Source organism: Acinetobacter sp. YH12152 (assembly GCF_013418285.1).
In the GTDB taxonomy this organism is placed as follows: Bacteria; Pseudomonadota; Gammaproteobacteria; order Pseudomonadales; family Moraxellaceae; genus Acinetobacter; species Acinetobacter amyesii.
This window is the reverse complement of record NZ_VPCH01000002.1, coordinates 57,672-115,342: the sequence shown is the minus strand read 5'-3', so window position 1 is coordinate 115,342 and position 57,671 is coordinate 57,672. Positions and strand designations below refer to the sequence as shown.

Here is a 57,671-nt window from a genome sequence, read left to right as displayed (position 1 = left end):
GCGCAATCGCTATCAACTGGTTATTTTCATCCCATAAATGAGCATATTCTGTAGCGTATCCATCCGCTGCATAATCGGTAAATACTTTATATTTAAACCAATTATGTAAGTTTGATTGCAAGAGATGTACATAGGTCAATGTCCATGTTAAAGAACTCGCAGGCGCCATAGTTTTGTACATAGGCAGTACGCCGGGCGGCCACATATCCATCGAGACCATTAGGTCAGCAACAGTCATCTTACGGTTATCATGACGTTCTGGGTTAAAACGCATCCAACCACTAAAGTCAGGTTTTTTGCTTGCAGTACACGGATACTGCCCATCTACCCAGGCCAAATCCATTTGCTGAAAGCACTGGGGTGCAAGTGGATGATGTTCGGCAATCTTTAAGCTGCTCACTTCAGGAAAATCGGGTGCTTGACGCTCCTGATTGACGGCAATGCTTGATTCACGTGGAACACCAAAGCTCGCCAATAAAATGCTTTGTACGGCATCATCTTGCCAAAGTCGAACTTCGATGGTGGTGACGGATTTGCCCTGTCTTAAAATTTCAGCACTTAAACGCACGGGCGCCAATTGTACTGGGCCTACAAATGTCACACTACAGCTGAGTAAACGTCGCTGCGGATCGGCAATGGTGGCAACGGCTTTGTGCATCATCATGCCAGCCACTAAGCCGCCATAGATCGTACGTCCTTGCAACCATCCTTCTGGAATCTCAACCCATTCATTGTGTTCAATATGTTGATACAACTGTGCGAGTGACATCATCATCCCTGATCATATTTTTGATTTTTATATCATTGTATAAAAATCAAATGATGTGAATGATCAGTGACTCATGCGTCAATGAGCATTTTGGCAAATTCAGACTTGATGCGTCATCGATTGGGGCTAGTTCACTCTATTCATGCAGAATTTTATAAATGGTACGTGCCATCACATCGCCTAAGCCCGGCACTAGTTTTAAATCATTTTCAGAAGCTTTGAGTACCCCCTGAATGCCACCAAAATGGGTCAACAGATCCCGACGACGTTTTGGCCCTAAGCCCGGAATCACCTCAAGTACCGATGAGCCGCGCTTTTTATCTCGTTTCGCTCGATGTTTAGTAATAGCAAAGCGGTGGGCTTCATCACGAACCTGTTGAATCAAATGCAGGGCTTTATGGTCTTCGGGCAATTGAATTTTTTCACCATCGGTAAAGTGCAAAGTTTCCAAACCTGGTTTACGCCCCTCACCTTTGGACACCCCGACCATAAAGGCATCGAGCTCGAGTTCTTGCATGACTTCCATCGCCATGTGTAATTGACCTTTACCCCCGTCAATTAATAGCAAATCGGGCAGCATATGCTTTTTATAGCGGCGGGTCAGCGCTTGACGCATTGCAGCATAATCATCGCCTTCGGTGATGTCATTGATGGAAAATTGGCGATAGTCGCGCTTTCTTGCACCTCCAGCATCAAAGACCACACAAGACGCGATGGTTGCCTCACCCATGGTATGAGAAATATCAAAACACTCAATACTGTCAATCGGCCGCCCAACGACTTGCTCTAACTGATGAAAGCGCTCATTCAATTCAAAATGATCGGCCAATTTACCTTTAATGGCGTGCTGCACATTCATTTGTGCAAGCTCTTGCCATTCGGCACGGGTTTCTCGCACCTTATGTTTGATTTGAATTTTTTTATCAAAGTGCTGGTACAACGCATCTTCCATGTCTTTGCGATCTGGAATATCGACATTAATGATGAGTTCCGCAGGGATTTCGTCTGCCACCTGAAAGTAAAAATTGGCAATAAAATCTGAGAGCATTTGCCCCAAATCATCGCCCAACATATCAGGAAAATAACTCTTTCCGCCGAGCATTTTGCCATTGCGCACATGCATGATTTGCACACAGGTCACACCGGCTTGATAAGCAATGGCAATAATATCTGCCTCGCCTTTGACTTTATAAATCGCTTGCTGAGTTTGCACATCACGCAGCAGTGCCATACGATCACGATAAAACACCGCCTTTTCAAACTCGAGTGCTTCGGCCGCAGCTTCCATTTTCCCAATCAGCTCTTGATTAAGCTCTTTAGTGTCGCCTTGTAAAAACCGAATCGAGTTATTGACATCCTCTTTGTAATCTTCGGGTGAGATCAAACCCACACAAGGCGCGGAACAGCGTTTAATTTGGTATTGCAAGCATGGTCGTTTGCGCTGTGAAAAATAGCTATTTTCACACTGACGCACATTAAACAGTTTTTGCAGCACCACCAAAGTATCACGCGCGTTATAAGCACTCGGATAAGGCCCGAAAAACTTACCGGCCTGATGCTTCGCTTTGCCTCGCCCTGCGGCAATTCGTGGATAGGGTTTATCGGCTGAAATAAAAATATAGACATAGGATTTGTCGTCACGCAGCATGATGTTATAGGGCGGACGATGCAGCTTAATCAGGTTTTGTTCGAGCAATAAAGCTTCGGTTTCAGAACGCACCACCAAGGTTTCAATGTCGTAGATTCGTGCCACTAAGGCCTGTGTTTTCGGATGTTCAATGGTTTTAACAAAATAGCTCGACACACGATTTTTTAAATTCTTTGCTTTACCCACATACAGCAACTCACCGTCTTTACCCAGCATGCGGTAAACACCGGGTAGAGTCGTCATATTGGCAAGAATTTTTTCAATATGTTCGCGTGCGTTTTCGTTCACTTTTGCCTTGTTCCATCTTCGATATTGCTCTTTGACATGATGTGATGCTTTTACCTGCATTTTCAAGCAATCCCGCAAATTTATTGTTGCTCATAGCAATGATCTGATTGTTAAAAGCTATTAATGCAAAATTCTAAATTTGCTATGCTCAAAACATCCCGCTTTAGGAACATGATGCATGACGAACGCCAATCCCGCCATCCATGTCGTACACCCGACAACTTCGACGCATAGCACTGCTGAAAAAAACCGTTTGATGGGTAAGCCGCGTTTTCATTTTGAACCGCATGACGTTATGCAACGCTTAAAGCAACGGATCATTGGACAAGAAGCAGCATTAGACGAAATTGAAAAAATGCTGCATGTGGTCAAGGCTGATTTTTCCAGTCCTGAACGACCGCTCTGTGTAACTTTAATGCTTGGACCGACAGGTGTTGGTAAAACCGAAACTGTACGTTTAATCAGTGAAGTGATTTATGGCCGACCTGATGCCTTTTGCCGTATTGATATGAACACGCTCGCACAGGAACATTATGCGGCTGCCATTACTGGTGCGCCTCCGGGCTATGTCGGTTCTAAAGAAGGCCATAGTTTATTTGATGAAGTTGCCATTGCAGGTAGTCATACCCGTCCGGGCATCGTGCTTTTTGATGAACTGGAAAAAGCGTCAACCGAAGTGCTTCGCGGCTTAATGAATGTGCTAGATAGCGGAAAATTAACCCTAACCTCAGGTACAAAAACCATCGACTTTCGTAATTGTATGATCTTTATGACCAGCAATGTCGGTGCACAAGCGGCACAGCAATATCTAGATAAGTTAAATTTTTTGCCCGAAAAAATACAAAAGGTTTGTCTCAAGCGCGTGCCGGTCAGCAGCATTATTGAAAAAGTCATGCAACGTAAATTCGACCCTGAATTTATTAACCGTATTGATCGTGTATTGCAATATCAACCCGTTCAAGATGATGCCTTGCCCCGTTTGGTGGAGATTGAACTGGAAAAACTTAATCAACGCCTACAACATCAAAAACGCAGTATCAAACTCACAGATGCAGCCAAAGCACATTTTTATCAGAACCATGATATTCGTTATGGCGCACGACATTTAGCACGAAAAATGCGGGTCGAGCTTGAGCCTATTTTGGCGGTGTATTTTTTGAATCATCCCGAACAAACTAAAATACACCTAGATGCACAACTTGGGCAATTGGTTATTATTAAATAATTCACTGGTCTTTAAAAGGCATGCTCACATACCTTTATTCAGCATTCTTATATTTATTGGATTGGAACACCAATCGCTTTAGCAAAAGCTTGCGGATCTTTCGGTGAAACCATGACAAATTTGGTTTTGCCATCTCGAAGATATTCAATTTTTAACCGTTTAATGGAAAGCGCAGGTGCCGCAGACAAATCCTGACTTGCACTGATGCGTTGGATATCCTGCAAAGGAATCTGCCAACGTAGAAACATGCTACGGATGTTTAATTCTGTAGCGGAAATTTGATAACGTGTATTGAATATTGGCCACCACAGCAGTAATACCGTCAAAATATACACCGCGGTATGAACAGGATATTGTTGCATCGTGCCTTTGGCTTGCATGGTGAGTAATAATTGAATGAGTAAACCGCTCATACAAACAATAAACGCCACCACCCACCAATCTTTTTTTGAACGAAAAACTTGCATCTTATCCCCCATCAACTGCTTTTATTCTATACAAGATTTTGCAGGATGCATCTGCTATTTCAGCTTTATTTTTTGCAGGAAATAAGCATACTTATCACATTATTTTCAAGAATATGGAGATCCATTTCGCTCAAGTTTCGCTAGTCATCTATTGTTATTTTTGGCGTTCTTTACGCTCGAATCACGCTTCTTTCGACATGGGTTGTTCCTGCAAACGTTTATAATTCTTTTTCTCTTGATACATTTTTGCATCGGCTTGTTGTACCAAGCTCATGGCGTCTACATAGCCTTGCTGATGGTCTGTTTGGCACAGCCCAATACTCAAACTCAAGCCACTTTCCATTTCTTCCACGGTTTCAAGTAATCGCGGGATAAAACTCCCTTCCACATGCTTTTCACTGCAACCAGGCAAGACCAAACAAAATTCGTCTCCGCCATAACGGAAGCAATGATCATCTAAACGTGCAACCGACTTTATGGCCGCAGCAACCGTTTGTAGTACCTGATCTCCACGTGGATGACCTTGTTCATCATTGATCTTTTTAAAATCATTGATATCAATAAACACTACTGTTACAGGTTCATGATTACACTGTGCGGTATATAAAATACTGGTCAATAAGGTCGATAAATGCCGGACATTTAACAGTCCTGTTAATGGATCGCGCTGTGAAAGTTCTTCCATTTCTTGTGCACGAAACTCTAGCGCATGCGCATACTGTTCCATTTTTTCACGGGAGATCTTCACCTCATTAATCAAACTCCATACATAGGTTTCCACCACCAATGTAGTATCGAACATAAAGAGCTTTTCCAACGTGTTAATAATCCGCTGATATTGTTCCGTATCATTAAAGGTACGCTGAATTAAGCGAAACAACATGGTCTTTAGGGTATGTACCGCAGAGAGATACAACTTAGGCTCTACACCAATGCGCTTATGAACCAAACCAATCCGTAAACGGTTATTCACATACGCGCTGTCATAGCGCCCGGAAAATAAATCCAATAAATATTGATGCTGCGCGCGTTGCAAACGCTTCAAGGTATCAAGATCACCAATCAAAGTGGCAATTTCTGGAATTGAGGTCTGATTTTCATAAAATTCATCAACCATACTGTCGAGTATCGGCGCCACAATCCCACCAATCGAAGCCAATTCCGCCAGCTCTAAATCAGTCAAGCCAAGCAACTGTTTACGTCGTTCTATATCTTGCATCGAAATATGCATTTGATGCATCAATGTTTGGTTGGTTGCTTTCATGAATCGGATCCCCTTCCCGCCAAATCCTTCCCTTCAGGCGTTTACACAGGGTTTCTATGCAGTAGGTCTGCAATGTTTCCACCGTTTTCACCTTTGGGTTTTGGCTATCATTGATGATGACGCTTTTCTTTCAGCTCAACGGTTTTGCATGGGCTTAAGTTCGGACGTCAACATCATATTCCTCGTCTATTGGCTCACTTTTTCTGGCTTATTCTGGTTCTAGCTTATTCTGGCTAACACTATTTCTGCTTTTTGCAGATTTGCTCTGCATAATTATTTTTATTCTGCTTGCACGATAACTGATATTTTGCTGACTGTCAGCATAAAAAAACGCCCCTAAGGGCGCATTTTTTCAATATTTATTCTACTTTTAAAATAAATATGGGCGTACAAAAATCAGGAAGAACAGCCCCAACATTAGGAACCACTTTAAAAAGTAATACAGTGAACGATTGGTTTTTTTCAAGGCTTTGGCTTTTATACGAATTTGATAGACATAGCCAAATACTTTATTTAAACCACCCGTTTTATCACCGCTTTCATTCGGTGAACTCGCAGCAGTCATGACATTTTTACCAAACCAATGGTTAAAAGCTTCCATCCACTTTGACTTTAATGGCCGTTCAACGTCTGCAAAGAAAATAATCCGGTTCTGATCCGTTTTATTTTCAGCATAGTGAATATAGGTTTCATCAAACACCACACTCTCGCCGTCACGCCATGAGTACCGCTGACCATCGACATCAATAAAACAACGGTCATTATTCGGCGTTAGTAAGCCCAAGTGATAACGCAATGAACCGGCATAGGGATCACGATGACGGACTAAACGACTGTCAGGCGCCAACTCAGTAAACATCGCGGCTTTAATAGTGGGTAGATTTTTTAACAAGGCCGTAGTTTTTGGGCAAAGTTCAGCAGCCGAAGGATGGGCTGAGTCATACCATTTTAAATAAAAGCGTTTCCAACCTGTTTTAAAGAACGAGTTAAATCCAAGGTCATCATAAGTACTCGATGCTTTGATGCCCCCTTTTTCATATAAGGCCTTGGCTTCATCACGAATCATTTCCCAGTTTTCATCTAAGACTTTTAAATCTTTAAAATGCTGCGTGTCAATATAGGGTTGGCTCGGCACTTTTGAAAACATGTACATGAGAAAATTGATCGGTGCGAGCAATGTCGAATGATCAAAAAACTGACGATAAAATGAATGACGGACTTTACCGCGTTGCTGGATATAAAACGCAGAAATGACAAAGACCGCCAGGATAATCCACTTAATCATATGAGGACCTGGTGCTAATAAGCATTGTGCTTAATAAAAAATTAACTTTTGAGAACGCGGCGAGTATAGCATAGTGCTCAGTGACGCTTAAATAAGCAGCATAGAACACTGTGTCTCAGCAAAGATGGATGACAATAGTAAAAGTGAATTGACCATTCTGCCGAAAAATACACTTGCTTTTTTCTTGATTTTTTCTTTCGCATCTCAATCTATAGCTTACATTTATAAAAAAATGTGAACTGAAACATAAGCTTCAACATATTTAATCAGAGCGATAGCGTTTAAAGGCAGATCCGAAGGCTATTTCCAAAAGAAATTTTGATGACCCTAGCGTCACGGCTTGATACAACTTGTTATGTTCTTTTTAGATATAGTTATCGTAAGATTAGCGAGGCATAAAGTGTACGCAGGAACCGCGTACTCGCTTCACAACATCAACTTAGAAGTCCTCCAAAATAAAGGAGATCAGGCATGATCCACGCTGGCAATGCCATTACCGTCCAAATGCTTTCGGACGGAATTGCAGAATTCCGCTTTGACTTACAAGGTGAGTCGGTCAACAAATTTAACCGCGCAACAATTGAAGATTTTAAAGCTGCAATTGACGCTGTTAAAGCAAACGGTGACATCAAAGGTTTAATCGTTACTTCAGGTAAATCTACATTTATCGTGGGTGCAGATATCACTGAATTCGGTGAAAACTTCGCTCAAGGCGAACAAGCGATTGTGGATTGGGCATTGCCTGTTCACGACATCTTCAATGCGTTTGAAGATCTAAACGTTCCTAAAGTTGCTGCAATCAATGGTATGGCATTGGGCGGCGGTTTTGAAATGTGCTTAGTGTGTGACTATCGTGTGATGTCAGAAGCTGCACAAGTTGGCCTTCCAGAAATCAAACTGGGTATCTACCCTGGTTTTGGTGGTACGGTTCGTTTAAGCCGCGTGATTGGTATCGACAATGCGGTTGAATGGATGGCAATGGCTGCACCGAAAAAGCCGGCTGCTGCGCTCAAAGACGGTGCTGTTGATGCAGTTGTTGCTGCAGACAAACTACAAGACGCTGCAATTGACCTTGTAAAACAAGCGATTGCTGGCCGTGTAGACTGGAAAGCAAAACGTCAAGAAAAATTAGATCCTGTTAAATTGAACATGCTTGAACAAATGATGGCATTCAATACAGCGAAAGGTGCAGTTCTTGCAAAAGCAAATCCTGCTCAATACCCAGCGCCAAAACTTCTTTTAGACTCATTACAAGCAGGTGCAAGCCTTCCACGTGATGAAGCATTGAAAATCGAAGCGCAAGGTTTTGCTAAAGCGGCTGTAACTCCACAAGCAGGTGCGTTAATTGGTTTATTCCTTAACGACCAAATTGTGAAGAAAACTTCGAAGAAATATGAAAAAGGTGCGCACCCTGTCAACCAAGCCGCTGTATTAGGCGCGGGTATCATGGGTGGTGGTATTGCTTACCAAGCGGCAAGCAAAGGCACACCAATCATCATGAAAGACATTGGTAACCCACAACTTGCTTTAGGTATGAAAGAAGCAAATGGCTTACTGACCAAACAAGTTGAACGTAAGAAGATGAAACCTGCTCAAATGGGTGAAACTCTTGCTCGCATCCGTCCTACATTAAGCTATGACGAATTCAAAGAAGTGGACATCGTGATTGAGGCAGTAACAGAGAACCCGAAAGTTAAGGGTATCGTACTTGCTGAAACTGAGAAAAATGTTCGTGACAATACGATCATTGCTTCAAATACTTCAACAATTTCAATCACACGTTTGGCTGAAAACCTACAACGTCCTGAAAACTTCGTAGGTATGCACTTCTTTAACCCTGTTCACATGATGCCATTGGTAGAAGTGATCCGCGGTGAGAAAACATCTGCTGAAGCAATCGCGACAACTGTGGTTCTTGCTCAGAAAATGGGTAAAACACCAATCGTAGTTAACGACTGCCCAGGCTTCTTGGTAAACCGCGTACTATTCCCTTACTTCGGTGCATTTGACCTTCTACTGAAAGACGGTGCTGACTTCCAGCAAGTTGATAAAGTGATGGAAAAATTCGGCTGGCCAATGGGTCCTGCTTACCTCATCGACGTTGTGGGTATCGACACAGGCGTACACGGTGCGGAAGTAATGGCGGAAGGTTTCCCTGACCGCATGAAGCCAGACTACAAAGGTGCAACTTTAACCATGTACGAAAACAAACGTCTTGGTCAAAAGAACGACGTTGGTTTCTACAAATACGAACTTGACCGTAAAGGTAAGAAAGCCAAAGTGGTTGATCCAGTGGCTTACGAACTTGTGGCTTCTGTTGCAACTGCGGAAAAACGTGAATTTGATGCTCAAGAAATCATTGACCGTATGATGCTGACTTTCTGTAACGAAACTGTTCGTTGCCTAGAAGACAACATCGTAGCGACTGCTGCTGAAGCAGATATGGCGATGATCATGGGTGTAGGTTTCCCTCCATTCCGTGGTGGTCCATGCCGTTACATCGACCAAACAGGTGTCGCTGAATACGTAGCGCTTTGCGACAAATATGCGTATTTAGGTAAGGCTTATGAAGCGCCACAAATGTTGCGTGACATGGCTGCTAACAACAAAAAATTCTACGGTTAAGGAGCAACGTGAATGGCTACTTTAAATCCACGTGACGTTGTCATCGTTGATGGCGTACGTTCAGCAATGGGTAAAACCAAAAATGGTATGTTCCGTAACGTCCGTGCTGACAGCTTATCTGCTGAATTAGTACGCGCGCTTGTTGCTCGTAACCAGTTTGATACCAATGAAGTTGAAGACGTTATCTGGGGCTGTGTAAACCAAACCCTAGAGCAAGGTATGAACATTGGTCGTAACATTGCATTGTTAGCAGACCTACCACGTACTGTTGCAGGTCAAACAGTGAACCGTCTTTGTGGTTCTTCTATGCAAGCAATCCACACAGCGGCTGCGCAAATTGCAACCAACCAAGGTGATATCTTCATCATTGGTGGTGTAGAACACATGGGTCACGTTGGCATGATGCACGGCATCGACATCAACCCTGAAGCGTCTAAGCACTATGCAAAAGCATCTAACATGATGGGCTTAACGGCTGAAATGTTAGGTCGTATGAACGGTATTTCTCGTGAAGAACAAGATGCGTTTGGTGTTGAATCACACCGCCGTGCTTGGGCTGCAACACAAGAAGGTCGTTTCAAAAATGAAATCGTGGGCGTTGAAGGTCACGATGCAAATGGCTTCAAAATTCTGTGCGATATTGATGAAGTGATTCGTCCTGATGCAAACCTTGAAGCATTCCAAGCTTTACGTCCAGTATTCGATCCGAAAGGCGGTACAGTAACTGCTGCAACATCTTCAGCGTTGTCTGATGGTGCGTCTGCAATGTTGCTGATGTCTGCTGAACGTGCTCAAGCTTTAGGTCTTAAGCCACGTGCTGTCATCCGCTCTATGGCAGTTGCAGGCTGTGATGCTGCGATCATGGGTTATGGTCCTGTACCAGCAACGCAAAAAGCACTTAAACGTGCTGGCTTATCGATTGCTGATATTCAAACTTTTGAATTGAACGAAGCGTTCGCAGCACAAGGTTTGTCTGTTCTTAAAGGCTTAGGCATTTATGATCAACAAGACCGTGTGAACTTGAACGGTGGTGCAATTGCATTGGGTCACCCATTGGGTTGTTCTGGTGCGCGTATCACAACAACATTGTTGAACGTAATGGAACAGCAAGATACGCAAATCGGTCTTGCGACTATGTGTATCGGTTTGGGTCAAGGTATCGCGACCATTATCGAACGTGTTTAATTTTTAATTAAATACTGAGATAAAAGAAACCCCGTTTAGTGCGGGGTTTTTTTTATGTTAACTAAACTCGCATGAATAATACTAGAAGCCCCTTCTCCCTCTGGGGTGAGCAGCATGCACCACAAGAGGATGAGGGGAAATTTTTCATATAAATCCTATCCCTGAGCGGTATTCTGCGCAAGTCTCCTTAAAAGGAGAGGGAAATTTCATAGTGCAATAAATTTTGTTCAAAAATCTTCAACAAAAAACCGTGCTAAACAAACCGTAAAAACGCCTCAGCATATTTTTAAAGTTAATACGTTAATTCTCGATTTTCAGCGATTTTTGAATTATGGTAAGGCCTGAACCAAAACTTAAATATGCATAATAATGATAAATAAACGACTTCACTACCTCTTAAAGATGAGCTGCCTAAGCACTTTTATTTTTCTTACAGCTTGCGTTACAAATAATCAAATCGGTGAACTCTCCCGTGATCTGTTTCAAAAATACGAAACAAAATATGCATGGAGAACAATCCTTGAAGATGATGTGATCGCATTTGGCAAACCCGCTAAAGCAATACCCAATGAACCAATCGATAGCATCGTAGTCGCAGGCAATAAATACAGCTATGTGATCAATAAAGGCGGTGCTGATTTTATTCAACTGATAAGCCAACTCAATCCACAATATATTCGTCTCCATCGAGAACTTGACTTTAATTCTCCGAGCCCGAACAGCACTAAATTTAGCGGAAGCTTTAAATTTTATTATGCGCCTCCCAATGGAACACTAAGTCCTACGGAAAGGGCATTATTCAACCAATATGGCGTAGCACCATGTGATTGTTCAAAGGCAGAACAGCAAGATCATCTCTTTAACTTAGAAATTGCAGGTACGGTTTACCCAAAAGTTGCGAATGCCGCAGATTTAAAGCCCTTAAGCCATCCATATAAGATCCGTATCCAGCATTACGAAGACCAAAGTGGCTATGTCAAAAAGTCAGGGCAGGAAAAATTGGCAGAATTACCACTATTGCCTTTAACACTCACAATCGACATCATTCAATTGCCTTTAAAAGCTTTAGGCTTTATTTATCAGCCTTAAATCAGAGTATGATCATATTTAATTGGTTGAATTTTCTAAGTACACATACAGCCTGACTAGCTCAAAATGGTTCCCATTTTTCCAGTATTAAGTAAGTGTTGAGTTGATCCCCATCCCTTCAACTCAACATCCTACAATTCTAAGCTTAAATTTTCTGCGCCAACAAAGTCGCAAAATGCTGTTTAATCCGCTGCCCTTCTGAATCCACCCGATGCAGCTCCCCGACATTTTCATTGTATTTCACAATGTTCCAGCCCTCATACAAGGCACTTAATTCCCCTGCTTTAAAGCTGAATGGAAAGTCAGACTGCGCAGGAATATCAGGCGTATCCATCGCACAGACAATCAGGTTATAACCATTGATATTGGTGGCTTGCTGCATATGTTGAATCAGAGGCTTCACTGTCTTGGCTTCTAAAAACATCATCACCACGGTACAGCAAATAAAATCATATGTACCTGTAATGCTTGGGTCAGCGTTTAGATCACGCTGCTGTACATGAATATTTTCAATGCCTTCCGCAGCGATCACCTCTTGCAGCTTGTGCAAACTGTGTGGATTGACATCCCATGCATCCACCTCAAAGCGCTGCTCAGACAGCTGACTTAAGTACAGCGAATTACGCCCCTGCCCACAGCCGACATCCAAAGCACGACCACCTTGCAAATATGGTGTTGCTGCCAAAATTTCTGAATGTGTTGGACTGAGCTGATACTTCTTATAAAAATAGTCCTGTGCTAAGCAATAAAAACTCAACTGACATTGCACATCGTCACTCGCAGACACAATCTTGTGCCACGCCTGCGGTTCGATAAACGGCGGTGGCTGATCTGGGCTAAATACATGCGTGGAAAGGATATTTCCAGACGCATCTAACATGGCAAAGTTCACTTCACCTTGCAGTACGGTGAGTTTTGCCCAAGTGCCTGCTTTGGTATTGTGCTGTTGTTTAAAACCTTGTGGAATCGACTGCTGCGTCCACACAGGGAGCTGTTTATAACAAATAAGCTGCTGCATCTGATGTTATCCCTCATGCGACTTTATTTTTATGCCATACCAATGGCAGAAATATATATTCACAATAACGGCTTTAACAGTGATTTTAAATCAGCTTTGAATTGAAAATTTCGAATGCTGTGCAATGCACGCTGTTTTTGTTTGTTTTTCTGCGTTACACCATGTTATCCGTTTGTAACATTGGTGGAATATTCACACAATCGAATCCCTCACTCTGTGCCGTGTAACCTAAGCGCTGTTGATAAGGCATAAAATTTACAATGCCTTATTTTAACTAAGTTTTATAGAGTGATGACTATGAACGCGATCAAAACTACTTTAGCTGTTGCTTTAGTTGCTGCTACAACTTCTGCTATGGCAACTACTGCTGTAGAACAAAAACCTGCGACTGCTGTTGAAGTTGTAAAAGCTCAAGCTGCACAAGCGAAAACTGCAACTGTAGCTGCTGCTCAAGCAACTAAAGATGCTGCTAAAACTCAAGTGGCTGTTGCAGAAAAAGCGACTCAAACTAAAACTTTAACAGTGAAAGAAACCACTAAAGCAAAAACTGCTGACATGAAAAAAGCAGTTGTAGAAAAAGCAGCAGCAACTAAAGAAACTGCAGTTGCAGCAAAAGATGCAACTGTAGAAAAAACTGTAGCGGCTAAAGACGCTGTTGTTGCAAACACTGTTGCAGCAAAAGACGCGACTGTAGCAAAAACTGTAGCAACTAAAGATGCTGTCGTTGCAAAAACTGTTGAAGCAAAAGATGCAGCTGTAGAAAAAGCAACTGATGCAAAAGAAGCTGTTGAAACTAAAACTGAAGAAGTAAAAGCTGAAGCGAAAAAAGACTGCGCTAAAAAATGTGCAGAGAAAAAAACTGAAGCAGCTAAAGCTGAGAAAAAAGGTTTCTTTTCTTGGTTCAAAAAAGCAGCTTAATCGTTGATTAAATGCAAAAAAAGATGCCTTCACGGCATCTTTTTTTTGCCCATTTAGACTGCAATACTGCTTTCTGCCAACGGAATAATCTTTTGATAAACAAACTGATTTTTCCCTTGTGATTTCGCCTGATATAGGCAGGCATCGACATGTTGTAAAGTCGTGGAGTAATTGGACAAACTCAACTGTTGAAACTCGGCCAAGCCCATACTAAAGCTGACATCTAGCCTTAATTGATCTTTTCGAAACGGCACATGTTCGCAGCGTTCCAAAATTGTTTCACACAACATTTTACCCTGCTCCAAATCGGCACCTTCGAGCAAAATTAAAAATTCTTCACCGCCCCAACGACTGATAAAACTCGCGCGTGGACTACAATTTTTTAAGATTTTTGCCAAATGCACCAAAACACTGTCCCCCATTTGGTGTCCATATTGGTCATTAATTTTTTTAAAATTATCGACATCGAGCAAAATGACACAGCCTTTATCAACCGCACCCTCTATAAATATTTGTTCTTTAAAAGCATGGCGATTTTTCAGCCCCGTCAATTCATCGCAAAAACTCACACGTTGCAAAGCCAAATACAGGCGTTTATTTCGTGCATACAGCTCACAAATAAACAGAAAAATGATCAGATAAATACCCAATGCCAAACGATAAGAACTGATCCGCGAAAGCATATGTACTTGTGCATCTGACCAATATTCCCCAGCCAATGGCATGGCACCATACCAACCACAGATCAGCGTCATTAAGCCAATCAGCCAGCAAAAGGTTTTGAGGTCGTATTTGATCGCGTAATAACACATCAATAAAGGCAAGACCATGCAGGCATAGAAGATCTGATCATTTGAGATCACATATTGCACGGCCAATGCCACGATCAGATAGCCATAATCCATCCACGGTACATTCATCCAGCGCTGAACACCAAACAGTAAACATACCACAGCTAAACTTGTTGCAAATTGCTCTAGAAAATAATCAACAAAGGCAAAGTATTGGTTGTCCATCTGAAAGCACGCCACGAACAATAGACTGCCTGCAAAAGCACTCACGATACTCGGAACAGCCAACATCAGGGTTCGCTTAAAGCGTCGTTTTTTTAAATGGCTCAGTGCCAAATAGGCTTTAATAAATACCCAAATTTGAAATGCCGAAATCGCACACAGGAGAAATTTATCCTCTAATGTCTTGGCGGGATCGACCATCAGCGAGGCCACAAAGATCGCACTAAAAGCATAGAGCACGATCAGTAAGTCGTGGCTTAAATGCTTCCGCATTAAAATCATGCCATAGGCCGCGAATGCATTTACCACCCAAACAGGGCTAATAAATAATTCATAGGTATAGCCTATCGACACCAATGAAACCGCACATATGGCAAGCCATAGCAGTATTAATTTTTTCATACGCTAAAAAAATCGTCTCTAAAAATGGCGATAAACCTTTCATTCAAAGCCAATCGGTCTAAGGTTAGAATGCTTGCAAGTTCAATACAGCTCAGCTTCTTATGCGATATGGGCTGCTGGCTAAAAAGTTATGTTTAAATTTTCGGCGTATTTTAAGTGATTTAAGTCACACTATTGATTAATAGTTGTATTAAATTTGCAATTTAAACAATCGAAGACTGTTTTAAAGCCAATGTTTTTTGCGTTATTCATGCTAGTTCGGAACTCAGTTCCCAAAATGATGCTCGATAGCAACAAAAAAAGCCATCCGCTAAAGGATGGCTTTGAATTGCATAACATGTCTCGAAGCTGTGCTGAATAATTTGAATGAAAAGGACTTATTTTAATATTTGTAATTGTTCCATCAACCAAGCCATGTATTTATCTTGATCCATAAAGTCAGGCGCCGTCCCTGTATCCAAACTATAAAATTGTTGATTAAATTCAATCACAATCTGTTCAGTCAGATGCCAATCTTCAATCATGCGAAAATACTGACTGAAGAAAAACCGGTTCTTGCCCCAATTGTTTAGACTCTCCAAACGTGGATATTGGCGGTTTGCGATAAAGTCGATATAGACCTGCTGAATATCATCAAAAATCTGAATAGCTCGCATGAGCATGGACCTCTATATGATGTAAAACCCTGCTAAAAGCCACTTTATCGCGCAAATTTGAAAGAGTGATGACAGTCAGTTAAAGCTTTTGTTTCAACTCTGAACGGTTCTTTTGGCGAATCTCATCCATTTGCGCATTGAGCGCTAACATCTCTGTATAAAGCTGATTAAACTGCTTTAAAGGCGCATCTTCATAGAACATAAATAATTTATTTTTCTTTTCCCATTTATTGGCTTTCAGCACAGCAAAGAGCTCATCAGCCTTCGCCAAGCTTTGCTTTTCTAACTCAAATAAAGCATGCGACTCATCACTATCACGACTGTCTCTTAAACTCTGCGCAATTTGCTGACGAAACACCTGTTTGACCGCCAACTGTTTGGCCTGAGCTAAACCATTTTCCTCTTGCTGTGTGGTTTTTTGCTCATAAGCATCGACTACTGCATGCACCTGTTGCAGCATTTGCTCAGTCTCTTGATATTGGTTTTTTTTATCTTGCAACAAGCGATCGATGTCGAGAAATTTATCCCAATTCAGTGCTTTAAGATCACGAATATATTGATTTCGCGCTTCTGCACGCTGCAGCATTTGGCTCAAAATAAAATCCGACATGATTTTATAATCACCCGTTAGCCGTGCATCTGTCACATTAAGTTGTATCGGTTCTTCCCAGTGCTGAGCTTGCTGAAAAATTTGCTCGGTTTTTTCGCGCAAAACCGTTTCATAGGTCGAGAGTTGCACAGCTTCTTTTTGCTGTACTGAATATTGATAAAACATCCATCCAAAGACCAATACCGTAGCACTGGCCAAGACAACAAAGATACGCGGCATAATGAGCTCCGAATGCCCTTTTATTCAGTTTAACCAAAAGTTTGAAGATTGACGATAAAATAGCCATGCTTTTTAAGGTGGCTATTTGAAATCATCAATATAGAAAGTCTTAAATTGCGCATGTCATCAAAACGAAAATTCATGGATAAAACATGAATTTTCGCCTTCAATGTACTGTAGAGATGTATTCGATTATGGGGTCTTGATCGGATTGGTATTTAACTGACGGTCGATGTTTCCGAGATTGATTTGCTCACGACTGATTTGCACATTGGTCGCATTACGGTCGATCCCAAAGGGTTGCAACATAATATATAAACCATTGCGTGGGTCAGAAGACTGCAAACCTGCGGCAATATTTAAAACATGCTGTTGCATCAAAGGCGATAAATTCGACATATCTGGCACTGCTGTGGCGGGTAAGATATCAATATTTGACACGATTGTTGCATCGACACCTTTGTTTTGAGTATCACGCTCAAGTTGCATCACCCGTTGCTGTAAGGCTTTACGGCGATCCACCTGCTCTTGATACTCAACAATGCCCGTCTCTGCACGCATTTCACGCTCTGCCATAATGGTTAAAGCAGGCATCTGAATAGCTTGTTGTTCGGTTTCATCAGCTTTTGTAGTGGCTTTTTCCGCAGCCAATGTACTCATAGCCGTCATTGCTGCACTAACAAAAACCAAAACGGAAACAGATTTAGGAAGATTCATCATGTTCATTCCGAGAGATTTAAAAATAGAAAATTGAAAAAATTTACACTGCTATTATTGTACAACAATTAATCAATTTACCAGATTTAACCCCGACAAACGGCAGGATAGCACAGCTAGTTTAAACCTCACGTTGCTCATTCTAGACTTGAGATATCGTCCTTTACCTATCTGCATTACCACTGCTTTTTCTTTTTTATACTGTTCCAATTCTTAACAGCACAGGAAATGACAAAGCAAACTCTTGCTGCGGATGTCGGCTAAAGAAATCCTGCAAAGCTGCACACGGCTGAAGTGTCGGATGCCGCTGTTGATAGTGTTTAAGCCCAGACCACGTTTGCAAATAGTCCAAAATTTGCTGTGAACTCCACCTGTAATTTAAAAACAGCTGAGGTGTCGCTAACTCCTGAAATGGAAACGGAATACTGCGATATTCTTCGTCGATGTAACAACGTTCAGCATCCCAATAGCCTTTTAACGTGACAAAATACAGATCCTGTAAAAGCTGGTTCAATTCCGCGTGTTCAAATTGAATCAGACCATAACCCACAATGGCGATATGACCTTGGGGTTTCAATACGCGTCGTACTTCTGCATAAAATGTAGCAAAATCGAACCAATGAATCGCTTGCGCGACTGTGATTAAATCCGCTGAATGGTCGGCAAGCGGACAATGTTCGGCGCTAGCTTGCTCATAACGCACATTGTCTAAATTGGGTGCTTGTGCCAATTGTTCGGCACTCAGATCTGTCGCTAAAACCTGTTGAAAATAGGACGCCAAACCTTTGGTAAATTGACCTGAACCTGCACCACAGTCCCATGCCAATTCACGCACGGCAACATGCTGCAAGATGCTATCGACAACTTCAGCAGAATAACTTGGACGTGATTGTTGATACAGCGCACTCCCTGTAGAGAAAAGGTCTTTCATTGTAAAAATTCATTATTTATTTTTTTATCAGTTTAATCGAATTTTTAGGGTTGGAAACTAGCACTTAAGTCATTGCTTCAGCGATAAAATTTGAGCTTCAAATATTTACTCAATCACGTGCTGTATATAAAAACTGGTCTGTGCAATCGGGCTTAATTGATCATTCATTTGATAATATTTCACATCATAATGACCAGTTTTCCATCCAGTCATGGGATAGAAACTCACCCAGTTTTGTTGCTGTTGCTCACTAACTTTGCGTGGCGTAAAGAGCAGCACTTCACCGCTATCACGATGCGTCCAACGCACCATAACTTGCGTATTGTTTGGAACTTTACCCATGGTATCAAAATGTGCATACAACGGCTGTGTGACATAGATTTCACGAGGTAAAACTTGATCTACATCTGTCTGTGATTGATCAGTCACATACGCTTGCCCTGCCAATCGCTGCTGCGGATCATTTTTGGCTTGTAGAAATTCGTCTAACATCTGCTGCGCAAACTGCTGCTTATTTTGAATCCCTGCAAAACTGTAATTGGGAAATGCCTGCTGTAAATATTGCCCCAATTGTTGATCTGAAGTCTGCTGAATAATGCTCTTTAGCTGAAGATGTTGGCCTTTGAGTTGTTGCTGTATATCTTTAGAATGAGGCTGATCCGAGGTATCTCGATCTAAAGCCAAGAGTGCCACAGGATTATTCGTCGCCAAAGAGACAAGCGAGTGCTCAGGTGGCGGCGACGTCAAGCTTGGTTGGTCATTCCACGATGCCGCAATATAGCCCAGTGCAAAACAAAGCAGTCCAAGCATCAGATATTGAAGTCGCTTCAACTGTCACTCCACGAAACTATGTTCATTTGATTAAAGCCTGCAGCGGAGCACTTCTGTGCCGACAATATATTCACCAGAGCTCATCGTCGTACCCGTGTTAATCACCTGATTTAAGCTAAAGTTAGATCCAACTTTTAATTTAAGCAGACCATTATCACATGCTGCAGTTATTCTGCTGCCCGATTTCATATTGGATACACAGCCCGTTTTGGTCACGGCATAAATTGTTTGCCCTGCGGAAATACTGGTGCTGCACGATGCTGTAATTATTTTATCGAGCGATGATTCACAGGAAGAGCAATTGCCATTATCACAAAGCGCTGCTGCATTTTCACTTTTACATTCATAGGTCACACCATTTTGAATAATGGTTTTAGAATAGGAAGAATCGACATTACTACCGCCCCCGCCACCACATGCGCTCAGCAAGGCAATCATGCCAATCAAAACAGGAAATAATATTTTTTTCATAACCTTAACCCTTATTTTTTAATAATTTTCTTATAGCAATTGGGCCCATCATCTGGCATCGATTGTAGCAGTTAAACTGTGCGAAATATCAACACCTGAAAAACAGCAGACGAAAAAAAACCTCAAACAATCGTTTGAGGTTTTTCGAATATGGTGGCGAGACCCAGGATCGAACTGGGGACACACGGATTTTCAATCCGTTGCTCTACCTACTGAGCTATCACGCCGATGCGGTGTATTAAGCCGCATCTCAGTTAATTAGTCAATCATATTTATAAAAATATTTTTCGTATGCATATTTTTTAGGCAAAAAAAATCCCTGATGGGATCAGGGATTGATAAACTGAAAAATCAGTTTTGAATATGGTGGCGAGACCCAGGATCGAACTGGGGACACACGGATTTTCAATCCGTTGCTCTACCTACTGAGCTATCACGCCGATGGGGCGTATTAAACAATTTCAGTCTCATGGCGTCAAGCATCCGTTGCGCTTTTTTGTGCAAATGTTTATTTTTGAATCAATATTTCACATTATTTGCTTGTTTTTTGAGTGATTTCAAATTTCCACAGCTGAAATTACTGTGAAGACAACGTATATATCCAACAAAAAAGCAGCTCAATGGCTGCTTTCAATTGGGGGCAGGTTATTCTGCCGCAGTAATTTTTCCAATGTGTGCCAAACAGCGGTGGATCGCGCCACAACCCGGCTCAAAAGTCTTCACCCCTTTTTCTTCTTCCATACGGGTGGCTTCACTGACTAAACGTTCTGCAACACCACGCCCACGATTTGCAGGGTGTACCACAATATATTCAAGGGTTTTGCTTTCACCTTGGCCTGTACACCAAATCGCACCAATCAATTTTGTATTAAATTCTGCAGTATAAACTAAGGTATACTGAGCTAAGTTCTGCTCAAGTTGTTCAATCGCATCGGAACCGTCGCTAAACTCAGGGCTGGTGTCATACAGTCGCTCAAGCTGGCTGCGCACTTCATCATTTTCTAAAGAAGTATAGGCATGTACGGTAATAGGCATTGATAAACCCTCCTGAGCAATCTAATATGCGGTGACTTTTCGTCACAGCGAAAATATTTTTACATCAATCATTTTGACGTATTTGAGGAACGTGTCTATGACAGATCGTATCAGTGAAGTGGTAAGAAACACCAACGAAACCAAAATTCGAGTTCGTGTGAATCTTGATGGTACTGGTCAAGGCACTTTAAACACTGGTGTTCCATTTTTAGATCATATGATTGATCAAATCAAGCGACATGGTCTGTTTGATATTGATATTCATTGTGATGGCGATCTTGAAATTGACGATCATCATACCGTAGAAGACTGTGGGATTACACTGGGTCAAGCTTTTGCTCAAGCACTGGGCAATAAAAAAGGCTTACGTCGCTACGGTCACTTCTATGCGCCGCTCGATGAATCACTGAGTCGTGTCGTGGTTGATTTATCTGGCCGTCCGGGTCTTTGGATGGATATTCCATTCACTCGCGCGCGCATCGGGACTTTTGATGTGGATCTTTTCTCTGAATTTTTCCAAGGTTTTGTGAACCATGCGTTAATGACGCTGCACATCGACAACCTAAAAGGCAAAAACAGCCACCACCAAATTGAAAGCGTATTTAAAGCCTTTGCCCGTGCATTACGTATGGCGTGTGAAGTTGACCCGCGTGCCGAAAATACTGTTGCGTCTACCAAAGGAACATTGTAATGACCCGTATTGCCCTTCTTGACTATGGCATGGGAAATCTTCACTCAGCAGCAAAAGCCCTCGAACACGTGGGCGCAACTGTTGATGTCACCAATGATCCTAAGCTGATTGCACAAGCAGATAAAATTGTGTTCCCCGGTGTGGGAGCAATGCGTGACTGTATTCAAGGCATGCATGATGCAGGCATTGATGAAGTTGTCCGTAAAGCGGCATTTAATAAACCTGTGCTTGCGATCTGTGTCGGTATGCAGGCCCTAATGCAGCATTCCGAAGAAAATGGCGGTGCAGATGCATTGGGTATTTTTGAAGGTTCGGTTAAACGCTTTCCTGATGTAGAGGGATTAAAAGTGCCACACATGGGCTGGAACCAAGTGCATCAGGCAGACCCTAGCCACCCGATGTGGAAAAACATTGAGCAAGATGCACGTTTCTATTTCGTACATAGCTTCTATGTAGAGCCGCAAGATTCAAGCATTGTCGCTGCAACCTGTGACTATGGTTTGGAATTCTGTACCGCAATTCACAAGGAAAACTTGTTTGCGACACAATTTCACCCAGAAAAAAGTCATACAGCCGGCCTGCAATTGCTGAAAAACTTTGTGGAATGGGATATTTAAAATTCCTTCACCGCAAAAAAGCCCGCTCCTTGCGGGCTTTTTTGTACTGTTTATTTTTCATCCTTTTATTTTCTACATATTCATTTTAGAATTTGCCTACTTATAAAAATACCAAAGCCTAGGAATAATAATGAATACATTCACATCTGACTCACCGACCCAAGCCAGTGGTCGCTTTAGCCGGCGCGCATATCTTGCATGGAATCTACTTCTCGGCATTATTTTTACGCTAATTGCTGTTGTAGTCGGCCTGCTCATACCCGGTGCGCAAAATGCGTTGACTGAGGGTGCAATGTCGACGCCACTCATGATTATTTTCTTTATCATGTATGCCATCGTCATTTATTACAGCGTCATTTTCTTAATCCGTCGTTTACATGACCGAGACCATTCTGGATGGCTTGCACTGCTGATCTTAGTTCCTGTAGTGAATATATTATTTGCGCTCTATGTGTTATTTGCACCGGGTAATAGCGGTAGTAATAGCTTTGGACAACCACGCCCGACCAAAGGCTGGGAAACAGTACTCGCTGTTTTGTATATCGTGGTGTTTATACTCGGTATACTCGCTGCGATCATGATTCCGTCTTACCAAAACTATGTGATCCGCTCTCAACAAACCACGATTCAACAACAATAATGATAAATCATTAGATGCCGCCGAGATCGTCCTAAACAGCAATACATCTACTCAAACAAGCTCACACAAGTGGGCTTTTTTTGTACTTTACCTTTATAATCAACGCGCTTTTTTGGTACAGGATCAAATCCTGTACTTTTTCACATTTTTATGTCGTTTTTAGCTCAATTTTTTGCGGCTAAAAATGAATGATAACAATACTTTTTACGATAATTTAAGATCATTTAATATGAATAATTCACCCAATATAAACTCTGGTTGGAACCGTGACGGTCGTTTTAATCGCATGTCTTTTATCGGTTGGAATGTCTTCTATGGCCTCATACTGAGCATATTGATGCTACTGATCGTCAGCATGATGCCCAATACCCTCAATGCCCTAATAGCTCATGCTGAAAATCCAATGACGCAAGTGATTGGATTGATCCTAAATATTTTAATGCTGATCCCTTTGATGATTTTTTCAGTACGTCGTTTGCATGACTTTAATCTCTCAGGCTGGTTTGCACTCTTAGAGCTGATTCCGTTGCTCAATATCGTCATGTGCATTGCGCTGATGCTCATCCCCGGGTCTGCAAATGCCAATCAATATGGTGAGCCACGTGAATCCAAAACATGGGAGGTGGTTCTCGCCTTTCTCTTTATCGGTTTATTCTTACTGATCTTGGTAAATGTATTATTTACTGCGCGTTTTCTGTTTTAAGTTACTGTCTTTAAACCTCTTGGTCACTGTGTTTAAGTGCCCTCGTCACTGTCATAGCAACGCGCTATGACAGGCAGGTGAGTCAATGGCTCATGCTCAACGCCACATCTCGGTATTTGCATTTCCCTACTAAACGCTCTAGGCTGCAACAACAAGCCTTTGAATTGAATCACAATGACTGATGCTCTACTGACACCTATTTTGCCAACAAAAGAACAGATTAAAAATTTTCCATTGTTCCAAAATTTAGTGCCAGAGCAGATCCATGTCATTCACAATGCAGAACAATGCCAACACTGGGCCGATGAATTGCAGACGACTGCCTTATTCGGTTTCGACTCTGAATCTAAGCCGACTTTTCGTAAAGGTGAGGTCTCTACCGGTCCACATTTAATCCAACTCGCTACGGCGCAACAGGCGTGGTTGTTTCAAATGAACGAATACACTTGGGATTTTTTAAGACCAATCTTGAGTAATCGTGATCAAATTAAAGTGGGTTTTGGCTTAAAAAATGATGCGCATTTATTTCGTAAAAAAGGCATCGAACTGAATAGTGTATTGGAACTCTCCAAGTGCTTTGCTTCTTTTGGCTTAAGCCAACCTTTAGGTTTAAAAAATGCCATGGCACTGCTTTTTCGTGTGAATTTTCCAAAATCTAAATCGGTCAGCACCTCGAATTGGGCCAAAAAGCGCTTAAGTCCGGAGCAAATTCGTTATGCCGCTGCCGATGCCTATGCCCCTGTTTTGGTCTTTGAAGAATTATTACAACGTGGCTTATTACCCAAAACCATCCCCAATACTTCTCTCAAACTAAGAATTCGTCCGCACATGAATTTATAAATCCTTAATTATTTTAATGATTTAATTTATATTCAGCGATGTAACCGCTCTGTAACTGGATATTGCCCCAATCTATGGCATGACCAAGTGCAAAGATCGGCTGAAGAGTGCCAATGAATTTGCAGTTTATTTGCGCTAAAGATTTGAACAGTACCTTATTGCCTTAAAAATAGTCACTGCACAGTCTAAAAAAATAAAATCGCACCTTTTAAGTACATTTATATCTTTGATTTAACTCATTTTAATTACATTAATACACATTTATATTTTTATTCGACTAAGGTTTTGATCTCTCTAGATTTTCTAGCAGAATTACATGATTTATCTCATTCTTTCTATACTTTCATAATTTGTTTTCATCAGTCCCCTTTTGCTAAAACAAATCTGCCAAATACATAACACATCATAATTTAAAAACTTGGAGAACCTGACATGTTGAACTTATTTACAGGAAAAATCAGCGGCGTACTCAGCCTGACTTTACAAGGGATCAGTAAAGCAGCAGTTGGACTGGTTTTAAATACTGTTTTGGATACAGTAGACAGCGTATTAGAGACCGTAAGTAGCTTAACAGCGCCCTTAACGGATGCACTGACTGAGCTTCCGCTCATTGGTGGGACCATCGAAAAAGTACTCGCAGTTGAAAATCAGTTAGTCGGCACCTTAGGTGATGGCTTACATGCGGTAGCCGATCAACTAGCGACAGGTGATCTTCTCGGCGGTGTACAGACCGCTCTCAATGGCGTAACTGGGGTGGTCGGTCAAACTGTGACTGAAGTTGCAAGTTTGGTTGATCATCTCAGTGGTGTGGCTGCACCAATCACAGATGTACTTTCTGACCTGCCATTGCTGGGCGGTCTATTGGATGCAGTAGGCGAAACTACGGGGAATTTAACAGGCTTGTTGGCTGAAACGGGCGACTATGTAGCCAGTATTGATCCTACCGAATTATTAACATCCGTCCTGAATGATCCATTAGCAAGTGTAGGTGGTGTCGTGCAAGATGTTTCAGGCACTTTAGATGCCTTACTGGATGACATTGCACCGATTACATCGATTGCTACTGAACTTCCTGTGGTCGGTGATCTCGTTCAAGTGGTCGGTGAAAGTACTACAGCCCTCAATCAAGGCTTATACGATGTCGGTAGCTTACTTCAATCCGTAAACATCGATTTATTACAAACAACCGCTTATGTTTAATGACTAAAAACACTAATACACAGCGCATTTTTATAGACCAAGAATAAAATCCAATCCTCTATTTACACTGGCCTGACACATGTCAGGCTTTTTTAATTCATCAATTCTGATATTAGCATTTAGTGAATAGCCGTTTATTTGATAAGATTAGGCACAAATTCATTCTTAATTTGATTGAGCAAGGAGCGAAAGCATGCTGATCATCCCTGCAATTGACCTGAAAGATGGCAAATGTGTCCGTTTAAAACAAGGTCGTATGGAAGACGATACCGTATTTTCTGACGATCCAGTGGCAACTGCACAGCATTGGGTAAATGAAGGCGCGCGTCGCTTACATTTGGTAGATTTAAACGGTGCTTTCGCTGGTACACCGATTCATAAGCCTGTGGTTGAAGCGATTGCTAAAGCACAGCCTGAATTGCCAATTCAAATTGGTGGTGGTATCCGCTCTCTTGAAACCATTGAACACTACCTTGATGCAGGCGTCTCGTTTGTCATCATTGGTACAAAAGCGGTAAAAGAGCCTGAATTTGTTGAAGAAGCGTGCAAAAAATTTGCAGGCCATATCATTGTCGGTATCGATGCCATGAACGGCATGGTGGCAACGGATGGTTGGGCAAATGTCACTGACGTGAAAGCGACTGATTTGGCAAAACGCTTTGCAGATGCCGGCGTATCAAGCATTGTCTACACCGACATCGCACGTGATGGCATGATGCAAGGTGTGAACGTTGAACAAACCGTTAACCTTGCAACGTATTCAGGCTTACCTGTTATTGCATCGGGTGGCGTGACCAACCTTGACGACGTGCGTAACTTAAAAGGCCAACCGGGTATTTTAGGTGCGATTACCGGTCGTGCAATTTATGAAGGCACATTGAACCTTCGTGAAGCTCAATTACTGCTTGATCAACAAAGCTTGTAATTTTCCCGAGCAGAAAAGAGGTCTTCGGGCCTCTTTTTTTATTTCTCCTCTTCAAACAATCAAATACACATGTCAACCGTCCAATCTGCTTGGAAAGCCAAGTTTCCGCAGCTCGCACTCATCCTGATTACCATGATTTGGGGCGCCAGTTTTATCACCGTGCAATACGGTTTAAATTTTAGCAGTCCAGTGCTGTTTGTCGGTCTACGTTTTGCCGCAGCTACACTGGCTGTGAGTCTGTTATCGCTCAAATATCTTAGACATTTTTCTCAATACGATGTCATTGCGGGCGCAAGTATTGGCGCGGTAATTGCGATCGGCTATGCGACGCAAACAGTCGGCTTGCAAAGCATCAGCAGCAGTGAATCGGCTTTTTTAACTGCGCTGTATGTACTGCTGGTGCCGATTTTTATGTGGCTCTGTTTTCGGCATAAACCACATCTGATGACATGGCTGGGAGTAAGTTTGGCTTTTGTCGGTTTGGTCTTTTTAACTGGTAATGGTTTTGGCGCTATTCAGCTCAATTTTGGACAAATCATTACGCTGTTCGGGTCGATTGCCATTGCCTTTGAAATTATCTTGATCAGTTATTTTGCACCCCGCGTCAATCTGCGCAGAGTGACGGTTCTACAGTTGGCATTTGCCTCTCTATTCTGTTTTTGCTTTGCCCCACTAGTGGGTGAAACCACTTTGCCAAAATTTGAATGGCCATTAATCGCTGTACTCTGCGGATTGGGGCTAGCTAGCGCCGTCATTCAACTGGTGATGAACTGGGCGCAGCGCATGGTTGACCCTGCACAGGCAGCAATCATCTATGCAGGTGAACCGGTTTGGGCCGCGATCATTGGGCGGCTTGCAGGTGAACGCTTAACACCGCTCGCTCTCATTGGCGGACTGTGTGTGGTGTTCGGTGTGATTGTGAGTGAATGGCGGCCGAAACGGTTAAAGAAACGCTAATTTCAGCATCCTTTCCCATAACAAAAAGCGACCCATAAGGTCGCTTTTTTGATGCCAAGATTTTTTATGCTAAAAATCTTTAAACTCGCATTACTCATACATCGGTCGGTTGTCATTGACACGGATTAAACCTTTAATCGCGCGGTACACAATCCATAACCAAGACAGTCCGATTACCGTGACGCAGAAGGTACTCGCTCCCAGTGCTACACCTGCAAAAGCATTGGCATTATTGCCGGTAAAGAACAGAAAAATAAAAGGCACGAAAGCAATGATGTTCCAAATGAGATACCACCAAAACGTGCGAATCTGCCAAGTGAAATGGCTTTCAAAAATCGTGCCGCGCACATCACTGCGTTTGACGTAATTGATAATCAACGCGAGGACCGCAAGCAAGCCGGCAGAAAAAATCGCCACAATATAAAGAATATACAAAATAATCGTGAGCAGGCGGTTTGGATCTTTATCAATGGAATAATTCATTTCGCTCTCCGTCATGATGATTTTGCGGATCATTCCACCCTAGATATGCAGGATATTAAATGGTGAAATCAGCCATAAAATCAGTAATATGTTAAAGGCTATAGTACAGAAATATATTTTTCGAAATGGTTGTTTTTGTGTTTTATGCCGCAAACGTTGCTGAGCCAGCCATGCCGCCGGCCACCCACCTAAAAAAGACAAAAGATGCAGTGTATTTTCTGGCACGCGTCGGTTCCCCATTTGCGCAGCTTCTTTATCTTGAGCGTAGAACCAATAGGTCAGGACATTGATAATACTCACAAAAAGCAGCACCATGCCACTGAGTAAACCCGCCACAGACAAACCCGCCAAGGCGAGGATATAAATGATGCACAAGATTTGCATCGGCTCTGCCTGACGCGGCATCTGCACCACATTTTTTTTATTAGGGCGTTGTGTAGCTTTGGTTTGTGAGGCTTTTAAATAATGCACTTGCTGTGCACGAAAGCGTCCGCGTTCGTCTAAGATCACAGCATAATCCAACGCGCAGCCCACGATTGGTCGTGGGCCGGGACGGGAAAAATCTTTAATGTGCAAAAATACGCGATCTTTGGTGCTATCGTTCGGTTGAATGAAGCCGTAGCCCTTGTCATCAAACCATTCTACTAAGCGTCCTTGATCACGCATGCTTTTCCCCCTCGTTGTTTTTAAAATTTATGCAGTGACGAATTTTAATCGTTCAATCAGCATATTACGCATTTCAGCAGGGTTTTTCTGCAAAATATCATCCCCTGTACGGCCTTCTGCCGCATTTTTCTGTGCCACCTGTAAACGCATCATCCAGAAACGACCTGCCGCCATCGCCAAATATAACTCTAGGCATGATTTTTCATCTGCGGTTAATGGACGCACGCTTTCATAGGCATTTAAAAAGGCAATGGCTTTGTCTTCATTCAAATGTACATCCGGATATTCAGTACAAAAGTCATTTAAAGTAATAGCAATATCAAACAAGAGTTCGTCTTTATTTAACTCATAAAAGTCTAAAATGCCGTTGAGTTGATCGCCTTCAAATAGAGTATTGTCACGGAACAGATCAGAATGAATAAAACCGGTAGGACGGTCTGGATACATCGCCGTTAAGATGTCATATAAGCCCAACAGATTGTTAAGTAACGTGGTATCTGCTTCATTTAATGTTGGACGAATATCACGTGAAACTTGTAACCAATAAGCATGATCACGATATTCTGCACGTTCCAAAGGGAAATCTTGTAAAGCCACATGCATTTTCGCTTGGGCTACAGCAATCGCTTCTGCTTGCGCTAAGCTCGCAGGCATGGGATGTTGACCTTGCATGCGTGGCGCAATCTGTGCAGGTTTATCCTTTAAGCTATGAATCGCTTTACCCGAATGATTCAGCGGTACAGGCACAGCTAGACCAGCCTGCCCCAAATGTTCAAGTACAGGGACCAGTTCCCCTGCACCTTGCTCGTCCATCTCTTCAAAAACAGTTAATACATACTGCGTGCCATTTTCGCAAACAATAAAATAGTTGGTATTTTGAATACCGCCTTGAATCGGAATCAGGTCAATCACCTCCAGTCCATAAGGTGCTGCAAAATCCTGAACTTCCTTTAAAGTCAAAGTGGTATAAACCGACATAGAAAACCTGCGAAAAAACTTACATATTTTTGATAGAATAACCGCTCCGACTACTAAGGTGTAGCATCTAAGTCGCGAAGTTTCATAATCGGCTGTTATTTTTGGAAAAAATTATGCTTGCTAAACGTATTATTCCTTGCCTCGACGTGGACAACGGTCGTGTAGTGAAAGGTGTTCAATTTCTTGATATTCGTGATGCAGGCGATCCAGTTGAAGTTGCACGCCGTTATAACGAACAAGGTGCGGACGAAATTACCTTCTTAGACATTACCGCAACCTCAAATGGTCGTGATACCACTTACCGTACGGTAGAGCGTATGGCTGAGTCTGTATTTGTGCCATTAACAGTCGGTGGTGGCGTGCGTAAAGTAGAAGATATCCGCCTGTTATTAAATGCGGGTGCGGACAAAGTTTCGATTAACTCTGCGGCTATTTATAACCCTGAATTTGTACAAGAAGCCTCTCAGCGTTTTGGCGCACAGTGTATTGTGGTTGCGATTGATGCAAAAAAAACTGGCGACAATAAATGGGAAATTTTCACCCACGGTGGTCGTAAAGAAACCGGTATCGATGCCATCGAATGGGCAGTAAAAATGGCGGACTTCGGTGCAGGTGAATTACTCATCACCTCGATGGATGCTGACGGAACCAAAGCCGGTTATGACCTTGAACTGATGCGTAACATCAATGACCGTGTGACCATTCCAACCATTGCTTCTGGTGGTGTCGGTAATCTCCAACATTTGGCCGATGGCATTTTAAAAGGTGGCGCAGATGCGGTGCTTGCAGCCTCTATTTTCCACTTTGGTCAACACACCATTCCTGAAGCGAAAAAATATCTTGCAGAACAAGGCATTGAAATGCGTCTTTAATTGATTCGTTTTCAATGAGGATTGAAAAAGAGCGATGATTCGCTCTTTTTTTGCTTTGGTGTTTTTGATGCAACGCCATGGAGTTGTAGCAGCGAATCGTCAATTTAATTCATCCACTATAGACATAAAAAAAGGAGCCTTGTCGGCTCCTATAAACCAAGAAAAACTACAGCACTTGGTCTGATACTTAAAACAAATGAAAAAATATACATAGCAACTTCATCAATCAACTCGTCGTGTACAAGCCTTTTGATGATTTAAATATAGGGCATTTGCACTGCATTTGATTGACAGTAGATTCATAATTTGTTGACAAATTGCGACAACTCAATTGGGTAGAAAAGCTTGTTGTCACAACGTACAACGCTTTCACATTAGACCGTTTCAAGAAGTGCAACTGGCTTTTCACGCTCAGCGACCCACTTTGCAGGAAATACCCGATTGACCCAGTGTGACAATGGTTTCGCAATCGCTGTCGGTAGTAACACACCCAATGGGTTCTGTTCCTGTAATTTTGCCGAGGAGATCACTCGAGTCCCTAAAATATAATCAAACCACGGCTTAGTCACACACCAATTGGCATCCTGATTTGAGTTCATATGGTGGTCATAGTGCCATGGAATCTTTTTCATCGCCCACTCTGGCTCAAGATGTGCGCGACGATGGATATAATAATAATTCCCTGCGCAATACAGCACCGACAAACTTATTCCTTTGGAAATGGGATAAAACAGCGGGACAAATACAGCTGAAACTGCCACCAAAGACAATATTTCATTTTTCGTGCGCCAGTTCTGTACACCTTCAACATAGCCATGATCATGAAAATCTGTTTTTCGAACTTCACGATGATGTTCCCAATGTGATTTCATGCTTTTCGGTACTGGACTAAAACGTGGCTTGCCTGACCGATGTGTCCCATGCAAAACATATTTATGCGCGACCCATTCAAAGGCATTGGCGACGACCAACCCTGCAATAAAACCTTTTAACATGACCAATATCTCCTTTTCTTAGCTCCACTATAGGTAATGAAGAGGGCTAGATATTGACCGTTTTTTTTAATATTATTGACAAAACACGACAAAATTTAGAATTAAAAAAATATGCAACAACTCAAGGACTATACAGGATCGGTCTATGGAGGACTGGGCCATTTGCTCTATGCTTATCACCAAGCTCAAGGCATTGCTATTCCTGAAAAACTGAATAAAGTTCAAAACTTAGAACGTTTTGATTATGCCGTTTGGCGTGATTTATTGATGGATTTGGATCAAAAGATCCAAAAGCCAGCGCTGGGTTTAGAAATTGCAGAACATGTGCAACCCAAACATATTGGCATCATTGCGTATATTGCCCTGTCCTGTGAAAACTTAGGCGAAGCGCTGCTCCGCTACCATGATTTTCATCGCTTAATCTTCGATGGTAGTCCATTGCTGATTGATATTCAAAATGATTTTTTCTCGATCGGTTGGAATGATTTACCCATGAATATGGCCAATCAATTGACCGATGAAATTGCGATTGCCTTAATGCTGCAGTTTCTAAAATTATTCATGCGTTTTGAAGATATCAATTTACACGAAGTGCATTTTCATAATCCTGCACCGAAAAATGTCGCTCAGTATGAACAATATTTTCGCTGTAAAGTTCGATTTTCCCAAGAAAAGTCGAAGGTTATTATTCCCATTCAAGAACTGTCTCGCCCCTTTTCCCAAGGCGATCAGACCTTACAAAAACTGTTAATGCAACAGGCACAGTCTTTATTAGAAAAACTGCCGAATACCACGCAAATCGACCAACGCTTACAGCAAGCCATCTTAATGGGTTTACAAAAAAATCAGTTCCAAATTGAACATGTCGCTACTCAACTGAATCTGTCCGTCCGACAATTACAACGCCATTTACAACAACAAGGCAGCACCTATCAGCAACGCATGCAGGAGGTCCGCTGTATGATGGCTGAAGAATTTTTAAGAGACCCACATTTAAGTTTGCAAAAAATTGCGCTACTGCTGGGTTATTCAGAACAGAGTGCATTTCAACGTGCTTTTAAACAATGGCGAAATTTAACCCCACAGCAATGGCGCTTATCGCAAATTGATGCAGCAAGTTAAAATGTGACGCAGTTATCATTTTATATATTGTGATTTTCAGCAAAATCCATTAAAGCTATGCATATTCAATAAATGAATAAAACAACACTTCACAACTATATTGCACTCATGCTGAGTGAAAGATTGAAAATCTATTCCAAATGACAAAAACAAATGGAATTTTAAATGAATAAATATTTAGCAGAACTGATCGGTACGTTTTGGCTGGTCTTTGGTGGTTGTGGTAGTGCGGTCTTGGCTGCGGCCTTTCCTGAACTTGGCATTGGCTTCGCAGGCGTGGCACTGGCCTTCGGTTTAACGGTGTTAACGGCTGCTTATGCGCTGGGTCATATCTCAGGGGGACATTTTAACCCTGCCGTGAGTATCGGCTTGTGGGCCGGTGGTCGTTTTGAAGCGAAAGAACTAGCACCCTATATTATTTCTCAATTGCTGGGTGCAACCCTCGCCGCATTTATTCTATTCATCATTGTACAAGGTCAGGCCGGATTTACCGGTGTCGGCGGTTTTGCCACCAATGGCTATGGTGAATTATCTCCAGGTAAATACTCTATGCTGTCAGCGTTAGTTATTGAAATTGTGCTGACGGCTGGCTTTCTGATTGTGATCATGGGAGCAACGGATAAACGTGCCCCTGCTGGATTTGCCCCAATTGCGATCGGTCTTGCGCTTACATTGATCCATCTCATCAGCATTCCCGTCACCAATACTTCGGTCAACCCAGCGCGTAGTATGGGTGTCGCATTCTTTGCTGAAACTGCTGCGCTTTCACAAGTTTAGCTATTTTGGGTAGCCCCTATCATTGGCGCGGTGATTGGTGCTGTCATCTATAAACTGATGGCAAAAGACGCATAAATAGAAGAAGACACCATAAAAAAGCTCACAACCTGTGAGCTTTTTTTCATTCATCCCGAATTGAGCATTGCTTCCTTCGACGGCCGATGACACAGCATTAAAGAAATGGATTTTCCACTTCGTTGTCTTCACCGCCCTGCGCTATTTTTTCAGCTAAGTTGGTTTCTGCCTCAAGTGTGGTCACCACATCATTGAAAAATGCCTGTAAAGCTTTCGCTGCAGCTAAACCTGCTTGGTCTTTTGTCACCTGTAAGTTGCCATAAATATTAATTCGATCTTGGCCATTTTCTAGTGTTAAGTCATGAATTGCATGCGACGCAGTGTCATTTTCAAATGCTTTGAACATGATGGATATCCTTCTTTTTTGTTGTAGTGATGCAGCAATAGAAATACGTGAAAAAGATTTCAACTGCAAGCAATGATCCTCTTCATCGCTCGCAGTTCAGCGCTATTATCTACTCAATTATTTCAAAATCTGTAGCAGATATTGCAGAATTTCTTCAATCAATTGTTTGACCAAGGCATCTTGATTGTTGTCATTTTCACTGCTTGCCATGGATGTCTCTCCCACAGAACCACCACTCGATTTAAACTCTTTTTGCAAACTTAAAATCTTGTCTTCTGCGACATCTGCAGCACACTGGCTTTCAGCATCCCAATGCAAATAAGCGATATCTTGATTTGCTTTTACTTGGGTGGCTTTGAGTGGCAAACGGTAGGTATTACGCTTTTGGTCTTCAGTTAATTCTGGAAAGAAATTAATTCCAGTCAGTTCTTCTAGCGCACAAATACTCATGACTTTGACTGTCGGTGCCGTATCACGCAAGGTATTGTCTGCATAGTACACGCCTGCAACACCTTTTTTCGGCAAATAGATCGCCTTATAAGTGGCGGTCGGCACAATGACCCCTTGCCCAATGGTTTTTAATTTTTTCGCACTGTAAACCGGCCCCGTCACCACATAGACATCTTGCTTTTGTTTGGTCACTATCGCCCGTGTGGCTTCTTCTAACTCGCGCCACACTTGCTGATTATTTTTTGGGGCTTGCGGCACCATATTGGCCAAAGAAAAACTGTCTAACTGCGCAGCTTTATTGGGCATATCGGCATTTGGCGCCATGTGTCCACGGTCATAGCCTGAAGATTTATAGTCTGACAGCAAAGCCCGATATTCAGACGGCACGCGAGTCTCTTCATGAAAGTTATCTTCACGCGGAATTTTTTGACTCAGGCGTGCAGGGGTTAATGCTTCTGCAACCCAAAGCGGTGTCTTGGATATCCCTGAATACATGACATTAAAGCCATTAAAACACAGTGGAAAACTGTTTTTATGCAGGCTTTCACGGACCAAATAAGGTGGCACTTCACGATAAAATTGGTCCAAACAGGCGCTATTTGAAGTGCTGCTCATAGAAACAAGTTGTTGAATTTTTTCTTGCCCGAAAGCAATAGCAAAGCTTCCTGTTGCCACCAGACCCAACAGCACTTTTATGCCATTTTGCCCAAATAACTGTGAAAGCGGATTTGCTGAATTGCGTTTCTTTTTGACCATGACTTACAACAATGACTTCTAAAAGGACTATTTTTCCGCAGCTTAGCAAGGGTGCAAATTTTAGTACACTTTTCTTTTTTAATTTGCTTAACAATCACACAAATATTGTTTAACAAAGCAGCAGTTGATGTAACTTTATGTCGCAGTTGTGCAGGTCTTTATAGGAGGTCATGAAGCAGTTGCGTATGTTTCATTGAATTCGCCTCAAGAATTATGACAAGGTAAAAATACGAAAAATTGCGATAAAAATATACGGAGTGATTATGCATTCTAAAATTTTAGGTTTAGGTTTAATTTCAGGTTTAATGAGCGCAGCAGCATTTGCAGAGCCGCCGATTCAACCCGGTGACACTTTAGAAAGCTTGTCTAAAGTCAAAATTGTGACCACTGTGAATGGTCAACCCGGTTCTATTCAGGACTTGGTATCAAGTGGTCAAGTTCAATTGCTTGAAGTACCTGCCGGACAAGTCAATGCCGCTGCAACAGAACAGCCCTTAAACCCTGAACAGGCTCAGGCAAACCAAATCGATCCGAATGCCCCTGCAGTTCCTGCAAATGCTGAACAAGCCGTGACTGAAGCGGAAAATGCACTCGCAAATGAACAACAAAGTGTAGCTGCTGCACCTACAGAGCAGTCCGTTCCAACTGAACAAACAGCAGTGGCCAATACACCTGAAGCCGCGGTAACTGAAGCACCTGTGGAAACAGCACAGCAAGCACCTGAAGCCGTATCAGCGGATAACAACGCTGCACCCGTCATTGCCTCTTCTGCAGAAGCGCCAGTGAATGCCGATAGCGCATCGGCTGCATTGCCTGAAGCTCCTCAAGGACAACAAGATGCTTTTATGGCAGCACCTGAGACTCAAAGTGTAAATCCTGCAGATGCATCAATTCAAGCCAACCCAGAAGCACCTGTTGCTGACGAAGCCATCCAAGCTGCGCCTGAAGCCTCTGCAGATGTAGACGCGACAATCAACTAATCAGCGTATTTTCAAGGATGAAATAACGCAACATCTTCATTCTGTTGTTTTGCTCGCATACTCCTCCCAGGAAAAAGCAACATCTTCATTCTGTTGTTTTGCTCGCATACTCCTCCCAGGAAAAAGCAACAGAATGATCTCTATGTCTTTGGACTAAATAAGTTCAATTATCACAGATAAAAAAAAGCCAGAATTGATCTGGCTTTTTCGTGTCTAACTTTTAAATCTATGCCTAAAAGTTCAATCTACGTCTTAAATTTCAATCTGACTTCCCAACTCAACCACACGGTTGGTTGGAATTTGATAAAAATCGCTGACTGGACTGGTATTTCGCTGCATAGAGATAAACAGCTTTTCTCGCCAAGGTGCCATGCCTTCACCCAAGGTATGAATAATACGGTCTCTGGAAATAAAGAAACTGATTTGCATTAGATCAAATTCAAATCCCAATTCACGATACGCATGCTCCAAAGCGGCAGGAATATTCGGCTGATCTTTAAACCCATAAAACATCGTGATTCGATAGAATCGATCATCTAGTTTTTCCGTGATCACCCGCTCATTTTCGGGTACAAATGGCACATCTCGGGTGTTGACCGTAACCATAATATTGCGTTCATGCAGAACTTTGTTGTGCTTAATATTATGCAACATGGCATGAGGCACGATCTCAGGCGTTCCTGTCAAGAATACGGCATCACCTGGAACAAACTTGGTTTCACTACCCATGCTGACACTGCGAATAAACAGGTCAATAGGCAAAGCATCTTTACCGAGCCGATTGAGCACCAATGCCCGTCCATCTTTCCACGTCATTAAAATCGTAAACAATACCGCACCAATCAGGATTGGAACCCAACCGCCCGCTGCGATTTTTAATGATGTCGATGCAACAAAAATCAAATCAATCAATAAAAATGGAACTGCAAAAATCGCCACTTTCCAAACCGGCCAACGCCATAAACCATAAGCTAAAACTGAGATCAAAATCGTACCGCAGAGCATGGTCATGGTCACAGCTACGCCGTACGCACTGGCCAAATTCGCACTGTTTTCAAACAGCAAGATCAAGATCAGCACCGAGATAAACAATGCCCAGTTAATAAATGGTAAATAAATCTGACCACGTTCAACTTCAGAGGTATGTTTCACTGTCAAACGCGGCAAGTAACGCAATTGAATCGCCTGATTGACCATAGAGAATACCCCTGTGATCACCGCTTGAGAGGCAATCACCGCGGCCGCAGTTGCCAAAGCAATCATTGGATACAATGCCCATTCAGGAATCAGCATATAGAATGGATTGGCTAAAGCTTCAGGATTACGCAGTAGCAAAGCACCTTGACCCGCATAGTTCAACAGCAAGCACGGCATCACCACAATAAACCATGCCAAGCGGATTGGGAGTCGGCCAAAATGCCCCATATCGGCATAGATTGCCTCACCACCCGTCATCGTCAAGATAACCGCACCCATAGTCAAAAATGCAACATAAGGCTGCTGAACCACAAAATTGAAGGCCCAATGTGGACTGATCATGGTCAACACAAATGGCGTTTGCGAAATACTCCATAGTCCAAAACCACCAATGGATAAAAACCACATGAGCGTTAAAGGCCCAAAGAATTTACCCATCGTGCCTGTGCCATGGCGTTGCACTAAAAATAGCCCCGCTAAAATACCGATCGATAAGGGTTGCAGCCATTGGTTAAACATCGGCGTCGCAATACTTAAGCCTTCAATCGCGGATAACACAGAGATTGCGGGGGTAATGATCCCATCACCAAAGAACAAAGATGCCCCAATAAAGCCAAGGGCAATCAGGTAGATTTTTTTGTTTTCGGCAATTCGTGTGGTTCGTAGATTCAAGGCCAACAGCGACATAATACCGCCCTCGCCATTGTTATCTGCGCGCATGATGATGCTGACGTATTTAAAACTAATCGTCAGCATGATGCACCAGAAAATCAGGGACAGAATACCCAGCACAGACGCTTCGCTAATCGCCAAGTGTGCTGTGAGGAAACATTGGCGCAGCGCATATAATGGGCTCGTCCCAATGTCTCCGAATACTACGCCCAAAGCTGCCAAGGTGATGGCAGGCAATGCGGCTTTTTGTGCAGTACTTTGCATATAATTGTCTTCAATTTAGACAGGATTTTTGCGAATCATAGCACCGCTCAAGATGTTTTTGTCTAATTCAATTGTTTCTCTTGGCAGAATATATTTTTTTCGCTATTATCCACCGCGCAAAAGGTGAAGTGTCCGAGTGGCTGAAGGAGCACGCCTGGAAAGTGTGTAAACGTTTATAGCGTTTCGAGGGTTCGAATCCCTCTTTCACCGCCAGAATAAACTGCAATGCCAAGCAGAATGAAGGTCTAAATTGATAAAATTTAGGCCTTTTTTAATTTTATTGTTCTCAATATTAAATATCCCCCTAATTGATCTTCTATTTGTTTAGCTCAATAACTTCACAGTATTTAAGTCCTGATTGACGGATTTCAATCACACGTTTTTTTCCTAATGCACGACTTATGGATTTTTTATTGGCAGCAATAAGTACACGTATATTTACAAATACAAATTTTATATTCTAAAGACAATTACTTAAGCCTATGCTAAAAATAAATCATCCTCTCAATATAGGTACTATTCAAAAAATTATTCATTAATTTAAACATCATAGAACTGAAACGCGATTGCGGTACTTTTAACTTGATCAACGAAAAACTTAAAAAACACATTTCATATATCACTGCTATTCGGGAGAGAACATGAATAACAGCCAGAATTATGTTAAGCAGATCAAGAACGCCAAACGTGGTGGCTATACCCCAACCCTTGCCAAAGATATCAATAAACATAAAATTCAAAAAGCACAGCGTCTGATTGACGAATGGCGAAAGCTCGCCAATGAACTCCGCCCCCAAATGCAACTGGAGATGGCATATACACTTGAAGAATGCGCACAGGATCTAGACCAAATTTTAAGAATGAAATAGCACACAACGTTCATCCATCCTATTTTTTCGCCCACATCTTGTGGGCGAAATATTACCTAATTTTATTTCTCTGGTTTTTAGAGCCAAACATCGGTCGAATACTGAATAAATCAAACGTATAAATTACATTCGATTTGCTGTTTTTTTAACTTGCGCCGCTTCAAAAAATCTGTAGAATGCATTCCACAACGCCGGCATAGCTCAGTTGGTAGAGCAACTGACTTGTAATCAGTAGGTCCACAGTTCGAATCCGTGTGCCGGCACCATTTCTTAGCCTCGCTTTTTAGTGAGGCTTTGATGTTTTTAGAGCCGCTCTTTTATGGCTTCCTCGCGCTAATCTGCACATAACGAATCAGTCCGTCTCGATACAACTTTTCGCACAATTTTGCCGTCATCTTGATTTTGAATTGATCCACATGACTCAGGCTCATCTGACTTTGTTGTTCTTGAATATAATCGGCAAAACCCTGAAATACGAATTCGCTGATATCTTCGATCTGGATATTTTCGAAACCTGCCTGTTGCACTTGGTGTTGTAAATTTTGCTTTGAATTTAAATTTTTCAAATTCACATCTGCTGCTTTCAACAGACTTTGATATTTCAGTCGCTGTAATGAATTTAAATTCAAAAACGCATCGGACAACATTAAATAGTGAAAAGCAAAGCGCCCTTTTGAATTCAAAACATCAACGACTGATAAAAGCAATGAATTCAAATCACTATGATAAGCCGCATCAATACACAGCACCGCATCCATAGCGTTTTGTGGATAAATATTTTTTAAATTCAAAAATGTATCTTGCTGGATTTTGATTTTTGAATTTAAATTTTTTTGGATTTTTTCCACACATGCTGTTTGCAATTCGACTGCGGATAAGTTTTGAATTTGAAAATGTTCCATCCAAAAAACCAAGCTCGCACCCTGCCCGCAACCGAGGTCTAAAACACGATCTGTAGATTTTAATTGAATGGATTCGGCAAGATATAAAGCGAGTTTTTGACAGGCCGCAGGATAGGATGATTTTGCATCATCCCAATAGCCCAAATTGCTCCAAGCAAGCTCCGCATCATCTCCGAGTAATCGACTGTTAATCGCATATTTATGGCTAGGGACGTACTGACGAATTGCTTGAAGCCATTTCATGTTAGTAACCGAGTTGAGGGGCAACCTCCACTTTAGGTTTTAAACCCACAAACGGCAATGGCGCACCAAAAATTTCTGCAATATGCATAGCAGACGTTACCGCAGACTCTAAAATCGGCAGACCATCGCAAGACCATGAACCACAAAAGAAGACTTTACGCTCAGGGGATAAATGTCGTTGCTGTAACTCTTTATTCAGCGCCACCGTATGTGAATCCACCACTGCGCGTGTCAAACTGACCGAAGAGATCACTTTTTTAGGATCAATCGGTGTCACTGGCTGCCAAGTTTGGAACACTGGAGTTTTACCCACCAAGCTCGGCTCGATTGAGTTAAGCCACACGGTAAATTGCTGACGAGTAAATTTACGATCCATCATATAACTTAGTACAGACCAATCTTTGCGCTTCGGCGGCATCACCGTTTGATCAGTGTGGATCACCAACTGACCTTGCTCAAATTTAAATTTCTTTAAGAGCTCAATATCGTCAGCAAACTGAGTAGAATCTAAAAATTCTTCCGTTTTGGTGGTTGGTGTCGCAACAACCACGCGATCGAATAGATGATGTGCACCGGCCTCAGTTTCCACCAAGACTTTATCGTCTTGCTCGAGCACTTTGGTAATTGCCGTACCACTTTGAATATTTAAACCTTCAATCAGTTTATCAACCAACGCAGGTGTACCACCTTGGATACGCAACAAGGCATCACCATTGGTCAATTGACGCAAGAAAATCAACAGCGGTTTCGCAGGCCATTCGCCAATCGTTTTCGGGTTACAAGTGCAAATGGTATACAACACAGGCATGACTGCACCATGCCAAAATACTTCTTCAATTTCATTTTTATTAATGAATTCAGCAAGCGTAATATCCTGATTTTTTGATTTAAAAAATCGAGTGATCGCGGCTTTAAGTTGCAACATTCCTTTGACTAAACGCCAGCCATATTGTTGTAAGCCTTTACGGTTATTAATAATTGGGAAATTACCAATACGGCTACGACTGGTGGTCAACCACGTTTCTGTACGATCTTCAAATAGCCAACTGCATGCCATATAGGTACGGACAGGGAAAGTTTTAATCCCTAAATGGGTCGCCAAACTTAAGGTATTTTTCCAAAGATGTGGATTCATCACACGCAAAGGGGCATCGATCAAGCCGCCTTCAAACTCAGTGCTGTGGCTATCCATACCACGACCAGGCAGAGCTTCGAAAATTGTAATGTTATGCCCTGCGTCTTTAAGAATTCTTGCGGTAGCCAGCCCAGCCATGCCACTACCGATGACTGCAATTTCCAATTTTCTTTTCCATCTATAAAACACAGTTTAAAAGTATGACTGATCAGAAGTTAAAAATAGCTATTAAAAAATACCAGATTCGCACTTTTTGTATGGATTTCAGTACAGCCGTTTTTAAGTTAAATTTACAAATATTTACAGTCAAAAAGCACACAATTTAAGCTTTGTTTTTTAAACATATTTTTCTTTAAAATTTTAATTACTCTATAAAACCAAACAATTAAATTAACCATTTTTATAACTTTCGGTTTACTTTAAAGCCAAGTCTCGCTAAGATGCGCCACATAATAAAGTGATAAATTCATCACAATTTATAAAAAGTAAAATGATATTTAAATCATGACAACTATAAATACTACAGCGCTCAATAAAAAAGCCTCTGACTGTTCAGAGGCTTTTTTTTCGGCTATTTCAACGGCATGAATTTCACTTAAGCCTCATGCGCTAGCGCAATTTCACCAAATTTTCCGTTATTGAAATCATCAAAGGCTTGAATAATTTCAGCTTTGCTATTCATCACAAATGGGCCATAACCTTGAATCGGCTCATTTAGTGGCTCACCGCTAAGTAACAGAAATTGTGTGTCCTGCAACGCTTGTAGCTGAATGGCGATATCATCTTTGGCAAACATGACCATCGAACTGTCTTGAACTTTATGGCTTTCATTCACCACAACCTCACCCTTCAAGACCACCAAAATGGTGTTATGCCCTTCAGGTACATGTAAGGTGGTTTCATATTGAGCTTTCAATTCACCATCCCAGACATTCACTGGACTAAAGGTTTGTGCAGGCCCAAGGTGACCACCCATTTCACCAGCAATCACCCGAATATGCCCTGCACCTTCATCCATGTCTATGCGAGGAATATCTTGGCGTGTGATCGCTTGATAACGAGGCTGGGTCATTTTGTCTTTTGCCGGTAAATTCACCCACAATTGAACCATTTCAAAAAGACCACCTGCTTGAGCAAATTCAGGCGAATGAAATTCTTCATGCACCAGACCCGACCCTGCGGTCATCCATTGCACATCGCCTGTTTGAATTGTGCCGCCACCACCACTTGAGTCCTTATGAGTCACTTCACCGCTGTAGGCGATAGTCACCGTTTCAAAACCACGATGTGGATGTGAACCTACACCATGCCGTGCAGTGGTGGGATCGAACTGATAAGGTGCCGCATAATCCAAAAGCAAAAATGGGCTAATCGCCTGACCTAGACGATCATAGGAAAATAAGCTTTTGACTGGAAAACCATCGCCCACCCAGTGCATTTGCTGATTACGATAAACACCAATTACTTTTTTCATTTCTTAGCTCCTATATTCATACGATAGGATGAACATAGCGCTTATTTTAAGCTTTGAAATACTTACTGACCATCTTCCAGATAGCATTCTATATCTCAAAATTAGAACAATACTCAGACATAAAATCTGCACCTCACTCAAAACCAAGCATTAATTTCGAAATTCTAAGGTTTAAGACATATAAAACGATGAATTATCCCAATTTTATGATTGAGCTTCTCATTTAAACCCATTTCATTGTCTCATTTTTACAACTATTCTAAATCGAGTTAACACGCAGATTTCATCTGATCCTGCGTAGTTGCAAACAGGAAAGAGGACAATAAAATGGGGCAAACCTTACGTTCGTTTAGACAAAGATAATGCCGCGGTACTTTTAGTTGACCATCAAACAGGTCTACTTTCATTGGTTCGCGACATTGATCCAGATAAATTTAAAAATAATGTGCTCGCACTGGCTGCAGCCGCAAAATATTTTAATCTTCCAACGATTCTCACCACCAGTTTTGAACAAGGTCCAAACGGTCCATTGGTTCCAGAACTCAAAGAGATGTTCCCTGACGCACCTTATATTGCACGCCCAGGTCAAATTAATGCTTGGGACAATGAAGACTTTGTGAAAGCAGTCAAAGCAACCGGCAAAAAACAATTGATTATTGCCGGTGTAGTGACTGAGGTTTGTGTGGCATTCCCAACCTTGTCTGCTTTAGAAGAAGACTTTGACGTCTTTGTGGTGACCGATGCTTCAGGTACTTTCAACCATTTAACCCGCGACTCAGCGTGGGAACGTATGACGCAAGCGGGTGCACAGCTCATGACGTGGTTTGGTACCGCGTGTGAATTACACCGTGACTGGCGTAATGATATTGAAGGTTTAGGTGCGCTTTTCGGCAACCATATTCCAGACTACCGTAACCTCATCAACAGCTATACGCAAAATACTGAAAAGAAATAATCCTCCAGTAGTAAAAAGCGGCTTCGAGCCGCTTTTTTTATACCTGATGTATAAATTGACGTATGATAATTGGAATTGAAATAATTTTTCACTGCATAAGGTGATCCATGCATTCATTTGATGACTATTACTACTTTTACTTGGTGGTGAAACATGGCGGTTTTAGCGCTGCAAGTGAAGCATCGAATATTACAAAATCAAAATTAAGCCGACGCATTTTAGATCTTGAAGCCAAATATAATGTCACCCTTATTCAGCGTTCTACCCGACACTTTAAGGTCACGACATTAGGCCAAGAATTGTATGAAGAATGCATAAAAGTGATCGAACAAGTCGAATGTGCGCATCAGGTGCTCTTGAAGCAAAAAAGTGAACTTGAAGGCTTGGTTAAAATTAGCTGTCCACCAGTCATGATGGAACATCAAATTCGCCCCTTGTTAAATCAGTTTTTAAAAGATCATCCCAAAGTTCAGGTCGAACTCGAGCTGTCTAGCCGCCGTGTGGATGTCTTACATGACGACATTGATTTGGCGATTCGCACCAATTTTAGTAAGAATGAAGACTCGAGCATTATTGTACGTGACGTGATTAAAACCGTGCATTGCTTAGTGATTAGTCCTGAACTTTTACAAGGACGCGAGTTAAAGCATATTACGGAATTGACAGAATTTCCGAGTATCGTTTTGGGCACACAGAAAAACCGCTATCAATGGCATTTGCATCATACGGGACAGCAAGAACAGATTGAAATTGCCTTACAGCCTCGGATTAAAAGCAATGACTTAGCCGGTGCTTATTATGCAGCACTCGATGGTTTAGGCATTGCAGACTTACCCTATTTAACCGTGCAAGCAGATATTGAGGCAGGTCGTTTAATTCACCTCTTCCCCGAATGGTGCTCAAATGTCGGTACGGTGCAATTGGTATATGTTTCGCGCAAAGGTCAACGCCTAGTCATGGAAAGATTAATTGACTATTTAGTCGATGGAGTTCGTGGCTATGCTCCAGAACATGATGGCTATTTAGTCCAATGATCTAAACCACAAAAAAGCCAGAACTGAGTTCTGGCTTTTTTAAATCTACGGTTGGATTACCAAATTAGATTTTACCCACTAGGTCGATCGATGGTGCAAGCGTCGCTTCACCTTCTTTCCATTTTGCAGGACATACTTCACCTGGGTGTGCATGTACATATTGAGCAGCTTTTACTTTACGCATCAATTCAGAAGCATCACGACCAATACCACCTGCATTGATTTCAACGATTTGGATTTTACCTTCAGGGTCAATTACGAAAGTACCACGGTCAGCAAGACCATCCGCTTCAATTAAAACATCAAAGTTTTTCGCAAGTGTCCAAGTTGGATCGCCAACCATTGGGTATTCGATTTTCTTAATTTCTTCAGAAGAATCGTGCCAAGCTTTATGCGTGAAGTGTGTATCAGTAGATACTGAATAAATTTCTACGCCCATTTTTTTGAATTCAGCATAGTGATCAGCAAGATCGCCTAATTCTGTTGGACATACAAAAGTAAAGTCAGCAGGATAGAAAAACACCACAGACCATTTACCATAGAAGTCTTTTTCTGAAACTTCAATAAATTGACCGTCTTGGTAAGCGGTAGCGTTAAATGGTTTTACTTCAGTATTAATTAAACTCATTTGATATTCCTCTAACTCATTTCAGGGATTGCTTATCTGTTGAAGCTAGAATACGAAATATCAAACCATAGGTAAAACCGAACTTTTTTATAAAAACTATCGGATTTTTAGATTTGTTATTTAAATCAATCTTTGCCTTTCCATCGTGCAAACCAATCAAGTTCAATGGGTGCAAGCCTTTATATCCATAAAGAGGGTCTGCCAAGCAGCCTGTGTAAACTGTTGTTTATAGTGTGATGGTGGCGTTTTGACTTTATGTGATAACCATGCCCGACAATAATTTTCCGTTGCCCCTAAGACCAATGACATCATTAATTCTTTGGGTAAATGCTCAATCAAATGCCAATCGGGTTGTGCGGTCAACCAATCCAGTAGTGCGCTATTGCATTGCAAATTATGTTTTTTTAACTCGGCTTGTAGCGTTTCCTTACGCATACTAAACCCTGCCGCATACAAGAATCCTGCAAAATCTGGATAGGCTTCGACCCAGTCTATATACGAGCACAAAATGGCTTGAATGCCTTCCTGCAGCGATTGGGCCTGTGTCAATGCATCTGCCCTTTTCACAAATTGATCTTGCAACGCCGCAAAATACAATGCCGCCACTAAACCATCTTTATTTTTAAAATGATGGTAAATCGCGCCAACACTGGTCTCTGCACGGTCTCTCACATGTTCAATCGTCGTCGTTTCAATCCCTTGCTCTAAAAAACATGCAAGGGCTTCTCCTAAGATCTGCCGTTTAAGTTCCGCTCGGCGACCACTGTAAATTCGTTGCAATAATGCTTGATTTGACGACATCGATACCTTCCCTTTGATCGGGTCATTTTAAAACAATGTTGGCTTTTTTTAATAGCTGTGACGTCATTTACGCCATTAACAGAACAATATTCTGTATTAGAATTATATTCTGAATAATGACGGATAATTAAGCATGAGCCAAGCATTAAAATTATGGAAGACCTTCCAAAACAAACCCGCAGGGAAATGGACTTTTTCAAAATTGCTGTGTTTGAAAGCACCGTATTTCAGCAGTATTTCGCCTGTTTTTGATGAATTAAAGCCCCAATACTGTGAACTACATATAAAAAAACAGCGCAGCGTGCTGAATCATATTGGCACTGTCCACGCGATTGCCATGTGTAATATGGCTGAATTGGCTGGCGGAACCATGACCGATGTGACCGTTCCGAGCAGCCATCGTTGGATTCCCAAAGGCATGACTGTGGAATATTTGAAAAAAGCCGATACAGATTTAACAGCCATTGCCACGCCTGTCGATGTTAATTTTACGTGGAATGCAGGGAGTGATTATTTGGTGAATGTCGTGGTGAACAACACACGTAATGAAGCAGTTTTTAAAGCCGTGATTACCATGTGGGTTTCTGCAAAAAAATAAGTCATCGACTCAATTTCAAAATGAAACTGATCTTTCAAGATGAGACCTGCGAAAAAAAACCCTCAAGATTGAGGGCTTTTTTTGATGATGATCTACCGTTTTAAACGCTGTGTTTAAGGTTCATTAGAACGGTAAGTCGTCATCTAAATCTGCTGCTGCAGGAGCCGGTGTCGGTGCAGGCTGTTGTTTTGGCGCAAAACCACCTGGGTTGTTATTGCCATAGCTATTGCCTTGAGCCGGTTGGTTATTGCCATAACCGCCTTGGTTTGAGCTATTACCGTAGCCACCTTGGTTTTGGTTATTGTTATAACCACCTTGTTGATTATTAAAACGAGGCTGACCAAAATCACCGCCTTGACCTTGTTCGCCTTGTTGGCGATTATTGTCAAGCATTTGCATTTGTTCACCACGAATTTCAGTCGTGTAACGCTCTTGACCGCCTTGATCTGTCCACTGACGAGTACGTAATGAACCTTCAATATAAACTTTAGAACCTTTGCGCAAATATTGCTGTGCAATTTCACCTAAGCGGTTATGTAACACAATACGGTGCCATTCTGTTTGCTCTTTACGTTCACCTGTATTTTTATCTGTCCATGAATCACTCGTTGCAATTGAAAACTGAGTGAGAGAACCACCATTTGGGAAAGTTTTTGTTTCAGGGTCACGACCCAAAGTACCAACTAAAATGACCTTATTTACACCACGCATCAGACGTATTCTTCCTATTTGTTTCTATTATTTACTTTATAAGAGTTATGCTTAAATGGCTACCTCTTTCCCTAACAAGTGCGTTAAATGTTGTCGCGCAGATTCATCCATCTGCTGCTTATCCACTTTTACATAAGCCACTTGCTGGTCAGACATCACCACAACTTCTTCAATACCACGAATTGCTAAAAGCTGAGAAGTCCATTCATCCGTTTCTTTATCTTCAGGCAAACTGAAAACCATAGACGATAAATAACGCGGCTGAGCCAACCCAAAACTAATGATCAACCATAAAATGGCTAGCCCTGTCAGGATGCCCCATCCCATTGCCGTATCATTTAGCAACAGAAGTTGCCCGCCAATCATACCACCAAAAAATGCCCCCAGAAACTGACTGCTGGCGTTCACCCCCATGGCAGTCGCTTTGGATTGAATTGGAGCTGCTTTCGATAACCATGACGGTAATAATGCTTCCATCACATTAAATGCGATAAAGAATAATCCTAAGCCAGTAAGCAGAATATATTTTGATTCGAAACCAAAAATTAAGATGCCCAATCCTAAAATAATGCCACCAATGGCGGTCAAGAAAATGCCGCGCATTTTGCGATATTTTTCCGCCAAAATAATACTTGGAAAGGCAAAAAACAGGCTCACGACCAAAAGCGGCAAATACACCAAACCATGTGAATGTAATGGAATATTGGCAAAGTCAATCAACTGAGACGGTACATAAATAAACATCGCGGTGAGCAGTAAATGCAATGAAAAGACTGAAACATGTAAACGATTTAGATCAGGCATTTTCAGTACTTGCTTTAACTGCGTCAGATAACCTTGTTGAAAATTTTTATGATGACGCGTTACTTTCGGTACCAATAGCAACATCGCAATCGCGGCAAGTCCCATGATGGTGGTCACCCAAAATAAACCCGAGATGCCGACTAAACCTGTGAGCCAAGGCCCAAGGCTGAACGCGACCACAAAGGACAAACCGATACTCATCCCCATCATGGCCATGGCTTTAGTACGCTGTTCTTCACGTGTGACATCGGCTAACAAAGCCATCACTACGGCAGATACAGCACCACCACCGGCAATCGCACGCCCGATAATTACGCCGTAGATGCTATCGGACATCGCCGCAATTGCACCGCCTAAAGCAAACAACAGCAGCCCGATCACCACCAACGGTTTACGGCTATAACGGTCTGCAATCAAACTAAACGGAATCTGTAAAATCGCTTGGGTCAACCCATAGACACCCACCGCTAAACCAATGAGTGCCGGTGTTGCCCCTGCATATTGCTGACCTGCCACAGAGAAAACAGGAATAATCATGAACAGCCCCAGCATACGTAAGGCGAAAATACTACTCAAAGCAAAAGTTGAGCGTCGTTCAAGAGCATTCATCATAGCTGGTTAAAAATTCATTAATCTTGGAATGGGATTATAGGACATTCAGCTTAAAGCGAAGCAGGATTTTTATTGATTTTAAATATCCTGATGATTGGACAAATAAAAAGCGCAGCTGACGCTGCGCTTTTTGGGAGATTTTAGGCAAATTTAAATTAGCCTAAATTTTCTTGACGCTTTTTATATTGAATTGAGGCAATCACAGCCCAAACAATAAATGCCACACCAATTAGACCCGTTACCACTTCAGGGACATGAAGACCTGTGCCACTCGCCAACATAATGAAGGCCAAAGCACCAATCGCATAATGCGCACCATGTTCAAGGAAGATATAAGCATCTAAGGTGCCTTTATCCACTAAGTAAATGGTCATTGAACGCACGAACATAGCACCAATAGCAAGACCGAGCATAATGATTACGACATCAGAGGTAATCGCAAATGCACCAATCACACCATCAAAACTGAATGAGGCATCGAGTACTTCAAGGTAAAGGAAACCACCAAAACCTGCTTTGATCACGCCCGTCGGTACGCCATTTGCGTCATGTCCAACCGCATTACCGTTTTCATCAACTTCAGGTTCACCACCCAATAAATGACTCAGTACTTGGACACCGATATACACCACGATCCCCCAGATACCCGCCATCACTACCGCTAGACGAGAGGCTTCGGCCACGTTTGCTGCCATTACCAATAACGCAATTAGGGCAATAAACACGGACATCGCAGGAACGTTTGCAAGATTAGCTAAACGGCGCTCTAGCCAACGGAACCAATGGGTATCTTTCCCTTCATCTAAGAAGAAGTTCAGGAACACCAACAATAAGAAAGCACCACCAAAGGCCGCAATTTCTGCATGATGTGCCATCAATTTTGCAGAGTATTCAATTGGATTATTCAATGCCAATTGCACCACTTCCATAGCGCCCATGTCAGCCGTTACAGCAACAATGACGATTGGGAAAATCAAACGCATACCAAAGACAGCAATCACGATCCCGACAGTTAAGAAAATCATTTTCCAGAAATGATCCCAACCACGGAGTACCGATGCATTCACTACAGCGTTATCAAATGACAATGATACTTCCATCACTGCCAAAATTACAGTAATGGTCAGTGCTGTCAGCATGGCTTGCACACCTGCATTTGGGCCATGATTCAGACCCCAATATGCAGAAATGGCAAGACACACGATCGTAAAGACGATTGAGAAACCAAAATGTTTCATCATGATAGATCGACCTATTCATTCAATAAGATTTCAAAATGAGGGAATACCCAGTTTGAAGCTAAGTTTATGGCGCAATTATGCCGCTTTTCAGGATTGAAACCAAAAATTATTCGTTACATTTTGAATAAACACTCTAAGATGGAGGCTCTCAATTACATCGCATCATGGTGTAGACCCGTCTTTCATTTTTAACGACAGGAATGTTCAATGCGTTTTTCTGAAGAAGTTTGGCAACGTAATACCGCGTTATATCAGCAGATTCTCCATCTACCGTTTAATCAGGAATTGGCTCAGGGCAGCTTAAGCCGCGATGCCTTTTGCCACTATGTCATTCAGGATGCCCATTATTTATTGGCCTATGGTCGTGCGCTTGCAGTGTGTGCAGCCAAGGCGTTTGATGCCGACGATGTGATTCAGTTTTCTGAAGCGGCAAAAATTGCCATCGTGGTGGAACGTAGTCTGCACAATGACTTTATGCAAGGTTTCAACATTAGCAAAGAACAGTTTGAAAATACTCCACTGACCCTTGCCTGTCATCATTACACTTCGTTTCTAACGGCAACAGCATGGTCAGAAAGTTACCCTGTGGTCCTTGCCTCACTCCTGCCTTGCTTTTGGATCTATGCGGAAGTCGGCAAAGCCATTGTCAGCCAATCTGTACCGAATAACCCTTACCAAGCATGGATCGATACCTACTCAGGTGAAGACTTCAATACTGCTGTGCAAAACGTGATTCAAACTATTGATCGAGTGGCGGCTCGCTGCGATGCAGATACACGTGAAAAAATGCATGCGGCTTATACGAACGGCGCAAAATTAGAATGGATGTTCTGGGACAGCGCGTATCAACAGCGGACATGGCCTGTAGAATAAACCTTTGATTTAAACTGTATAAAAAATTAAGGATCTAAAATTGCTTTTAGATCCTTTTTTAATATGGTTAGATTCGGTTTTTAGAATGACCATGCACGATCATTTCAGGCATTAGCGTTTAAAACGATACCATCCGAGAAAAATCCCCATCGCGATAATCACCAAAAAAATCGCAAAACGTGCTTCACGCAACTCACTGCGTGCTGCTTTGCGTTCCTGCATCTCTTCTGAATGAAATTGTGATTTGACCATCGGATCTAGTTGAGCAATAGCCAATAAATCTTTGGGCTTTTCACCTTTGCCTAAAATGAAATAAAGCCCTTTGACTTGCATTTCATTGAGTTTTCCCAGTTCAATATTCAGTTGAGTAGCTTGTGCATTATAGTCAGGCACCCAATCTTCTACGCGGGCATATACATGGGCACGACTAATATCAAAGATTGATGCATCCTGCACTTTCTTGCCACTTTGATCTTCCAGTTGTTCACTCAAATCTGAGAATTGGGACAGTACATAGTCTTTTTTCTGTGCCAACTGTACACCATCAAAAGCATACTCTTGTATTTTTTGTGCAGGATTATTTTTCAACAATAAACCTTGCGGAACGACTTTAAAGTCCAGAACAGTATTGTCAGGGACTTGGTTGGTTTGCAGTACCATATAGACCACAGACCATAGCTGTTCATTTTGCCCGACCGCAGGCACGCTCACGCTATAACGCTGCTCGGCTGCAGGGTCGATAAACTGTTCAAACGCGAGGATTTGACTGTCTTCAGCCCACAGGATTTGACTTGAAAACATGAGGCAGATGATCACCCAAAATTGTTTTAACATTATTTGCTCTTATCATGATTATTTTCTGTTCTGGCAGAATTATAATTAATTATTCAAATACTTACATTTTAAATCACACATTTAGTGATTGGAAATTCATCATAATTTAATACAAATCTATTGTTTTATAAATGATCTAGAACCGATAAAAAGTTAATCTGAAACAGCATCGATATAGGCTTTTGATGCTTACTGAAAACTCTGCCATGCATAAATCAAAACAGCCGCAGCAAGCACCCAACTCAAAGTTGCTACACTCAAACATGCCGTTAAGCTCAAACGTGTTGCGAGCAGGTACACCATCAATAAATAAATGAAATATGGGATGAGAGACCAGAGTCCAAACAGCGCAGTTTTTTGTAATGCGGCTGCACCCTGATCATTTGCCACAATTACATGAGCAATCAACGCAAAAGTCGGAAACAATGGAACCAAACCTGCAATATAAAACACCTTACTTTTAGACAGCAAAGCAATTAATACCACAACAAAGGCACCCATTAAGCTTTTGAGAAATAAGGACAACATGGCATTCTATGGTTTCGATAAAACTGCATTTTACGCCTTTTCTGCGATAGTCCTGAGATTTTCTAATGCATTTTTATGCGCATAGCACAGGAGATTTAAACGATGAACTTAAAACAGTCATAGTGCCGTGATCTTTATGCACCTTTACACCATAGGCTAGATGTAAAGCGCGCTTTTTGTTGCTCAGCCATTTGCTTAAACTGCGCTTGAACTTTTAAATCTTCAGCACTCATCAAATGTTGATTGTTTTCAACAATTGCCAAAACCAAATCAAACTGTTGAGGAATTTTTTCGCAAGCCAGATGCTTTTTTTCAGCTTCTGTTTTGGCTTGACCTAATTTTGCAATATACAGATCAATTTTTTCACTTTCGGTATTCAGCGCCAAAGTTGCTTGTTCTAAGCTGTCATAATTTTGCGCTTTCGGTGTTTGGTTCGGGGTACATGCACTCAAAAACACACTACACATCAATAAACCCATCACACCTAATGTTGGATTGAGATGAAGTTGCCATTTCATGTTAAAAGTCCTAGATTGCTGATTTGCGGATGTTTTAGGGCATCGGCACAGACAGCTATATTTTGATTCGGCCATTTTTCTCACAAAGTCACGCATAAATCTAGGTTTAAATTACACTTGAACATTTTTCATGCGCTATCATATATAGGTTTTTCGATGAATCTTTTAGGACCCCTTGCATGAGCCAAAGCCATATCCGTATTCGAGGCGCACGTACCCATAACTTAAAAAATGTGTCACTCGATATTCCACGCGACAAGTTTGTGGTCATTACGGGTCTTTCTGGTTCAGGGAAGTCCTCTTTGGCTTTTGATACCTTGTATGCTGAAGGTCAACGTCGCTATGTTGAGTCCTTATCTGCCTATGCACGCCAATTCCTTTCGCAAATGGAAAAGCCCGAAGTTGACTCGATTGAAGGCTTGAGTCCTGCGATTGCCATCGAACAAAAATCAACGAGCCACAACCCACGCTCAACAGTGGGAACAATCACCGAAATTTACGACTATTTACGTCTACTCTATGCCCGTGTCGGCACGCCGTATTGTCCTGAACATGACCTCCCGATGGTGGCTCAGACTGTGTCTGAAATGGTCGATACCGTCAAAGGTCTAGAAGAAGGCACGGCGCTTATGTTGCTTGCCCCTGTGGTCCGTGACCGTAAGGGTGAATACACCAACTTATTTGAACAATTACAAGGTCAAGGTTTTGTCCGTGCGCGTGTCGACGGTGAAGTCATTGATATTGATACTCCGCCTGAACTCGACAAAAAGAAAAAGCACACAATCGAAGTCGTTGTTGACCGTTTTAAAGTTCGTGATGACCTCGGTAACCGTATTGCAGAAAGCTTTGAAACTGCACTACGTATGGGTGGCGATATTGCCATTTTGTCGTGGATGAAAGGCGAACAAGAAGATCGCGTATTTTCTGCGAAACACTCTTGCCCTGAATGTGAACGTGCCGTTGGTGAACTTGAACCACGGCTATTTTCCTTCAACAATCCATTCGGTGCATGCCCTGTTTGTGATGGTTTAGGCACACGCAGCCATTTTAGTGCTGACAAATTGATTCCCAATAATGAAGTTTCGATTAGCCAAGGGGCAATCCGTGGTTGGGACCGTCAACGTCCGTATTACTACAGCATGATCCAAAAAGTTGCCGATCATTTTGGTTATTCTCTAGACACACCGTGGAATGAACTCGATGCCGAGACCAAAAAGAAATTCCTTTATGGTACAGGCAAGGAAAAAGTTGACCTCAGCTATATTGATGAACGTGGTCGTTCGCACAAACGTGTGCAAGCCTTTGAAGGGATTCTACCTCACCTAGAGCGTCGCTATCGTGAAACGGAGTCGAACTATGTGCGTGAGGATTTAGCACAGTATTTATCCAATGCCGCATGTGATGCTTGCGGTGGCTCACGTCTCAATGAAATTTCACGTCATGTCCGAGTTAAAGATAAAACCATCGCGCAAATCACCAAGATGTCGATTGGCGATGCTGAAAGCTATTATCAAGACCTCAACTTAAGCGGTGCCAAAGGCGAAATTGCTGACAAGATTTTCAAAGAGATTCGTGAACGTTTGCACTTCCTAGTCTCTGTCGGTTTGAACTATTTAAGTTTATCGCGTTCGGCAGAAACACTGTCGGGTGGTGAAGCTCAGCGTATTCGTTTGGCTTCGCAAATTGGCGCGGGCCTGATGGGCGTAATGTACGTGCTGGATGAACCCTCTATTGGTTTGCATCAGCGTGATAATGACCGCCTATTGGAAACCCTAGTACGTTTGCGTGACTTAGGTAATACCGTATTAGTTGTAGAACATGATGAAGATGCGATCCGTGCCGCCGACCATATTATTGATATTGGCCCCGGTGCAGGTGTGCATGGCGGTCATGTGATTGCCGAAGGGACGTATGATGAAATTTTGGCAAATCCAGATTCATTAACTGGTCAATATCTATCAGGAAAGCTCAGTATTGATGTGCCGAAAACACGCACACAACCGCCAAAACCTGAAGAGCAAATTAAGTTAATGGGCGCTGCGGGTCATAACCTGAAAAATGTCGATTTGACTATTCCTTTAGGTGTGATGACCTGTGTGACAGGTGTATCAGGTTCAGGTAAATCGACGCTGATTAACCGGACATTATTGCCGCTTGCAGCGACTCAATTGAATGGTGCAACCACATTAACGGCTGAGAAATTTGATTCGATTGATGGCTTACAGTTCCTCGATAAAGTCGTTGATATTGACCAAAGCCCAATCGGTCGTACACCACGTTCAAACCCTGCAACATATACCGGTTTGTTTACCCCTATTCGTGAACTGTTTGCGCAAACCCCTGAAGCCAAAGCACGTGGCTATGCTGCAGGTCGATTCTCGTTTAACGTGAAAGGCGGTCGCTGTGAGGCCTGTGAAGGCGACGGTATGATTAAGGTTGCAATGCACTTCTTACCTGATATGTATGTGCCTTGTGATGCCTGCCACGGCAAGCGCTATAACCGCGAAACGTTAGAAGTTGGCTATAAAGGTCGTAACATTTCTGATGTCTTAGAAATGACGGTTGAAGATGCGATGCATTTCTTCGATGCCATTCCTGTGATCCACCGTCGTTTGGAAACCTTGAACCAAGTGGGCTTGGGCTATATCCGTTTGGGTCAGTCTGCAACCACACTTTCAGGTGGTGAAGCGCAGCGTGTCAAATTGGCTCGTGAGTTGGCGAAGCGCGATACAGGCAAAACCTTGTATGTGCTTGATGAACCAACAACTGGTCTACACTTCCATGATATTGCCAAGTTGCTCGACATCCTGCATGAGCTGCGTAATAAGGGCAATACCATTGTAGTGATTGAGCATAACTTGGATGTGATTAAAACTGCCGATTGGATTGTGGACTTAGGCCCTGAAGGTGGTGCGGGTGGCGGTATGATTATTGCCGAAGGTACACCTGAAGTTGTTGCGAAGAATAAAGTGTCGCATACAGCGAAATTTTTAAAGCCGATGTTGAAATAAGATTCTCTTTCCTTTAAGTGCATGATAAAACGGTGATTCATTCACCGTTTTTTATTTATATGACTTTATTAGAGATAATTGATACAGCCGTAAAAATTGGTTTAGGAGCACTGATAACTGGCGTAATTACCTACTTAAATCAAAAGGCAAATATTTCAGCATCAGTAGCAAAAGATAACCTTCTATATAATCGTAATTTATTGACCAATATTTCCAAAGATCTCGAGGAAATAAATCATCTCGTTTTAAAAATTTGGGCATTTTTTGAATTTGAAACAAAACAATCTCAACTAGCTCTTAATGAGATTTCAGATAGACTTTAACCTCTAAGACACGCACTTTTTAATGACTTTAATTTGCTTAGCAAAAATGAAGGTTTAATTCTTTTACATGGATATATTGAACAATAAGAAAAGCTAAGAATTTATGGCGAATTACTCGGAAAATTTAACGCTTATACACTTTGTAAAAATGGAGCTATCAATGTTGAAACAACTGCTCAATATAGATTTAAAATTTTAGAGGCTAGAAAATTACTTTATACGAGCTTAAACAAAGCCATTTCTACATAAATTCTTGTTCTTCACAATATTCAATCACATGACGGCGACATGGATGTCGCCTGTTTGAGTGGGGCAGCACGGATGTGCCCTCAGCCAAACAAAAGCATTTTGCTTACTTTTGTGCGTTCAAAAGTAGGGATCTCCTACACAATGGAAACTCAACCCCAATGCAAAGCGAGGACGTTTAGAAAAGCATATTTTTTTGAAAATAACCTTAACTAAATCCATCCACAAAATTCGCACCATTATTTATACATTCAACTGGAACTTTTCGGACTTACCTTCAACCAAACAAAAGCATTTTGCCTACTTTTGTGCTTTCAAAAGTAGCAACGTCCTACACAATGGAAACTCAACCCCAATGCAAAGCGAGGACATGCAAACTTAAAACTCAAAAAATTAACGTAAATAATGAAACACACCCAACTTATCCAACACATCCAAAGTTAACTGCTTACGCTCTGCCACATCATCCCCTGCTGCCATCTGCATATTCAAACTAAACGACATGATCTTGCCATGACCATCATCCACCCAACCGGTATACCAACCGACTTGGGGTTCAACATCCATGCCCCAACCACTCTTGGCATACAACTTCGCATCGCCACGACTTTCAATATAAAGCATGTCTTTGACTTGCTTTTGTACCGCGACATCAAACGGTAATTTCTCTGTCGCAAGCTGATACGCAAATTTGGCTTCTTGCTCGGGCGTAATCTTTAACGGCCCAACCAACCAAAAATTATCCACCTGTTTGCCAATATTGGCATTGCCAAAACCGACCCGTTTGACTTCTTGTTGCATTAACGCCAAACCTATTCGCCTTGCCAGTTCCTGATAAACAGGCACCGCAGACGCTTGCATCGCTTCACCCAAAGTCAGGTCTTTTTCCCATGACGGGAAAGCACGTTTTTCACCTTTCCATTTAAAAACTTCAGTGGTTGTCGCCTTCTGATGCTGCAAACCAATTAAAGCATTTAACATTTTAAAGGTAGATGCAGGAATGTATGCTGTCTGGGCGCGCTGTAAGTCATTGCCATAATGGCTCATGCTCTGACCATCAAATGTGACAAATACCGCCTGTGTCTGTGCTTGATTAAATAAAGACGGAATTTCACTCACCCGTGAATTTGCTAAATTGGCTTGAGCCGTTTGTTTTAAGTGTTGAGATGAATCCAACATGCCTTCATTTGCTGTACATGCTGTCAAACTCAGGACAGTCATCAACGATAGATATATTTTTTTCATTGCACTATTTTTATGGCGTTTAAAGTCCACAGTATAAGATGAAGTTCAAACCTGAATTGTGTACTTTTCAACAGTCTTGTATCTGTTCCAAACTTAGCATATCGACTATTTATTTTTAAACAAAACATCCTTATGATGACGCCTATCGTGGACTCAACAACCAATAATTTTTAATTTTTAATTTTTAATTTTTAATTTTTAATTTTTAATTTTT

Annotated in this window: 56 protein-coding genes, 4 tRNA genes and 1 pseudogene (1 of these 61 only partly in view); 26 read left to right on the top strand and 35 right to left on the bottom strand. The window is 42.0% G+C overall.

Annotation, left to right across the window (positions count from 1 at the left end):
- Together FTU83_RS01315 and uvrC are read right to left on the bottom strand one after the other, a co-directional pair.
- A protein-coding gene (locus tag FTU83_RS01315) for a thioesterase family protein (protein WP_180054351.1) crosses the window boundary here: on the bottom strand, positions 1–769 show its 5' portion. 26 nt of this gene lie to the left of the window's left edge; the window shows 769 of its 795 coding nt (coding positions 1–769); the start codon lies at positions 767–769; its stop codon lies off the left edge, out of view.
- Positions 770–905: 136 nt separating this feature from the next.
- Positions 906–2,705, bottom strand: coding sequence for an excinuclease ABC subunit UvrC (uvrC, locus tag FTU83_RS01310; RefSeq protein ID WP_180105525.1), 1,800 nt, complete (start codon positions 2,703–2,705; stop codon positions 906–908).
- A gap of 178 nt (positions 2,706–2,883) precedes the next feature.
- Between uvrC and FTU83_RS01305 the strand changes: the two genes are divergently transcribed.
- Positions 2,884–3,930: an AAA family ATPase gene (locus tag FTU83_RS01305; RefSeq protein ID WP_180105497.1), complete on the top strand. Its 1,047-nt coding sequence runs from the start codon at positions 2,884–2,886 to the stop codon at positions 3,928–3,930.
- Between the two features lie 53 nt (positions 3,931–3,983).
- Here FTU83_RS01305 and FTU83_RS01300 read toward each other — a convergent pair whose 3' ends face one another.
- The 3 genes from FTU83_RS01300 to lpxO all read right to left on the bottom strand — a co-directional run bounded on the left by FTU83_RS01300 (position 3,984) and on the right by lpxO (position 6,946).
- A complete protein-coding gene (locus FTU83_RS01300; protein ID WP_180105498.1) occupies positions 3,984–4,397 on the bottom strand; it encodes a PH domain-containing protein in 414 nt (137 codons plus the stop codon).
- A 181-nt stretch (positions 4,398–4,578) separates the two neighbouring features.
- The gene (locus tag FTU83_RS01295) at positions 4,579–5,661 is read right to left on the bottom strand and encodes a diguanylate cyclase domain-containing protein (protein ID WP_180022360.1); all 1,083 of its coding nucleotides are present in this window, start codon (positions 5,659–5,661) and stop codon (positions 4,579–4,581) included.
- A gap of 370 nt (positions 5,662–6,031) precedes the next feature.
- Complete coding sequence (gene lpxO, locus FTU83_RS01290) at positions 6,032–6,946, bottom strand: lipid A hydroxylase LpxO (protein WP_180022361.1); 915 nt, start codon at positions 6,944–6,946, stop codon at positions 6,032–6,034.
- Positions 6,947–7,417: 471 nt separating this feature from the next.
- Here lpxO and fadB point away from each other — a divergent pair, with 471 nt between their 5' ends.
- From fadB to FTU83_RS01275, 3 genes are all read left to right on the top strand, one after another.
- Positions 7,418–9,571 carry a fatty acid oxidation complex subunit alpha FadB gene (gene fadB / locus FTU83_RS01285; protein ID WP_078190473.1) on the top strand — a complete coding sequence of 718 codons (2,154 nt, stop codon included), beginning with the start codon at positions 7,418–7,420 and terminating at the stop codon, positions 9,569–9,571.
- A gap of 12 nt (positions 9,572–9,583) precedes the next feature.
- Positions 9,584–10,756, top strand: coding sequence for an acetyl-CoA C-acyltransferase FadA (fadA, locus tag FTU83_RS01280; protein WP_180010561.1), 1,173 nt, complete (start codon positions 9,584–9,586; stop codon positions 10,754–10,756).
- A 369-nt stretch (positions 10,757–11,125) separates the two neighbouring features.
- Positions 11,126–11,845, top strand: a complete 720-nt coding sequence (locus FTU83_RS01275) for a hypothetical protein (RefSeq protein ID WP_168379007.1) — start codon at positions 11,126–11,128, stop codon at positions 11,843–11,845.
- A 145-nt stretch (positions 11,846–11,990) separates the two neighbouring features.
- Here FTU83_RS01275 and tehB read toward each other — a convergent pair whose 3' ends face one another.
- Positions 11,991–12,863 carry an SAM-dependent methyltransferase TehB gene (gene tehB / locus FTU83_RS01270; protein WP_180105499.1) on the bottom strand — a complete coding sequence of 291 codons (873 nt, stop codon included), beginning with the start codon at positions 12,861–12,863 and terminating at the stop codon, positions 11,991–11,993.
- 297 nt (positions 12,864–13,160) lie between these two features.
- Here tehB and FTU83_RS01265 point away from each other — a divergent pair, with 297 nt between their 5' ends.
- Entirely contained in the window at positions 13,161–13,781 is a 621-nt protein-coding gene (locus FTU83_RS01265; protein WP_180105500.1) for a hypothetical protein, read from the top strand.
- A 53-nt stretch (positions 13,782–13,834) separates the two neighbouring features.
- Here FTU83_RS01265 and FTU83_RS01260 read toward each other — a convergent pair whose 3' ends face one another.
- The 10 genes from FTU83_RS01260 to FTU83_RS01215 form a co-directional block, all read right to left on the bottom strand.
- On the bottom strand, positions 13,835–15,196 hold the full coding sequence (locus tag FTU83_RS01260) for a GGDEF domain-containing protein (RefSeq protein ID WP_180105501.1): 1,362 nt from the start codon (positions 15,194–15,196) through the stop codon (positions 13,835–13,837).
- A 377-nt stretch (positions 15,197–15,573) separates the two neighbouring features.
- Positions 15,574–15,852, bottom strand: a complete 279-nt coding sequence (locus FTU83_RS01255) for a hypothetical protein (RefSeq protein WP_078190480.1) — start codon at positions 15,850–15,852, stop codon at positions 15,574–15,576.
- A gap of 79 nt (positions 15,853–15,931) precedes the next feature.
- Positions 15,932–16,681, bottom strand: coding sequence for a hypothetical protein (locus FTU83_RS01250; RefSeq protein WP_180101567.1), 750 nt, complete (start codon positions 16,679–16,681; stop codon positions 15,932–15,934).
- Between the two features lie 192 nt (positions 16,682–16,873).
- Positions 16,874–17,401 carry a hypothetical protein gene (locus tag FTU83_RS01245; protein WP_373683023.1) on the bottom strand — a complete coding sequence of 176 codons (528 nt, stop codon included), beginning with the start codon at positions 17,399–17,401 and terminating at the stop codon, positions 16,874–16,876.
- 193 nt (positions 17,402–17,594) lie between these two features.
- Positions 17,595–18,329: a class I SAM-dependent methyltransferase gene (locus FTU83_RS01240; RefSeq protein ID WP_180105502.1), complete on the bottom strand. Its 735-nt coding sequence runs from the start codon at positions 18,327–18,329 to the stop codon at positions 17,595–17,597.
- 105 nt (positions 18,330–18,434) lie between these two features.
- Positions 18,435–19,160, bottom strand: coding sequence for a hypothetical protein (locus FTU83_RS01235; protein WP_257222509.1), 726 nt, complete (start codon positions 19,158–19,160; stop codon positions 18,435–18,437).
- 30 nt (positions 19,161–19,190) lie between these two features.
- A complete protein-coding gene (locus FTU83_RS01230; protein ID WP_180105503.1) occupies positions 19,191–19,631 on the bottom strand; it encodes a hypothetical protein in 441 nt (146 codons plus the stop codon).
- A 151-nt stretch (positions 19,632–19,782) separates the two neighbouring features.
- Positions 19,783–19,858, bottom strand: a tRNA-Phe gene (locus FTU83_RS01225).
- 137 nt (positions 19,859–19,995) lie between these two features.
- Positions 19,996–20,071 (bottom strand) — tRNA-Phe (locus tag FTU83_RS01220).
- 205 nt (positions 20,072–20,276) lie between these two features.
- Complete coding sequence (locus tag FTU83_RS01215; protein WP_078190486.1) at positions 20,277–20,666, bottom strand: GNAT family N-acetyltransferase; 390 nt, start codon at positions 20,664–20,666, stop codon at positions 20,277–20,279.
- 97 nt (positions 20,667–20,763) lie between these two features.
- Between FTU83_RS01215 and hisB the strand changes: the two genes are divergently transcribed.
- The 8 genes from hisB (at position 20,764) to FTU83_RS01175 (ending at position 27,239) form a co-directional block, all read left to right on the top strand.
- Positions 20,764–21,357, top strand: a complete 594-nt coding sequence (hisB, locus tag FTU83_RS01210) for an imidazoleglycerol-phosphate dehydratase HisB (RefSeq protein ID WP_078190487.1) — start codon at positions 20,764–20,766, stop codon at positions 21,355–21,357.
- Positions 21,357–21,974 (top strand): imidazole glycerol phosphate synthase subunit HisH, encoded by a 618-nt coding sequence (gene hisH, locus FTU83_RS01205; protein ID WP_180025926.1) that lies wholly within the window; start codon positions 21,357–21,359, stop codon positions 21,972–21,974. Before hisB ends, hisH begins: the two co-directional genes overlap by 1 nt.
- A gap of 130 nt (positions 21,975–22,104) precedes the next feature.
- On the top strand, positions 22,105–22,614 hold the full coding sequence (locus FTU83_RS01200; protein ID WP_078193148.1) for a DUF805 domain-containing protein: 510 nt from the start codon (positions 22,105–22,107) through the stop codon (positions 22,612–22,614).
- 229 nt (positions 22,615–22,843) lie between these two features.
- Positions 22,844–23,317 (top strand): DUF805 domain-containing protein, encoded by a 474-nt coding sequence (locus FTU83_RS01195; protein WP_180066111.1) that lies wholly within the window; start codon positions 22,844–22,846, stop codon positions 23,315–23,317.
- Between the two features lie 174 nt (positions 23,318–23,491).
- The gene (locus tag FTU83_RS01190) at positions 23,492–24,157 is read left to right on the top strand and encodes a 3'-5' exonuclease (protein ID WP_180105504.1); all 666 of its coding nucleotides are present in this window, start codon (positions 23,492–23,494) and stop codon (positions 24,155–24,157) included.
- A gap of 432 nt (positions 24,158–24,589) precedes the next feature.
- Positions 24,590–25,357 (top strand): hypothetical protein, encoded by a 768-nt coding sequence (locus tag FTU83_RS01185; protein ID WP_180105505.1) that lies wholly within the window; start codon positions 24,590–24,592, stop codon positions 25,355–25,357.
- Between the two features lie 193 nt (positions 25,358–25,550).
- Positions 25,551–26,282: a 1-(5-phosphoribosyl)-5-[(5-phosphoribosylamino)methylideneamino]imidazole-4-carboxamide isomerase gene (gene hisA, locus FTU83_RS01180; protein WP_078190493.1), complete on the top strand. Its 732-nt coding sequence runs from the start codon at positions 25,551–25,553 to the stop codon at positions 26,280–26,282.
- 69 nt (positions 26,283–26,351) lie between these two features.
- Entirely contained in the window at positions 26,352–27,239 is an 888-nt protein-coding gene (locus tag FTU83_RS01175; protein WP_180105506.1) for a DMT family transporter, read from the top strand.
- Between the two features lie 90 nt (positions 27,240–27,329).
- Here the strand turns inward: FTU83_RS01175 and FTU83_RS01170 are convergent, their stop codons facing one another.
- The 3 genes from FTU83_RS01170 to FTU83_RS01160 are packed head-to-tail and all read right to left on the bottom strand — an operon-like array spanning position 27,330 to position 29,366.
- Entirely contained in the window at positions 27,330–27,722 is a 393-nt protein-coding gene (locus FTU83_RS01170; RefSeq protein ID WP_168378990.1) for a hypothetical protein, read from the bottom strand.
- Between the two features lie 39 nt (positions 27,723–27,761).
- Complete coding sequence (locus FTU83_RS01165; RefSeq protein ID WP_180022370.1) at positions 27,762–28,388, bottom strand: DUF1294 domain-containing protein; 627 nt, start codon at positions 28,386–28,388, stop codon at positions 27,762–27,764.
- A gap of 27 nt (positions 28,389–28,415) precedes the next feature.
- Positions 28,416–29,366 carry a homoserine kinase gene (locus tag FTU83_RS01160; RefSeq protein ID WP_111884520.1) on the bottom strand — a complete coding sequence of 317 codons (951 nt, stop codon included), beginning with the start codon at positions 29,364–29,366 and terminating at the stop codon, positions 28,416–28,418.
- Between the two features lie 110 nt (positions 29,367–29,476).
- On the opposite strand from FTU83_RS01160, the gene hisF reads away from it, so the two are divergent.
- On the top strand, positions 29,477–30,238 hold the full coding sequence (gene hisF / locus FTU83_RS01155; protein WP_306674445.1) for an imidazole glycerol phosphate synthase subunit HisF: 762 nt from the start codon (positions 29,477–29,479) through the stop codon (positions 30,236–30,238).
- A 374-nt stretch (positions 30,239–30,612) separates the two neighbouring features.
- Here hisF and FTU83_RS01150 read toward each other — a convergent pair whose 3' ends face one another.
- A complete protein-coding gene (locus FTU83_RS01150; RefSeq protein WP_180041558.1) occupies positions 30,613–31,233 on the bottom strand; it encodes a hypothetical protein in 621 nt (206 codons plus the stop codon).
- Between the two features lie 111 nt (positions 31,234–31,344).
- Between FTU83_RS01150 and FTU83_RS01145 the strand changes: the two genes are divergently transcribed.
- Both FTU83_RS01145 and aqpZ read left to right on the top strand, forming a co-directional pair.
- Complete coding sequence (locus FTU83_RS01145; protein ID WP_180022374.1) at positions 31,345–32,355, top strand: AraC family transcriptional regulator; 1,011 nt, start codon at positions 31,345–31,347, stop codon at positions 32,353–32,355.
- A 165-nt stretch (positions 32,356–32,520) separates the two neighbouring features.
- Positions 32,521–33,207 (top strand): annotated as a pseudogene (gene aqpZ / locus FTU83_RS01140) (aquaporin Z).
- Between the two features lie 97 nt (positions 33,208–33,304).
- Here aqpZ and FTU83_RS01135 read toward each other — a convergent pair.
- Positions 33,305–33,553, bottom strand: coding sequence for a hypothetical protein (locus FTU83_RS01135; protein ID WP_078193158.1), 249 nt, complete (start codon positions 33,551–33,553; stop codon positions 33,305–33,307).
- Between the two features lie 117 nt (positions 33,554–33,670).
- A complete protein-coding gene (locus FTU83_RS01130; protein WP_078193159.1) occupies positions 33,671–34,759 on the bottom strand; it encodes a DNA/RNA non-specific endonuclease in 1,089 nt (362 codons plus the stop codon).
- A 263-nt stretch (positions 34,760–35,022) separates the two neighbouring features.
- On the opposite strand from FTU83_RS01130, the gene FTU83_RS17645 reads away from it, so the two are divergent.
- Positions 35,023–35,739, top strand: coding sequence for a hypothetical protein (locus FTU83_RS17645; RefSeq protein WP_180105508.1), 717 nt, complete (start codon positions 35,023–35,025; stop codon positions 35,737–35,739).
- 252 nt (positions 35,740–35,991) lie between these two features.
- Here the strand turns inward: FTU83_RS17645 and FTU83_RS01120 are convergent, their stop codons facing one another.
- Positions 35,992–37,872 (bottom strand): potassium transporter Kup, encoded by a 1,881-nt coding sequence (locus tag FTU83_RS01120; protein ID WP_078193161.1) that lies wholly within the window; start codon positions 37,870–37,872, stop codon positions 35,992–35,994.
- Between the two features lie 122 nt (positions 37,873–37,994).
- Here FTU83_RS01120 and FTU83_RS01115 point away from each other — a divergent pair.
- From FTU83_RS01115 to FTU83_RS01105, 3 genes are all read left to right on the top strand, one after another.
- A tRNA-Ser gene (locus tag FTU83_RS01115) sits at positions 37,995–38,085 on the top strand.
- A 428-nt stretch (positions 38,086–38,513) separates the two neighbouring features.
- On the top strand, positions 38,514–38,741 hold the full coding sequence (locus tag FTU83_RS01110) for a hypothetical protein (RefSeq protein WP_078190515.1): 228 nt from the start codon (positions 38,514–38,516) through the stop codon (positions 38,739–38,741).
- Positions 38,742–38,931: 190 nt separating this feature from the next.
- Positions 38,932–39,007: transfer RNA gene (locus FTU83_RS01105), tRNA-Thr, on the top strand.
- Between the two features lie 51 nt (positions 39,008–39,058).
- Here FTU83_RS01105 and FTU83_RS01100 read toward each other — a convergent pair.
- From FTU83_RS01100 to FTU83_RS01090, 3 genes are all read right to left on the bottom strand, one after another.
- Positions 39,059–39,886, bottom strand: a complete 828-nt coding sequence (locus FTU83_RS01100) for a cyclopropane-fatty-acyl-phospholipid synthase family protein (protein ID WP_180009241.1) — start codon at positions 39,884–39,886, stop codon at positions 39,059–39,061.
- Position 39,887: 1 nt separating this feature from the next.
- On the bottom strand, positions 39,888–41,186 hold the full coding sequence (locus FTU83_RS01095; RefSeq protein ID WP_180002759.1) for an FAD-dependent oxidoreductase: 1,299 nt from the start codon (positions 41,184–41,186) through the stop codon (positions 39,888–39,890).
- A gap of 430 nt (positions 41,187–41,616) precedes the next feature.
- On the bottom strand, positions 41,617–42,495 hold the full coding sequence (locus FTU83_RS01090; protein ID WP_180025915.1) for a pirin family protein: 879 nt from the start codon (positions 42,493–42,495) through the stop codon (positions 41,617–41,619).
- Between the two features lie 322 nt (positions 42,496–42,817).
- On the opposite strand from FTU83_RS01090, the gene ycaC reads away from it, so the two are divergent.
- Both ycaC and FTU83_RS01080 read left to right on the top strand, forming a co-directional pair.
- Complete coding sequence (ycaC, locus tag FTU83_RS01085; protein ID WP_180092934.1) at positions 42,818–43,450, top strand: isochorismate family cysteine hydrolase YcaC; 633 nt, start codon at positions 42,818–42,820, stop codon at positions 43,448–43,450.
- Positions 43,451–43,557: 107 nt separating this feature from the next.
- Positions 43,558–44,484, top strand: coding sequence for a LysR substrate-binding domain-containing protein (locus FTU83_RS01080; RefSeq protein WP_180073374.1), 927 nt, complete (start codon positions 43,558–43,560; stop codon positions 44,482–44,484).
- A gap of 64 nt (positions 44,485–44,548) precedes the next feature.
- Here the strand turns inward: FTU83_RS01080 and ahpC are convergent, their stop codons facing one another.
- The gene (gene ahpC, locus FTU83_RS01075; RefSeq protein WP_078190520.1) at positions 44,549–45,112 is read right to left on the bottom strand and encodes an alkyl hydroperoxide reductase subunit C; all 564 of its coding nucleotides are present in this window, start codon (positions 45,110–45,112) and stop codon (positions 44,549–44,551) included.
- A 162-nt stretch (positions 45,113–45,274) separates the two neighbouring features.
- Complete coding sequence (locus FTU83_RS01070; RefSeq protein WP_180059338.1) at positions 45,275–45,913, bottom strand: TetR/AcrR family transcriptional regulator; 639 nt, start codon at positions 45,911–45,913, stop codon at positions 45,275–45,277.
- A 133-nt stretch (positions 45,914–46,046) separates the two neighbouring features.
- Here FTU83_RS01070 and FTU83_RS01065 point away from each other — a divergent pair, with 133 nt between their 5' ends.
- The gene (locus FTU83_RS01065) at positions 46,047–46,511 is read left to right on the top strand and encodes a hotdog fold domain-containing protein (RefSeq protein ID WP_180050626.1); all 465 of its coding nucleotides are present in this window, start codon (positions 46,047–46,049) and stop codon (positions 46,509–46,511) included.
- Between the two features lie 123 nt (positions 46,512–46,634).
- Here the strand turns inward: FTU83_RS01065 and ssb are convergent, their stop codons facing one another.
- The 3 genes from ssb to FTU83_RS01050 all read right to left on the bottom strand — a co-directional run bounded on the left by ssb (position 46,635) and on the right by FTU83_RS01050 (position 49,879).
- Positions 46,635–47,222, bottom strand: a complete 588-nt coding sequence (gene ssb, locus FTU83_RS01060; protein WP_078193176.1) for a single-stranded DNA-binding protein — start codon at positions 47,220–47,222, stop codon at positions 46,635–46,637.
- Between the two features lie 51 nt (positions 47,223–47,273).
- On the bottom strand, positions 47,274–48,638 hold the full coding sequence (locus FTU83_RS01055; RefSeq protein WP_111884498.1) for an MFS transporter: 1,365 nt from the start codon (positions 48,636–48,638) through the stop codon (positions 47,274–47,276).
- 155 nt (positions 48,639–48,793) lie between these two features.
- Positions 48,794–49,879 carry a DUF475 domain-containing protein gene (locus FTU83_RS01050; RefSeq protein ID WP_180050623.1) on the bottom strand — a complete coding sequence of 362 codons (1,086 nt, stop codon included), beginning with the start codon at positions 49,877–49,879 and terminating at the stop codon, positions 48,794–48,796.
- A 207-nt stretch (positions 49,880–50,086) separates the two neighbouring features.
- Between FTU83_RS01050 and tenA the strand changes: the two genes are divergently transcribed.
- Positions 50,087–50,752 (top strand): thiaminase II, encoded by a 666-nt coding sequence (tenA, locus tag FTU83_RS01045; RefSeq protein ID WP_078193179.1) that lies wholly within the window; start codon positions 50,087–50,089, stop codon positions 50,750–50,752.
- A 111-nt stretch (positions 50,753–50,863) separates the two neighbouring features.
- On the opposite strand, the gene FTU83_RS01040 is transcribed toward tenA, so the two are convergent.
- The 3 genes from FTU83_RS01040 to FTU83_RS01030 form a co-directional block, all read right to left on the bottom strand.
- Positions 50,864–51,586 carry a hypothetical protein gene (locus FTU83_RS01040; protein ID WP_180105509.1) on the bottom strand — a complete coding sequence of 241 codons (723 nt, stop codon included), beginning with the start codon at positions 51,584–51,586 and terminating at the stop codon, positions 50,864–50,866.
- A gap of 189 nt (positions 51,587–51,775) precedes the next feature.
- A complete protein-coding gene (locus FTU83_RS01035) occupies positions 51,776–52,114 on the bottom strand; it encodes a GlpM family protein (RefSeq protein WP_180002743.1) in 339 nt (112 codons plus the stop codon).
- Between the two features lie 134 nt (positions 52,115–52,248).
- Entirely contained in the window at positions 52,249–52,632 is a 384-nt protein-coding gene (locus FTU83_RS01030; RefSeq protein ID WP_180002741.1) for a hypothetical protein, read from the bottom strand.
- A 179-nt stretch (positions 52,633–52,811) separates the two neighbouring features.
- On the opposite strand from FTU83_RS01030, the gene uvrA reads away from it, so the two are divergent.
- On the top strand, positions 52,812–55,643 hold the full coding sequence (uvrA, locus tag FTU83_RS01025) for an excinuclease ABC subunit UvrA (protein WP_180025908.1): 2,832 nt from the start codon (positions 52,812–52,814) through the stop codon (positions 55,641–55,643).
- Positions 55,644–55,675: 32 nt separating this feature from the next.
- Entirely contained in the window at positions 55,676–55,966 is a 291-nt protein-coding gene (locus FTU83_RS01020; protein WP_180105510.1) for a hypothetical protein, read from the top strand.
- A 639-nt stretch (positions 55,967–56,605) separates the two neighbouring features.
- On the opposite strand, the gene blaOXA is transcribed toward FTU83_RS01020, so the two are convergent.
- Entirely contained in the window at positions 56,606–57,457 is an 852-nt protein-coding gene (blaOXA, locus tag FTU83_RS01015) for a class D beta-lactamase (protein WP_373685348.1), read from the bottom strand.
- Between the last annotated feature and the right edge of the window lie 214 nt (positions 57,458–57,671).

What these genes read in the sequence shown, in the direction of transcription:
- FTU83_RS01305 (WP_180105497.1), top strand. Translation starts at nt 2,884, where the DNA reads ATGACGAACGCCAATCCCGCCATCCATGTCGTACACCCGACAACTTCG.
- FTU83_RS01300 (WP_180105498.1), bottom strand. Translation starts at nt 4,397, where the DNA reads ATGCAAGTTTTTCGTTCAAAAAAAGATTGGTGGGTGGTGGCGTTTATT.
- FTU83_RS01295 (WP_180022360.1), bottom strand. Translation starts at nt 5,661, where the DNA reads ATGAAAGCAACCAACCAAACATTGATGCATCAAATGCATATTTCGATG.
- lpxO (WP_180022361.1), bottom strand. Translation starts at nt 6,946, where the DNA reads ATGATTAAGTGGATTATCCTGGCGGTCTTTGTCATTTCTGCGTTTTAT.
- fadB (WP_078190473.1), top strand. Translation starts at nt 7,418, where the DNA reads ATGATCCACGCTGGCAATGCCATTACCGTCCAAATGCTTTCGGACGGA.
- fadA (WP_180010561.1), top strand. Translation starts at nt 9,584, where the DNA reads ATGGCTACTTTAAATCCACGTGACGTTGTCATCGTTGATGGCGTACGT.
- FTU83_RS01275 (WP_168379007.1), top strand. Translation starts at nt 11,126, where the DNA reads ATGATAAATAAACGACTTCACTACCTCTTAAAGATGAGCTGCCTAAGC.
- tehB (WP_180105499.1), bottom strand. Translation starts at nt 12,863, where the DNA reads ATGCAGCAGCTTATTTGTTATAAACAGCTCCCTGTGTGGACGCAGCAG.
- FTU83_RS01265 (WP_180105500.1), top strand. Translation starts at nt 13,161, where the DNA reads ATGAACGCGATCAAAACTACTTTAGCTGTTGCTTTAGTTGCTGCTACA.
- FTU83_RS01260 (WP_180105501.1), bottom strand. Translation starts at nt 15,196, where the DNA reads ATGAAAAAATTAATACTGCTATGGCTTGCCATATGTGCGGTTTCATTG.
- FTU83_RS01255 (WP_078190480.1), bottom strand. Translation starts at nt 15,852, where the DNA reads ATGCGAGCTATTCAGATTTTTGATGATATTCAGCAGGTCTATATCGAC.
- FTU83_RS01250 (WP_180101567.1), bottom strand. Translation starts at nt 16,681, where the DNA reads ATGCCGCGTATCTTTGTTGTCTTGGCCAGTGCTACGGTATTGGTCTTT.
- FTU83_RS01245 (WP_373683023.1), bottom strand. Translation starts at nt 17,401, where the DNA reads ATGATGAATCTTCCTAAATCTGTTTCCGTTTTGGTTTTTGTTAGTGCA.
- FTU83_RS01240 (WP_180105502.1), bottom strand. Translation starts at nt 18,329, where the DNA reads ATGAAAGACCTTTTCTCTACAGGGAGTGCGCTGTATCAACAATCACGT.
- FTU83_RS01230 (WP_180105503.1), bottom strand. Translation starts at nt 19,631, where the DNA reads ATGAAAAAAATATTATTTCCTGTTTTGATTGGCATGATTGCCTTGCTG.
- FTU83_RS01215 (WP_078190486.1), bottom strand. Translation starts at nt 20,666, where the DNA reads ATGCCTATTACCGTACATGCCTATACTTCTTTAGAAAATGATGAAGTG.
- hisB (WP_078190487.1), top strand. Translation starts at nt 20,764, where the DNA reads ATGACAGATCGTATCAGTGAAGTGGTAAGAAACACCAACGAAACCAAA.
- hisH (WP_180025926.1), top strand. Translation starts at nt 21,357, where the DNA reads ATGACCCGTATTGCCCTTCTTGACTATGGCATGGGAAATCTTCACTCA.
- FTU83_RS01200 (WP_078193148.1), top strand. Translation starts at nt 22,105, where the DNA reads ATGAATACATTCACATCTGACTCACCGACCCAAGCCAGTGGTCGCTTT.
- FTU83_RS01195 (WP_180066111.1), top strand. Translation starts at nt 22,844, where the DNA reads ATGAATAATTCACCCAATATAAACTCTGGTTGGAACCGTGACGGTCGT.
- FTU83_RS01190 (WP_180105504.1), top strand. Translation starts at nt 23,492, where the DNA reads ATGACTGATGCTCTACTGACACCTATTTTGCCAACAAAAGAACAGATT.
- FTU83_RS01185 (WP_180105505.1), top strand. Translation starts at nt 24,590, where the DNA reads ATGTTGAACTTATTTACAGGAAAAATCAGCGGCGTACTCAGCCTGACT.
- hisA (WP_078190493.1), top strand. Translation starts at nt 25,551, where the DNA reads ATGCTGATCATCCCTGCAATTGACCTGAAAGATGGCAAATGTGTCCGT.
- FTU83_RS01175 (WP_180105506.1), top strand. Translation starts at nt 26,352, where the DNA reads ATGTCAACCGTCCAATCTGCTTGGAAAGCCAAGTTTCCGCAGCTCGCA.
- FTU83_RS01170 (WP_168378990.1), bottom strand. Translation starts at nt 27,722, where the DNA reads ATGAATTATTCCATTGATAAAGATCCAAACCGCCTGCTCACGATTATT.
- FTU83_RS01165 (WP_180022370.1), bottom strand. Translation starts at nt 28,388, where the DNA reads ATGCGTGATCAAGGACGCTTAGTAGAATGGTTTGATGACAAGGGCTAC.
- FTU83_RS01160 (WP_111884520.1), bottom strand. Translation starts at nt 29,366, where the DNA reads ATGTCGGTTTATACCACTTTGACTTTAAAGGAAGTTCAGGATTTTGCA.
- FTU83_RS01150 (WP_180041558.1), bottom strand. Translation starts at nt 31,233, where the DNA reads ATGTTAAAAGGTTTTATTGCAGGGTTGGTCGTCGCCAATGCCTTTGAA.
- FTU83_RS01145 (WP_180022374.1), top strand. Translation starts at nt 31,345, where the DNA reads ATGCAACAACTCAAGGACTATACAGGATCGGTCTATGGAGGACTGGGC.
- FTU83_RS01135 (WP_078193158.1), bottom strand. Translation starts at nt 33,553, where the DNA reads ATGTTCAAAGCATTTGAAAATGACACTGCGTCGCATGCAATTCATGAC.
- FTU83_RS01130 (WP_078193159.1), bottom strand. Translation starts at nt 34,759, where the DNA reads ATGGTCAAAAAGAAACGCAATTCAGCAAATCCGCTTTCACAGTTATTT.
- FTU83_RS17645 (WP_180105508.1), top strand. Translation starts at nt 35,023, where the DNA reads ATGCATTCTAAAATTTTAGGTTTAGGTTTAATTTCAGGTTTAATGAGC.
- FTU83_RS01120 (WP_078193161.1), bottom strand. Translation starts at nt 37,872, where the DNA reads ATGCAAAGTACTGCACAAAAAGCCGCATTGCCTGCCATCACCTTGGCA.
- FTU83_RS01110 (WP_078190515.1), top strand. Translation starts at nt 38,514, where the DNA reads ATGAATAACAGCCAGAATTATGTTAAGCAGATCAAGAACGCCAAACGT.
- FTU83_RS01100 (WP_180009241.1), bottom strand. Translation starts at nt 39,886, where the DNA reads ATGAAATGGCTTCAAGCAATTCGTCAGTACGTCCCTAGCCATAAATAT.
- FTU83_RS01090 (WP_180025915.1), bottom strand. Translation starts at nt 42,495, where the DNA reads ATGAAAAAAGTAATTGGTGTTTATCGTAATCAGCAAATGCACTGGGTG.
- FTU83_RS01080 (WP_180073374.1), top strand. Translation starts at nt 43,558, where the DNA reads ATGCATTCATTTGATGACTATTACTACTTTTACTTGGTGGTGAAACAT.
- ahpC (WP_078190520.1), bottom strand. Translation starts at nt 45,112, where the DNA reads ATGAGTTTAATTAATACTGAAGTAAAACCATTTAACGCTACCGCTTAC.
- FTU83_RS01070 (WP_180059338.1), bottom strand. Translation starts at nt 45,913, where the DNA reads ATGTCGTCAAATCAAGCATTATTGCAACGAATTTACAGTGGTCGCCGA.
- FTU83_RS01065 (WP_180050626.1), top strand. Translation starts at nt 46,047, where the DNA reads ATGAGCCAAGCATTAAAATTATGGAAGACCTTCCAAAACAAACCCGCA.
- ssb (WP_078193176.1), bottom strand. Translation starts at nt 47,222, where the DNA reads ATGCGTGGTGTAAATAAGGTCATTTTAGTTGGTACTTTGGGTCGTGAC.
- FTU83_RS01055 (WP_111884498.1), bottom strand. Translation starts at nt 48,638, where the DNA reads ATGATGAATGCTCTTGAACGACGCTCAACTTTTGCTTTGAGTAGTATT.
- FTU83_RS01050 (WP_180050623.1), bottom strand. Translation starts at nt 49,879, where the DNA reads ATGATGAAACATTTTGGTTTCTCAATCGTCTTTACGATCGTGTGTCTT.
- tenA (WP_078193179.1), top strand. Translation starts at nt 50,087, where the DNA reads ATGCGTTTTTCTGAAGAAGTTTGGCAACGTAATACCGCGTTATATCAG.
- FTU83_RS01040 (WP_180105509.1), bottom strand. Translation starts at nt 51,586, where the DNA reads ATGTTAAAACAATTTTGGGTGATCATCTGCCTCATGTTTTCAAGTCAA.
- FTU83_RS01035 (WP_180002743.1), bottom strand. Translation starts at nt 52,114, where the DNA reads ATGTTGTCCTTATTTCTCAAAAGCTTAATGGGTGCCTTTGTTGTGGTA.
- FTU83_RS01030 (WP_180002741.1), bottom strand. Translation starts at nt 52,632, where the DNA reads ATGAAATGGCAACTTCATCTCAATCCAACATTAGGTGTGATGGGTTTA.
- uvrA (WP_180025908.1), top strand. Translation starts at nt 52,812, where the DNA reads ATGAGCCAAAGCCATATCCGTATTCGAGGCGCACGTACCCATAACTTA.
- blaOXA (WP_373685348.1), bottom strand. Translation starts at nt 57,457, where the DNA reads ATGAAAAAAATATATCTATCGTTGATGACTGTCCTGAGTTTGACAGCA.